Source organism: Methylobacterium pseudosasicola, from assembly GCF_900114535.1.
Taxonomy (GTDB): Bacteria; Pseudomonadota; Alphaproteobacteria; order Rhizobiales; family Beijerinckiaceae; genus Methylobacterium; species Methylobacterium pseudosasicola.
This window is the reverse complement of record NZ_FOTK01000024.1, coordinates 55,594-110,340: the sequence shown is the minus strand read 5'-3', so window position 1 is coordinate 110,340 and position 54,747 is coordinate 55,594. Positions and strand designations below refer to the sequence as shown.

Annotated in this window: 47 protein-coding genes and 1 other annotated feature (1 of these 48 only partly in view); of the genes, 18 read left to right on the top strand and 29 right to left on the bottom strand. The window is 68.9% G+C overall.

The features are described from left to right. Positions 1-429: 429 nt before the first annotated feature. Entirely contained in the window at positions 430-1,254 is an 825-nt protein-coding gene (locus BM228_RS21470; protein ID WP_244537245.1) for a hypothetical protein, read from the bottom strand. A 1,155-nt stretch (positions 1,255-2,409) separates the two neighbouring features. Between BM228_RS21470 and BM228_RS21465 the strand changes: the two genes are divergently transcribed. Both BM228_RS21465 and BM228_RS21460 read left to right on the top strand, forming a co-directional pair. Continuing rightward, a complete protein-coding gene (locus BM228_RS21465) occupies positions 2,410-2,703 on the top strand; it encodes a DUF2218 domain-containing protein (RefSeq protein WP_058192738.1) in 294 nt (97 codons plus the stop codon). A gap of 190 nt (positions 2,704-2,893) precedes the next feature. After that, a complete protein-coding gene (locus BM228_RS21460; protein WP_092043783.1) occupies positions 2,894-4,486 on the top strand; it encodes an ABC transporter substrate-binding protein in 1,593 nt (530 codons plus the stop codon). A gap of 4 nt (positions 4,487-4,490) precedes the next feature. Here the strand turns inward: BM228_RS21460 and putA are convergent, their stop codons facing one another. Both putA and BM228_RS21450 read right to left on the bottom strand, forming a co-directional pair. Next, entirely contained in the window at positions 4,491-8,177 is a 3,687-nt protein-coding gene (gene putA / locus BM228_RS21455; protein WP_092043781.1) for a trifunctional transcriptional regulator/proline dehydrogenase/L-glutamate gamma-semialdehyde dehydrogenase, read from the bottom strand. A 157-nt stretch (positions 8,178-8,334) separates the two neighbouring features. Further along, positions 8,335-9,111 (bottom strand): polysaccharide deacetylase family protein, encoded by a 777-nt coding sequence (locus BM228_RS21450; protein WP_092043780.1) that lies wholly within the window; start codon positions 9,109-9,111, stop codon positions 8,335-8,337. Between the two features lie 365 nt (positions 9,112-9,476). Here BM228_RS21450 and BM228_RS21445 point away from each other — a divergent pair, with 365 nt between their 5' ends. Then, positions 9,477-10,523 carry a saccharopine dehydrogenase family protein gene (locus tag BM228_RS21445; RefSeq protein WP_092043778.1) on the top strand — a complete coding sequence of 349 codons (1,047 nt, stop codon included), beginning with the start codon at positions 9,477-9,479 and terminating at the stop codon, positions 10,521-10,523. Positions 10,524-10,669: 146 nt separating this feature from the next. On the opposite strand, the gene BM228_RS21440 is transcribed toward BM228_RS21445, so the two are convergent. From BM228_RS21440 to BM228_RS21380, 13 genes are all read right to left on the bottom strand, one after another. Continuing rightward, the gene (locus BM228_RS21440; RefSeq protein WP_092043777.1) at positions 10,670-12,193 is read right to left on the bottom strand and encodes a UxaA family hydrolase; all 1,524 of its coding nucleotides are present in this window, start codon (positions 12,191-12,193) and stop codon (positions 10,670-10,672) included. Positions 12,194-12,243: 50 nt separating this feature from the next. Beyond that, positions 12,244-13,554, bottom strand: coding sequence for an MFS transporter (locus tag BM228_RS21435; RefSeq protein ID WP_092043775.1), 1,311 nt, complete (start codon positions 13,552-13,554; stop codon positions 12,244-12,246). Positions 13,555-13,618: 64 nt separating this feature from the next. Next, positions 13,619-14,689, bottom strand: a complete 1,071-nt coding sequence (locus tag BM228_RS21430) for a malate/lactate/ureidoglycolate dehydrogenase (RefSeq protein ID WP_092043773.1) — start codon at positions 14,687-14,689, stop codon at positions 13,619-13,621. 116 nt (positions 14,690-14,805) lie between these two features. Beyond that, positions 14,806-15,522 (bottom strand): DUF1194 domain-containing protein, encoded by a 717-nt coding sequence (locus tag BM228_RS21425; protein WP_092043772.1) that lies wholly within the window; start codon positions 15,520-15,522, stop codon positions 14,806-14,808. 91 nt (positions 15,523-15,613) lie between these two features. Further along, positions 15,614-16,387, bottom strand: coding sequence for a DUF1223 domain-containing protein (locus tag BM228_RS21420; protein WP_092043770.1), 774 nt, complete (start codon positions 16,385-16,387; stop codon positions 15,614-15,616). Between the two features lie 7 nt (positions 16,388-16,394). Further along, entirely contained in the window at positions 16,395-17,411 is a 1,017-nt protein-coding gene (locus BM228_RS21415) for a lipid A biosynthesis lauroyl acyltransferase (RefSeq protein WP_092043769.1), read from the bottom strand. Between the two features lie 134 nt (positions 17,412-17,545). Continuing rightward, entirely contained in the window at positions 17,546-18,568 is a 1,023-nt protein-coding gene (locus BM228_RS21410; protein ID WP_092043767.1) for a zinc-binding dehydrogenase, read from the bottom strand. 8 nt (positions 18,569-18,576) lie between these two features. Next, positions 18,577-18,867, bottom strand: coding sequence for an SH3 domain-containing protein (locus BM228_RS21405; protein WP_092043766.1), 291 nt, complete (start codon positions 18,865-18,867; stop codon positions 18,577-18,579). Positions 18,868-18,980: 113 nt separating this feature from the next. After that, on the bottom strand, positions 18,981-19,739 hold the full coding sequence (locus tag BM228_RS21400; RefSeq protein ID WP_208612072.1) for an SDR family oxidoreductase: 759 nt from the start codon (positions 19,737-19,739) through the stop codon (positions 18,981-18,983). Beyond that, complete coding sequence (locus BM228_RS21395) at positions 19,736-21,019, bottom strand: beta-ketoacyl-ACP synthase (protein ID WP_092043763.1); 1,284 nt, start codon at positions 21,017-21,019, stop codon at positions 19,736-19,738. Before BM228_RS21395 ends, BM228_RS21400 begins: the two co-directional genes overlap by 4 nt. 55 nt (positions 21,020-21,074) lie before the next feature. Next, positions 21,075-22,307, bottom strand: coding sequence for an allantoate amidohydrolase (locus BM228_RS21390; protein ID WP_092043761.1), 1,233 nt, complete (start codon positions 22,305-22,307; stop codon positions 21,075-21,077). After that, positions 22,304-23,584, bottom strand: coding sequence for a Zn-dependent hydrolase (locus BM228_RS21385; protein WP_092043760.1), 1,281 nt, complete (start codon positions 23,582-23,584; stop codon positions 22,304-22,306). The genes BM228_RS21390 and BM228_RS21385 overlap by 4 nt, the downstream gene beginning before the upstream one ends. Positions 23,585-23,684: 100 nt before the next feature. After that, positions 23,685-24,146, bottom strand: a complete 462-nt coding sequence (locus BM228_RS21380; RefSeq protein WP_092043758.1) for a tellurite resistance TerB family protein — start codon at positions 24,144-24,146, stop codon at positions 23,685-23,687. Between the two features lie 349 nt (positions 24,147-24,495). On the opposite strand from BM228_RS21380, the gene BM228_RS21375 reads away from it, so the two are divergent. After that, positions 24,496-24,945, top strand: coding sequence for a DUF433 domain-containing protein (locus BM228_RS21375; protein ID WP_167367785.1), 450 nt, complete (start codon positions 24,496-24,498; stop codon positions 24,943-24,945). A gap of 87 nt (positions 24,946-25,032) precedes the next feature. Next, complete coding sequence (locus tag BM228_RS21370; protein ID WP_092043755.1) at positions 25,033-25,503, top strand: PIN domain-containing protein; 471 nt, start codon at positions 25,033-25,035, stop codon at positions 25,501-25,503. A 155-nt stretch (positions 25,504-25,658) separates the two neighbouring features. Here BM228_RS21370 and BM228_RS21365 read toward each other — a convergent pair whose 3' ends face one another. After that, complete coding sequence (locus BM228_RS21365) at positions 25,659-26,825, bottom strand: carboxylate-amine ligase (protein ID WP_092043754.1); 1,167 nt, start codon at positions 26,823-26,825, stop codon at positions 25,659-25,661. A gap of 150 nt (positions 26,826-26,975) precedes the next feature. After that, the gene (locus BM228_RS21360) at positions 26,976-28,490 is read right to left on the bottom strand and encodes a CYTH and CHAD domain-containing protein (RefSeq protein ID WP_092043752.1); all 1,515 of its coding nucleotides are present in this window, start codon (positions 28,488-28,490) and stop codon (positions 26,976-26,978) included. A 346-nt stretch (positions 28,491-28,836) separates the two neighbouring features. Between BM228_RS21360 and selB the strand changes: the two genes are divergently transcribed. Next, positions 28,837-30,783 carry a selenocysteine-specific translation elongation factor gene (gene selB, locus BM228_RS21355; RefSeq protein WP_092043750.1) on the top strand — a complete coding sequence of 649 codons (1,947 nt, stop codon included), beginning with the start codon at positions 28,837-28,839 and terminating at the stop codon, positions 30,781-30,783. 16 nt (positions 30,784-30,799) lie between these two features. On the opposite strand, the gene BM228_RS21350 is transcribed toward selB, so the two are convergent. The 3 genes from BM228_RS21350 to BM228_RS21340 form a co-directional block, all read right to left on the bottom strand. After that, positions 30,800-31,099 carry a hypothetical protein gene (locus tag BM228_RS21350; protein WP_092043749.1) on the bottom strand — a complete coding sequence of 100 codons (300 nt, stop codon included), beginning with the start codon at positions 31,097-31,099 and terminating at the stop codon, positions 30,800-30,802. A gap of 145 nt (positions 31,100-31,244) precedes the next feature. After that, complete coding sequence (locus tag BM228_RS21345; RefSeq protein ID WP_139234147.1) at positions 31,245-31,523, bottom strand: MSMEG_0570 family nitrogen starvation response protein; 279 nt, start codon at positions 31,521-31,523, stop codon at positions 31,245-31,247. Beyond that, complete coding sequence (locus BM228_RS21340) at positions 31,516-32,742, bottom strand: MSMEG_0565 family glycosyltransferase (protein ID WP_092043745.1); 1,227 nt, start codon at positions 32,740-32,742, stop codon at positions 31,516-31,518. The genes BM228_RS21345 and BM228_RS21340 overlap by 8 nt, the downstream gene beginning before the upstream one ends. A 310-nt stretch (positions 32,743-33,052) precedes the next feature. Here BM228_RS21340 and BM228_RS21335 point away from each other — a divergent pair, with 310 nt between their 5' ends. The 8 genes from BM228_RS21335 to BM228_RS21300 all read left to right on the top strand — a co-directional run bounded on the left by BM228_RS21335 (position 33,053) and on the right by BM228_RS21300 (position 41,483). Beyond that, a complete protein-coding gene (locus BM228_RS21335; RefSeq protein ID WP_092043744.1) occupies positions 33,053-33,502 on the top strand; it encodes a cupredoxin domain-containing protein in 450 nt (149 codons plus the stop codon). A gap of 233 nt (positions 33,503-33,735) precedes the next feature. Then, complete coding sequence (locus tag BM228_RS21330; RefSeq protein ID WP_425284977.1) at positions 33,736-34,488, top strand: SGNH/GDSL hydrolase family protein; 753 nt, start codon at positions 33,736-33,738, stop codon at positions 34,486-34,488. A 112-nt stretch (positions 34,489-34,600) separates the two neighbouring features. Continuing rightward, entirely contained in the window at positions 34,601-35,131 is a 531-nt protein-coding gene (gene hslV, locus BM228_RS21325; RefSeq protein ID WP_092043741.1) for an ATP-dependent protease subunit HslV, read from the top strand. Between the two features lie 106 nt (positions 35,132-35,237). Then, entirely contained in the window at positions 35,238-36,908 is a 1,671-nt protein-coding gene (locus BM228_RS21320; RefSeq protein WP_092043740.1) for a methyl-accepting chemotaxis protein, read from the top strand. A gap of 52 nt (positions 36,909-36,960) precedes the next feature. Continuing rightward, positions 36,961-37,016 (top strand) — a sequence feature (sul1 is cis-regulatory element that is thought to sense ions involved in sulfur or methionine metabolism; They are found in Alphaproteobacteria). Positions 37,017-37,080: 64 nt separating this feature from the next. Beyond that, entirely contained in the window at positions 37,081-38,577 is a 1,497-nt protein-coding gene (locus BM228_RS21315; RefSeq protein ID WP_092043815.1) for a SulP family inorganic anion transporter, read from the top strand. A 116-nt stretch (positions 38,578-38,693) separates the two neighbouring features. Beyond that, entirely contained in the window at positions 38,694-40,007 is a 1,314-nt protein-coding gene (hslU, locus tag BM228_RS21310; protein ID WP_092043738.1) for an ATP-dependent protease ATPase subunit HslU, read from the top strand. A 140-nt stretch (positions 40,008-40,147) separates the two neighbouring features. Next, entirely contained in the window at positions 40,148-40,297 is a 150-nt protein-coding gene (locus BM228_RS36120) for a Fic family protein (protein WP_092043813.1), read from the top strand. A 361-nt stretch (positions 40,298-40,658) separates the two neighbouring features. Then, the gene (locus tag BM228_RS21300) at positions 40,659-41,483 is read left to right on the top strand and encodes an EamA family transporter (protein ID WP_244537248.1); all 825 of its coding nucleotides are present in this window, start codon (positions 40,659-40,661) and stop codon (positions 41,481-41,483) included. A gap of 6 nt (positions 41,484-41,489) precedes the next feature. On the opposite strand, the gene BM228_RS21295 is transcribed toward BM228_RS21300, so the two are convergent. The 4 genes from BM228_RS21295 to BM228_RS21280 all read right to left on the bottom strand — a co-directional run bounded on the left by BM228_RS21295 (position 41,490) and on the right by BM228_RS21280 (position 45,035). Beyond that, positions 41,490-41,891 carry a PTS sugar transporter subunit IIA gene (locus tag BM228_RS21295; RefSeq protein WP_007561549.1) on the bottom strand — a complete coding sequence of 134 codons (402 nt, stop codon included), beginning with the start codon at positions 41,889-41,891 and terminating at the stop codon, positions 41,490-41,492. A 174-nt stretch (positions 41,892-42,065) separates the two neighbouring features. Next, positions 42,066-42,506, bottom strand: a complete 441-nt coding sequence (locus BM228_RS21290; RefSeq protein ID WP_092043737.1) for an HPr kinase/phosphorylase — start codon at positions 42,504-42,506, stop codon at positions 42,066-42,068. Then, entirely contained in the window at positions 42,506-44,308 is a 1,803-nt protein-coding gene (locus BM228_RS21285) for a sensor histidine kinase (protein ID WP_092043735.1), read from the bottom strand. Before BM228_RS21285 ends, BM228_RS21290 begins: the two co-directional genes overlap by 1 nt. A gap of 16 nt (positions 44,309-44,324) precedes the next feature. After that, complete coding sequence (locus BM228_RS21280) at positions 44,325-45,035, bottom strand: response regulator transcription factor (protein WP_092043734.1); 711 nt, start codon at positions 45,033-45,035, stop codon at positions 44,325-44,327. A 289-nt stretch (positions 45,036-45,324) separates the two neighbouring features. On the opposite strand from BM228_RS21280, the gene BM228_RS21275 reads away from it, so the two are divergent. The 3 genes from BM228_RS21275 (at position 45,325) to lepA (ending at position 48,396) form a co-directional block, all read left to right on the top strand. Next, the gene (locus BM228_RS21275) at positions 45,325-46,116 is read left to right on the top strand and encodes a HugZ family pyridoxamine 5'-phosphate oxidase (protein WP_092043732.1); all 792 of its coding nucleotides are present in this window, start codon (positions 45,325-45,327) and stop codon (positions 46,114-46,116) included. Between the two features lie 57 nt (positions 46,117-46,173). Then, entirely contained in the window at positions 46,174-46,374 is a 201-nt protein-coding gene (locus BM228_RS21270; protein WP_092043809.1) for a hypothetical protein, read from the top strand. Between the two features lie 219 nt (positions 46,375-46,593). Further along, positions 46,594-48,396, top strand: coding sequence for a translation elongation factor 4 (gene lepA, locus BM228_RS21265; protein WP_092043807.1), 1,803 nt, complete (start codon positions 46,594-46,596; stop codon positions 48,394-48,396). Between the two features lie 227 nt (positions 48,397-48,623). Here lepA and BM228_RS21260 read toward each other — a convergent pair whose 3' ends face one another. The 3 genes from BM228_RS21260 to BM228_RS21250 all read right to left on the bottom strand — a co-directional run bounded on the left by BM228_RS21260 (position 48,624) and on the right by BM228_RS21250 (position 51,987). Then, positions 48,624-48,941, bottom strand: a complete 318-nt coding sequence (locus tag BM228_RS21260) for a c-type cytochrome (RefSeq protein ID WP_092043731.1) — start codon at positions 48,939-48,941, stop codon at positions 48,624-48,626. Positions 48,942-49,087: 146 nt separating this feature from the next. Next, positions 49,088-50,371, bottom strand: coding sequence for a PQQ-dependent sugar dehydrogenase (locus BM228_RS21255; protein ID WP_092043806.1), 1,284 nt, complete (start codon positions 50,369-50,371; stop codon positions 49,088-49,090). A gap of 113 nt (positions 50,372-50,484) precedes the next feature. Further along, positions 50,485-51,987, bottom strand: a complete 1,503-nt coding sequence (locus BM228_RS21250; protein WP_092043729.1) for an NAD(P)/FAD-dependent oxidoreductase — start codon at positions 51,985-51,987, stop codon at positions 50,485-50,487. A 162-nt stretch (positions 51,988-52,149) separates the two neighbouring features. Here BM228_RS21250 and BM228_RS21245 point away from each other — a divergent pair, with 162 nt between their 5' ends. Further along, positions 52,150-53,928, top strand: a complete 1,779-nt coding sequence (locus tag BM228_RS21245; protein WP_092043728.1) for a hypothetical protein — start codon at positions 52,150-52,152, stop codon at positions 53,926-53,928. A 4-nt stretch (positions 53,929-53,932) separates the two neighbouring features. Here BM228_RS21245 and BM228_RS21240 read toward each other — a convergent pair whose 3' ends face one another. Next, positions 53,933-54,747, bottom strand: the 3' portion of a protein-coding gene (locus BM228_RS21240) for a molybdopterin molybdotransferase MoeA (RefSeq protein WP_092043726.1). 415 nt of this gene lie beyond the right edge of the window; 815 of the gene's 1,230 nt are visible here — the last part of the coding sequence; its start codon lies off the right edge, out of view; its stop codon occupies positions 53,933-53,935.

Sequence of the window (54,747 nt, the reverse complement as noted above, 5' to 3'; positions counted from 1 at the left end):
GCCTTCAGACGCTTCACGCCAGCCGAATGCCGCCGGTATCTCGCCGCCGCAGGCTACGACGCATATGATCCAATATGATCGGATGCCGCTCTAGCCTGAGCGGTCAGAAACGCCTGATCTTGTTGCAAAACGCCTCGCGTACAGATCAAGCTCAACACCTTGAGGGCTGGGACGCGGTTCTTTGCGATTTTCTGATGTTTCATCGTGCAGTCTCGATCACAAGAAACTCGATGTTGTCCCACCTCTTCGAAGATAAAAGCATCGATCGTTGACAGTATTATTCGATTATCCTTCAATAATTATCCTAATTTTGTGCCCATCTGGCCAAATCTCCAATAATATTGCCCATTCAATTCAATTGCCATAAGAAAAATGTTAAATTCTTACGGAACAGATATCACAACTCGGTTAATACTTGTAATGAGCAAATCACAAATTTAAATACGGTCTCCGTTTGGTAACAAATTTATCGATCCCTGCTAAATTCTCCCGCCACAAAGCAGCATTTTGTTGAACTGTAGATAGATCTGCGACCAACTCTTTCATTTTATCAGAAGAGAAGGGCGGGTTGGGGCAGAAATACGGTGTTAAAGGCTTATGGGCGTAATAATTGAAAAACAGCGCCCTCCGGTTCCGTCCTAAAGCAGGCTTGCCCCTGTGAAAGTATTTAAATGTGTCGCAAAGTATCACATTCCCGGACGGCCCGGTAAAAGATGTGATTGTAAATTTAATTTTGCCTTCATCTTGAAGATCAACTAATTTTTGCTGTCTGAAATGTCTCACTTTTTCAGAACCGGGAGAAATATGCTCTAAATGAAGAATTTCCAGCGGGCCATCGTCATCGCCGACATCATTGAGATAAACGGCAACCTTGACCATCGGATTATCTTCACTGTCTTTATGCCAAGTTCTCGCACCTCGCTCTAGACCATCAGCTACAGTAAAGAATATATCGACCCCGCCGTAACCCACGGGAAACCGTAGATAATTCTCGATAATTCGCAATAGCCTGACATCAAGGCCAGCACGAAAAATGGTTTTAAATTGATCCAATAGCAAAGGTTTTGCGGCAAGCAACTTCACAATATCAATGTTTTGCCCAGTTTCGCGATAATTTTTCTCGATCACGTCGTAAATTTCATTGACGGCAGCTTGGAATTTATTCGATCTCAAAGTTTCGAAAATTTCTGAATTTGTTGTACAAAACGATTTTTTAGCCAAACCATCAGCAAGCATGGCATCTTCGGCATTCAAGATTGATAAATTTCTGCTATGGTCGCGAATAAGATTAAGTCTATCTCTATACTTTTTATTTTTAATTGTCTCGATGGAATAAACTCTGTGTACTATCTTGGATGGCCATTGCAAAACTCTGTGAATAATCTTTTTTACGACAATCAAAATCTTCCGCGCGACTTCCATGGGGCACCAGGTTTTTGGAAGCTGAAACAGCTATATATTAACCTGCTTTGCAAATTTCTTGCCACTCATAAATATTCACACTCGACAAGCTCAAAAATAACAATTTGCATCAAACTGATTACGGCATATAAAAGAAGTACTGAAATGGAACTTTCATCGCGAGTCGATGGCTATGCGTCAGTCTCCGGCCGATCTTTTGTTGACTTTGACATGTTTCGGCTTATTGAGGCCACATTCGATCTGCTGACCTTCGAGCTTAATGGACAGAGTCTTCAAGATCAACTTTTTGCCGTCACTTGCTGACAATCCCAGTTTTCCGAAAAGGCCGTCGTTTCTTGGACCAATCTGCCCGGACGACCGAATGGCTGCTCGGGGTCTTGGGAGGGAGCCGGAGCGTCGTCTGCATTCATGCCTTGCCGTCCGAAAGCGGATCAGCGGAGATCCACCCGTTGCCGACATACCGCTGACAACCAGAGATACGGAACGTAAATCGCCCACCCGCTCGTGCCTCCGATCTGCCGTCGCTCCTGGTCCTGTTCGCAGCGGCCGAGGTCAGCCATACCGCCGCATCCGACGAGCCGGGCCCGCGGGTCGCCTAGCGGTCTCGGCCATCCGGCGAGGAATGACCACGTGACCCTGAGTGCTGCCTACAAAGGCGCCAACCGGACATCCGGATCGAACCGCCGGTGCCGCACCGCGTTCGACCAACAGCGATCACGTCTCGGCGAGAGACACCAAATTTGTGCGGCGCGCCATAATTCGGCACGGCGACGGGTGCAGGAGTTGCTGAGACGGCACGGTTCGCCGCCGCCGGACCGGGCGTTAAGCGACTGCTAACGCTTCGGGCCGACGCTCATTGCAGATCCCGGGGACGCCCCAGCCTACTCAGGCATGGTCTTTGCTCAGGAACCATTCATCTCGCACATGCGAGATCAGTGACGAGCCGTCCACCGACAGACAGCCTTCCCTTTTCTGGAGACCGACGGAATGCCTACCTCCCAGGCCCGTGTGCAGACCACCGAGGCGAGCCGCTACCTGCAGCAGCTGTGCCGGCACTGGAGCCACAAGTTCAAGGTCGAAGCGACTCCCGAGCACGGCACCGTGCCGTTCGGCGAGGATCGCGTCTGCACCTTCGACGCCGAGCCCGACGCCCTGGTGATGCGCATCGACAGCGCCGACCCGGTCAACCTCACCCGCCTTGAGAACGTGGTTGCCGACCACCTCGCCCGCTTCGCCTTCCGCGAGAGCCTCGGCGACATCCGCTGGTCCCGCGCCGCCTAATTCTGTTTGGGTGACGGCGGCGATGCGCTGAGACGCGCCGACCCGTCACGCTCTGGCGCGTCCGGAAACAGAACGGGCGGCCCCTTTCGTCCCTCGAAGAGTCCTCGGCCGGGTGCTGGCGTAGGCTTTGCAACCGGAGTGGGCCGCGCGCGGTAGCGTCGGCAACCCCAGGATACGAGCGGACGACAGCATGAAGCGACGCACCCTGCTGCAAGGCGCCGGCGCCCTGATCGCCGGCGCGGTGGCACGCCCCGCCCTGGTCCGGGCGGCCTCGGCCACCACGCTGCGCTTCGTGCCCTATGCCGACCTGGCGCTCCTTGATCCGATCATCACCACCAACTACGTCACGCGCACGCACGCGCTGATGGTGTACGACACCCTCTACAGCCTCGACGCCGCCTACCGCGCCCAGCCGCAGATGGTGGCGGGCCACGACGTCTCGTCGGACGGGCTGACCTGGCGCCTAGCCCTGCGGGACGGCCTGCGCTTCCACCACGGCACGCCGGTGCTGGCCCGCGATGTCGTCGCCAGCCTCAAGCGCTGGTCCCAGCGCGATGCTTTCGGGAGCGCTCTGTTCGCCACGGTGGACGAGCTTTCCGCCCCCTCGGACACCCTGGTGCAGTTCCGGCTGAAGCGGCCGTTCCCGCTCCTGCCGGACGCCCTGGCGAAGCCAACCTCGTACTTGCCGGTGATCATGCCGGAACGCCTGAGCACGACGCCGGCCACCCAGGCCGTCTCGGAGATCGTCGGCAGCGGCCCCTATCGCTACGTCGCGTCCGAGCGGGTGCCAGGCTCACTCAACGTCTACCGCAAGTTCGAGGATTACCGCCCGCGCCCGGACGGCAGCGCCAGCTTCACCGCCGGCCCCCGGATCGCCTATTTCGATCGGGTCGAGTGGCGCACGATCCCCGACGGCGCCACCGCGGCCGGCGCCCTCCGCTCCGGCGAGATCGACTGGTGGGAGCAGCCCCTGGTCGATCTGGTGCCCGACCTGCTGCGCCAGAAGGACGTGCGCGTCGAGCTCGTGGAGAGCGCCGGGCTGATCGGCCAGATCCGCCTCAACCATACCCTGCCGCCCTTCGACAATCCGAAGATCTGCCACGCGCTGCTGTCGGCGGTCGACCAGACCGAGATGATGGATGCCGTCGCGGGCAGCGATCCCGCGATCCGGCGCGGTCCGGTCGGCATCTTCACCGCCGGCGGCCCGATGGCCTCGGAGGCCGGCATGGGCGTGCTCACGGGCAAGCGCGACCTCGACGCCACCAAGAAGGCCCTCGCGGCGGCGGGCTACAACGGCGAAAAGGTCGTGCTGCTCGCCGGCACCGACGTGCCGCGGATCAACGCGGTCTGCGAGGTGATGGCCGATCTCTGCCGCAAGCTCGGGATGAATCTCGACGTGGTCGCCACCGACTGGGGCACGGTGAACCAGCGGATCCTCAACGCGAAACCGCTCGACCAGGGCGGCTGGTCGATGTTCGGCATTTTTTCGGGCGGCCTCGACATGATCTCGCCCGCCTATCACTTGGCGGTCCGCGGCAACGGCCGCGCCGGCGTCCCGAGCTGGCTCACCGACGCGCCCCTCGAAGAGCTGCGCAGCGCCTGGTTCGCGGCCCCGGACCTCGACGGGCAGAAAGCGCTGGCGGCCAAGATCCAGGCCCGGGCGCTCGAGGTCGGCGCCTACCTCCCCTGCGGCCAGTATTTCCAGCCCACCGCCTACCGGCGCGACCTGGAGGGCATGCTCACCGGCCTGCCGCTGTTCTGGAACCTGCGCCGGTCTGCCTGAGCGCTTAGCCAATCGCCATCAGGCTGGCATTGCCGCCCGCGGCCGCGGTGTTGATCGCGGTCGCGCGCTCCTCGATCAGGCCGGGCAGCGCGTAGAGATCGCCCGCCGCCAGCGCCTCAGAGGTACGGCCCTGGAGCTGGAGGATCGGCCCAGGCCGCTCGGCCAGGGTGCGGTTCAGGGCCTGCAACGCCGCGGCGTCGCCCTCGAACAGCACCGCCCGCACGTCGCCGGCTTGGTCGAGGTCGGGCGCCCGCGTGATCCGCGCGGCGAGGTCGGCCGGCAGGGCGCGCAGGGCATCAAGCGCGGCGTCGGAGCCGATCACCACCGCGTGGTTGCCCGTCGCCAGGATGGCGCCGAGCTGGAGAAGCAGACCGGTCTCCGTCGCCGCGACGGAAGCGACGCGTCCGCGCGGATGCAGGGCGTAGAGGTTGCGCTCGCCCACCGGCCCGGCCAGCTTGACCTCGGCGCCCTGCGGAAAGCGTTCGGCGGCGAGCCGGTCCGCCAGCGGGCCGTGCCCGCTTGATCGCAGCCAGTCGGCGTAGCGGCGGCTCAGATCCTCGTCGCCGGTGAGGCCGTCGAGGGCGGCGGCCGGGGGGCACTTCAGCAGGCGGCCGAGATAGAGCGGGCCGCCGGCCTTGGGGCCGGTGCCGGACAGGCCGGACCCGCCGAAGGGCTGCACCCCCACTACCGCGCCGATGACGTTGCGGTTCACGTAGCGGTTGCCGGCGCCGATGCGCCCGAGCACCCGCGACACGGTCTCGTCGATCCGGGTGTGGAGGCCGAAGGTCAGGCCATAGCCGGTGGCATCGATCTCGGTCAGCAACCGGTCCAGGTCGGCGCGGGCGTAGCGCAGGACGTGCAGCACCGGCCCAAACACCTCGCGCTCCACATCGGCGACGCGGGCGATCTCGATCAACGTCGGCGGCACGAAGGTCCCGAGCGCCGCCGCGTCCGGCAGGGGCACTTGGTGGATCGCAAACCCGCGCGCGCGCATCGCGGCCACATGCCCCTCGATACGTTCGGCCGCCGCCCGGGTGATGACCGGGCCGACATCGATCGCGAGCCGGCGGGGATCGCCCAGAACCAGCTCGCGCATGGCGCTCTGGAGCATCGCGAGGGTGCGGTCGGCGATCTCCTCCTGCAGGCACAGGATGCGCAGGGCAGAGCAGCGCTGCCCGGCTGAATCGAAGGCCGAGGCGATCACGTCGGTGACCACCTGCTCGGCGAGCGCGGAGGAATCCACCACCATGGCGTTCTGACCGCCGGTCTCGGCGATGAGCGGGACCGGCTCGCCGTCTCGGGTCAGGCGCTCGGCCAGGCGGCGCTGGATGGTCTTGGCCACCGCGGTCGAGCCGGTGAACATCACCCCCTGCACCCGCGCGTCGCCGACAAGCGCCGCGCCGACCTCGCCCGGCCCGGGCAGGAACTGCAACGCATCCTCGGGGACGCCGGCCGCATGCAGCACCCGGATCGCCTCCGCGGCGATCAGCGGCGTCTCCGCGGCGGGCTTGGCCAGGATCGGGTTGCCGGCAGCCAGGGCCGCCGCGACCTGTCCGACGAAAATCGCCAGGGGGAAATTCCAGGGCGCGATGCAGACCACCGGGCCGAGGGGCGCGTGCGTGCCGTCCAGCGTCCGCTCGGCCTCGGCCGCGTAGTAGCGCAGGAAGTCCACGGCTTCCCGGACTTCCGCCACGGCGTTGGCGAAGGATTTCCCGGCTTCGCGCACGATCAGGCCCATCAGCACCGGCATCCGGGCTTCCAAGGCATCGGCCGCTTCGCGCAGGCTGGCGGCGCGGATCTTCGGCGCCGTCGCGGCCCAGGCTTTCGCGGATGCATCGGCCCGGGTGAGTGCGGCCTCGATCGCGGCGGATGATGCAGCCCGGACCGTCCCGACGAGGTCCCGATGATCGGCCGGGTTGCGCACCGGCGTGTCGGCTGCGGATGGGTCGATCCCGGAGGGCACGGCTCGCCAATCCGTCCGGCCGCTCTGGGCGAGGTGTCCGGCGAGCCGCGCCAGGACCGACTCGTCGGCGAGGTCGAGGCCTGTCGAATTGGCGCGGCTCGGGCCGTAGAGGTCGCGGGGCAGCTTGATGCGCTCGTGCGGTGCGCCCGGGACCGGCATCGCTTCGACCGCAGCCACCGGGTCCGCGATCAGCTCCGCCACCGGCACGGCGGCGTCGCCGACCCGGTTCACGAAGGAGGAGTTGGCGCCGTTCTCCAGGAGCCGCCGGACCAGATAGGCGAGTAGGGTCTCGTGGGTGCCGACCGGCGCGTAGATCCGGCAGCGCCGGTCGAGCCTGTCCGGCCCGACCACCGCCTCGTAGAGCGGCTCGCCCATACCGTGCAGGCACTGGAACTCGTATCGGCCGAGAGAAAAGTCCGGCCCGGCCATCTCGACGATGCTGGCGAGCGTCTGAGCATTATGGGTGGCGAATTGCGGGAAGACCGCGTCCGGCGCGGCGAGCAGTTTCCGCGCGCAGGCGAGATACGACACGTCGGTGTGCAGCTTGCGGGTAAAGACCGGGAAATCCGAGAACCCGTCCACCTGCGCCCGCTTGATCTCGCTGTCCCAGTAGGCCCCCTTCACCAAGCGGACCATCAGCCGCCGCCGGCTGCGGCGGGCGAGGTCGACGAGCACGTCGATCGCGAACGGGCAGCGCTTGCCGTAGGCCTGGACGACGAAGCCGAGCCCGTCCCAGCCGGCGAGATCCGGGTCCAGGGCCAGGGCTTCGAGGATGTCGAGGGACAGGTCGAGCCGGTCCGCCTCCTCGGCGTCGATGTTGAGGCCGATGTCGTAGCGCCGGGCGAGGCGCGCGAGGTCCCGGACCCGGGGCGTCAGCTCGGCCATCACCCGCCCGCGCTGGGATCGTGTGTAGCGGGGATGGAGCGCCGACAGCTTGATCGAGATGCCCGGTCCCCGAAGGATCCCGCGCCCGGCCGAGGCCTCTCCGATCGCCCGGATCGCGTCCTCGTAGGAGCGCAGGTAGCGGGCCGCGTCCTCGGCGGTGAGGGCGGCCTCGCCGAGCATGTCGTAGGAATAGGTGAAACCCTTCGCCTCCATGCGCTTGGCGTTGCGCAGGGCCTCGGCGATGTCGCGCCCGGTGACGAACTGCTCGCCCATCAGCCGCATGGCGAGGTCCACCGCCTTGCGGATCAGCGGCTCGCCCCCGCGCCCGATCAGCCGGGTGAGTGCCGCCGACAGGCCGGTCTCGCTGCGCGTCGCCGCCAGCCTTCCGGTGACCAGCAGGCCCCAGGTCGCCGCGTTCACGAAGGGCGACGGGCTGTGGCCGAGATGGGCGGCCCAGTCGCCGCCGGCGATCTTGTCCCGGATCAGCGCGTCGCGGGTGGCGGCATCGGGAATCCGCAGCAGCGCCTCCGCCAGGCACATCAGCGCCACGCCCTCCTGGCTCGACAAGGCGTATTCGTGAATCAGCCCCTCGACCCCGCCGTGCCGGGTCTGGCGGCGCAGGGCCTCGACCAGATGCCGGGCGGTCTGTTCCACGCGAACGGCCGCCCCGGGCGGCTGGCGCGCAAGATCGAGGAGTGGCGCGATGCAATCTGGCTCGGGCCGCCGACAGGCCGCGACCAGGGCTGCCCGTAGGGGCGACAGGGGCATGACCTCGGCCGCGAAGGCCACGAATGGATGGTCTTCCGCGTCTGCGGATCGATCGGGATGGCCGGATCCGGACATGGGGCGCCTCTCGGGGTTGCGCGACGACTCACACCGTCACCCCAGGCTACATCGTCCGCCGCTCTTGTTCAGGCCTTGTCTGTCGGATCAGAAGTCGCATTCGGCACCGCCGAACCGGTTTCGAGCGGCAGCGCCAACTTCGTGCAGGCGGCGCGTCCTACGGACGCTTGGCATGCGCGGCGTCGATCGCGTCGGTGAGGACAGCCTGGACGCCTTCCCGGCGCAGCGTCGCGGTGGGGATGACCACCGTGTCGGCGCAGGCCTGGACCACGTGGGCCAGATCGAATTGGACCGCGAGCCCGCCCGCCTCGGCATCGGGCCATACCGTCATGGCGGGCGGTTCGCCGGAGTAGGTCTCCGTCACCGCCTCCCGACATTCTTTGTCGTCCGCATCGGCCTTCGGCTTTCCTGTCTTGGGTCGGTAGGCCTGGAGGTAGAGGGCGTGCAGCCGCTTGGACGACAGGGTCACCATCTTGGTCTCGTCGGCCTGGGTCGCCAGCGCGACCTTGCCGGTCAGCGCGGGCGGCAGCAGCGTCGTCCAATCCACCGGCGTGCCGGTGGTGAGATCGTAGACGATCGCCGTCGTGCCGGTGTTCGGATGGGCACCGCCGCAGAACGTGCTGTCGTGAATCGCGAAGCTGAGGAAGCGGGGACCGCGCATGGCCGCGCGGATGCTCCGCTCCCAGGAACTCTGCGCGCCGCCCTCGGCCTTGCAGCTCTTCGCCGCCTTGCGGACCTGGGCGTCGAGGCGCTTCACGGCAGCGTTGATCCGCCGCTCCGCGTCGTCGACCGGGTCGACGATCTGCGGAAAGGCGTCAATGCCCGGGCCGGCCTGGCCCGGCCGAACCTGCACAACCCGGTCCGCAGCGTTCGCGGGTACACCGGCGGCGACGAGGAGGGCACCGAACGCCGCAAGCCGAAGACATGCCTTCATCGATCGAGCACTCCCGCGCGTCCTGTCCGCGGCGACTCGGACCGCCAAACGAGGGTCCGATCCCGAATAAGGACCGCTGTCACGGCGCTCAATCCGCCGCCTGGATGCCGATCTAACGGATCAGTGGAGATCGCCATGTCTTCGCGCGCACATCGGATGGGCCGCACAGGATTTGCAGCGGGACGAACAATGTTCGGCGGCCGCCGATGTGGCGGGCGGGACCGGATTGGTCACCGGCTCGACGTCCGAACGATTGTGCGCGCCGAAAACCGTGTTTCCGAACACCTGGCCCGCATCGCCGCATCGACCACCCGTCGGAGGTCGCCGCTGCCGAGGCGCCCGCCCGCCATGGTACAGGGACGGCCATGACCGCGATCTTGATCTACGGCGCAACCGGCTACACCGGCACGCTGCTCGCCGAACACGCCGTCGCGCAGGGCCTGCGCCCGATCCTGGCCGGGCGCGACCCCGACAAGCTCCGGCCGCTTGCCGCTCGGCTCGGGCTCGACTGGCGCGCCGCGCCCCTGGACGATCCCGGCCGCCTGCGCGAAATGCTCTCCGGCATCGCCGCGGTGATCCATGCGGCCGGACCGTTCTCGAAGACGGCCCGGCCCATGGCCGAGGCGTGTCTCGCCGCGGGGACGCATTACGTCGACATCACCGGCGAGATCGACGTGCTGGAATCGCTCGCCGCCCGGGATGCCGAAGCGAACGCCGCCGGCATCGTCCTCCTTCCGGCGGCGGGCTTCGACGTGGTGCCGAGCGATTGCCTCGCCGCCCATGTCGCGAACCGGCTGCCCGGGGCTACGCATCTGCGGATCTCCATCGGCGGCTTCGGCGGCTTTAGCCGCGGGACCGCCCGCACCATGGTCGAGGGCATCGCCTGGGGGACGCGGGTGCGCCGGGACGGCCGCATCGTCGAATTGCCGAGCCCACCCCGCGGCAGCGCCGATTTCGGCCGTGGGGCCCGGCGCACGGTGGGGCTCGGCTGGGGCGACGTGTCGAGCGCGTGGTACTCGACCCGAGTCCCCAACATCGCGGTCTATTTCGAGGCGTTTCCCGCCATGGCGGCGGCCGCGGGCCTGCCGTCCGGCCTGCGCCGGATCATCGCCGGCCCGACGGCCCAGCGCCTGATCAACCGCGGCATCGACCGGCTGCCGCCGGGCCCCTCCGAGACGGCACGGGCGACGGCGCGCAGCACTTTTTTGGCCGAGGCCTGGGACGGAAGCGGCAAAAGCACGGCGAGCCGCATGGAGACCCCCGAGGGCTACACGCTGACGGTCCTGACCGCCCTGGAATCCGCCCGGCGCGTGGCCTCGGGGGCGGTGGCAGCGGGGTTCCACACACCGGTCACCGCCTTCGGGCCGGATTTTATCCTGGGGTTTCCGAACGTGGTGCGGACGGATCTCTGAACCCTCTCCGTCATTGCGAGCGCAGCGAAGCAACCCAGGGCTGCGCGCGATGTCCGAACGTGGTGTGTCCCTAGGTTGCTTCGCTGCGCTCGCAATGACGGGGATCGGCGTTCGTAGGTCTCGAACGCCGCGTGTCCGCAATCGCCTCACACCGTCGCACCCAACTGCCAGGGCGCGAACTCCGACGAGCCGAAATCGAACTGCTCGCTCTTGGTCCGCTCGCCGCTCGCGACCCGCAGGATCAGCTCGAAGATCCGCTGTCCGGCCTGCTCGACGCTCTCCTCGCCGTCGAGGATCGTGCCGCAATTGACGTCCATGTCCTCTTCGAGCCGCCGGTACATCGCCGAGTTGGTGGCGATCTTGATCGACGGCGAGGGCTTGCAGCCGAACACGCTGCCGCGTCCGGTGGTGAAGCACACGAGGTTCGCCCCGCCCGCCACCTGCCCGGTGGCCGAGACCGGGTCGTAGCCGGGGGTATCCATGAACACGAAGCCCTTGGCGGTGACGGGATCGGCGTAGCGCACCACATCGACCAGGTTGGTGCTGCCGGCCTTCGCCATGGCGCCCAATGACTTCTCCAGGATCGTGGTGAGCCCGCCGGCCTTGTTGCCCGGCGACGGGTTGGCGTCGATCTCCGAGCCCTCCCGGCGGGTATACTCCTCCCACCAGCGCATCAGGTCGACGAGCTTCTGGCCGACAAGCGGGCTCACGGCCCGGCGGGTGAACAGGTGCTCGGCCCCGTAGGTCTCGGTGGTCTCCGACAGGATCACGGTGCCGCCGTTTTCGACCACGCGGTCGCTGGCAATCCCCAAAGCCGGGTTGGCCGAGACGCCGGAATAGCCGTCCGAGCCGCCGCATTGCAGGGCGACGATCAATTCGCTCGCCGGCACGGGCTCCCGGCGGACCACGTTGGCCTCGGCCAGGATGCCGGTGACGAATTCGATGCCGGCCTCGACGGTCTTGCGGGTGCCGCCGAGCGTCTGGATGTTCATGCTGCGGATCCGGTCGCCCAGGCCCTGCTCCTCCAGGAAGGCGCCGATCTGGTTCACCTCGCAGCCAAGGCCGATCATCACGATGTGCGAGAAGTTGACGTGCCGGGCGTAGCCCGCGAGCGTCCGGCGCAGGAGCTTCAGCGGCTCGCCCATCGCCATGCCGCAGCCGGTCTTGTGGGTGAGCGCGACCACGCCGTCGACATTCGGATAGGGGGCCAGCGGATCGAGGCCGAGGATCGGGTGGCGCCGGAACGCGTCGGCGATCAGGTCGGCGACGTGGGCGCTGCAATTCACCGAGGTGAGGATGCCGACATAGTTGCGCGTCGCCACCCGCCCGTCCGGGCGTCGGATGCCCTGGAAGGTGGCCGGCGGCGTGATCAGCCGGGTGGGCCGCGCATCGACCCCGAACGCGTAGTCGCGGGCGAACTCGCCCATGCCGAGATTGTGGACATGGACGTGCCGGCCCGGGGCGATGTCCTCTTTCGCGAAGCCGATGATCTGGCCGTACTTCGTCACCGCCTCGCCGGAGCGATGCGGGCGGACCGCCACCTTGTGGCCGGGCGGGATCCGCTCGGCGGCGGCGACGCCCGGGGCCACCGGCGTGCCGGGCTCGATGGCGGTTCGGGCGAGAACCACGCCGTCATCCGGGCGCAGGGCGATGACGGGATAGGTGGACATGCTTCGCTCCTGAAGACCCGCCTCGGATGGGTTGGACTCGGCCCTGGTGCTCATCGGGCGGCCTCCGGCTGCAGGGATGGGGCCGGGGCGTCGCGGACCGGCAGCGGCGCGATCTCGCCGACGACGAACAGGTAGATGAAGGCACCGAGCAAGCAGAAGCCGCCCGCGACCATCAGGGGAATCGCGAACGAGCCCTGCGTGATCGTCAGCATGAACCCGGTGAAGGTGGTGGTCACGATCCCGGCGACGTTCGAGGCGAAGTTCTGGATGCCGCCGATCGACGCGACATGGGCGGGGGTCGGCGCCACGTCGCCCGGAAGCGCCCAGATCGAGGCCGCCGTGAAGGCCAGGCTGCCATAGGCGACCGCGAAGCAGAGCAGCGCCACGTAGACGTTCGGGGCGATGATCGACAGGGTGATCACCGAGGACATCAGCATGCCGCCGACCAGGCAGGTCTTACGCGCCGCCGTGAGGCTCCAGCCCCGCCGGTAGAGCGCGTCCGAGGCGAAACCGCCGAGCCAACCCGCCGGGATCGAAGCCAGCGCCGGCAGACTGCCGAGGGTGCCGAGTTCGGCGAGCGAAAAGCCGCGGGCCTTCACCAGATAGGTCGGGAACCACGTGATGAAGAAGTAGATCACGAAGTTCAGGCAGAAGAACCCGGCCATCATTCCCCAGACCGTCCGGTAGCGGAACAGGGACAGCCACGGCACCTGCTGCTGCGCGTCGGCGGCCCCGGCCGCCTTGGGGCGCTCCTGCGCTGCCCGGAGCCGGGCCAGCTCCTCGGGCGAGACGCCGGGGTGGTTCTCGGGCTCGCGGTAGAGCCACATCCAGAAGATCGCCCAAACGAAGCCGAGCAGTCCGGTCACGATGAAGGATTCGCGCCAGCCGAGCGTGGCGATGATCCACGCCACCATCGGGATCGCCAGCGCCGAGCCGACCCGCGAGCCGCTGTCGAAGATGCTGCTGGCGAAGCTCCGCTCACTGCGCGGGAACCAGGAGGCCGCGACCTTGGCAAACGACGGGTAGGCGCCGGCCTCGCCGACGCCGAGCAGCATCCGCAGGCCGAGCAGCGAGAGGAAGCCGCGTCCGGCCGCGGTCAACGCCGTGCACAGCGACCACCACGTCACCGCCACCACCAGCGACAGACGGGGCCCGACCCGGTCGGCCACATAGCCGAAGGGCAGCTGCATCACCGCGTAGGTCCAGAAGAATCCCGACAGGATCAGGCCCATGTCGGTGGCGCTGAGCCCCAGCTCCTTCGACATGGCGGGCGCGGCCACCGCGAGGTTGGCGCGGTCGATGTAGTTGATGGCGTTGGCGGCCATGCAGAGGCCGATCATGAGCCAGCGCAGTCTGGGCATCGTATCCTCCCGGATTCCGGCGCGGCGTCCCCGTTATGGCCGGGCTATCGCCGCAAGCGTCGCGTCAGTCGCGATAAGCGTCTCCGTCGAGCCCGTGCGGCCGGCCTGCGGCGAGCAGCGTCTCCCAGACCGGCTCTGGCAGCGGGACGCCCTCGGCGAGGCGCTGCGCCCGGGTGCGGCGCTCCGGCTCGCCGGGCAGCAGGACCTCGGCCCCGGGCATCGGCCGGGCGCTCTTGAAGAAGTCGAGATAGGTCCGGGCCTCATCGGCCATGGCATGCTCGGTGCCGAAGGCCTTTGGGGTGACGTAGATCGACAGCATGCCGTTGCAGATCCGCCGCCTTCCCGGCCCCGCGGTGCCGGAGCCGGTGAGCGCGCCGGCGAGCAGCTCGCACATCAACGCCAAGCCGGAGCCCTTGTGCTCGCCGAAAGCGCGGATCGCGCCCGCGCCCCGCTGGTTGTCGCGCTCGACCCCGTCGAGGGGGCCGAACAGGGTCGCCGGATCGCTGCTCAGCCGTCCGTCCGGCTCGACCAGGGCGCCCTCGGGCAGCGCCTTGCCGCCCCGCGAGGCCACCAGAACCTTGCCCTCGGCCACCAAGGAGGTGGCGAAATCCAGGATGATCGGTTCGGCCCCCGGCACCGGGAACCCGGCCGCGAAGGGTGCCGTTGAGAAGCGCCGCTCCACCGATCCGAACGGCGCCACCAGCAGGCTGCCCGCCACGTTGACGAAATGCACCGAGACCAGCCCGGCCGCGGCCGCACGCTCGGCCCATTCACCGATCCGCCCGAGATGCCCGGCATGCCGCAGGGCCACGATCGCGACGCCGTTGTCCCGGGCCTTGGCGATGCCGAGATCGGTGGCGAAGGGGCCGGCGGTCTGCCCGAACCCGTAGCCGGCATCGACCAGCGCGAAGGATGGCGCGTCGCTGATGATCTCAGGCGTCCGGCCGGCCTCTACTTCGCCTTCGCGCAGCCACTCCACATAGCGCGTGACGCGGACGACGCCGTGGCTGTCATGGCCGGTGAGGTTGGCGGCGACGAGGTAGCGGCCGATCCGCTCGGCCTCATCCGCCGCGCAGCCCTCGCGCATGAAGATGTCCCGCACGTAGGCGGACAGCCTGTCGGCCGCAATCCGCATCGTGATTCCTCCCTGGGCCGCGCCTCGCCGGGCGCGTGCTGGAGGAGTCTAGCGCCGCCGCCCATGCCGCGCGAGCACCCCGGGTTACGCAAGAGCCCCGATGTCGGCGGATGGTCTCAAGAGATCTCGCGCACCAGCTTGGCGATGAGCGCCCGGCCGAACGCCTCGAAGCCCTCGGCCGCCATGACGAACGCGCCCTCGCCGCCGATGACGGTCTCCCGGTAATAGGCGGCGAGCCCGCCAACGGGATTGGTGTGCTCCCGCAGGAAGGCCGGCATGCCAACCGGATCGGTGACGATGACGATGCCGTTGACGGTGATGCCAGTCGCCACGGCGGCGTCCCGGGCATCCGCGATCGACCGGCCGGAATTGCTCGTCCCGTCCCCGGAAATATCGATGATCTTTCGGTCTGTCCGGTAGGGCGCTCGCTCAAGCAGCGTCGCAGCGAAGCCGATCGCCGACCCGATGGCGGTCCGACCGTAGAACGGGCGCGACACGGCGCCGAGTCGTCTCGCAAAAGCATCGGCATCCGCGGCCGACGCGATGATCATCCACTCGACCGCGACCTGCTGCTCCCCCGGGCCGGCCCAATCGAACAGCGCGACCGCGATGCGCCCATGGCCGCCCTCGGCGATCGCCCGCAGAACTCGCGGATCGCTGAACGCTTCGGCGTAGCCGCTCCGCTCCAGCTCGAACCGCGCCTCGCTGATGCTCAGCGAGACATCGACCGCGAGCACGAGGAGGACGTCGACCTCGTTGCCGGCCGCAGCCGCCCGATGGCCCGCCAGGGACAGGGCGGCGAGCAATCCCGACAGCAGATGGCGTCGCCGCATGGCCGACACTCGGTGACAAGCGCCCACGCGGTTCGGCGGACGGACTCACCCATGCAACGAGCCTGCCGCCCGGGCGGTTCGACGCCGCGCCTTACAACCCCGGCCCCTTGGCGGCTCCGAGGATGCGGCCGGGGCGGCCTTCCGCGGCGCCCTGGACCAGGATCACCCAGCTGTCGGCGTCGGCGATCTCCGCCAGGGTGCCGGGCACGTCGAAGCGGGTCGGCTGGCCGGTCCAGGGGCCGAGGCGCTGCAGGCCTCGCACCACGTTGACGTAGGTGGCCGTCCGACCGCCATTCTCGCCACCCTGGATCGCGATGGCCCGGCTGCGCAGCACCGGCACCAGCCAGACGTCGCCGCGCGTCTCGGCCTTGAGTTCCGGCGCGGCGCCGACCTCGACCGAGATGCGGTCGCCGCGGATCTCGCCGCGGACCGGGATTGGCAACCCGCCGTGCTGGGTTGCCTCGCGCATCAGTCGATCGAGGGCGGCGCGATCCGAGCCCACGGCGAAGCCGCTGCCATCGACCACGACCTGCGGCGTGAACACCTGCCGGGCGCCGCGGACCCGGGCATAGGCCCGCTGGCGCTCGGTGAACGGCCGCAGCGCCAGGGTGTCCTTCCAGCCGAGATAGTCCCAGTAGGTCACCGGCAGGGTCAGGGCGACCACGCCGGGCTGACGGGCCAGGTCGCGGATGATCGGATCGGCGCTCCGGCAGGCGCCACAACCCTGGCTGGTGAACAGCTCGACCACGGCGCGGATCGGCTCCGCCCGCGCCTGGGCGGACGCCGAGACCGCACAGACGAGCCCGGCCGCGCAGAGCGCGCGGAATACACCGAACCGGGTACGGGCGCGGGGCCGATGGGTCATCGCGCCATCAGAGCGTCTGGGATGCCGTCTGGGAAATCACGTTGGCTTGAGGATTTTCTACCATCGGTTGCGACGTATTCCGAAGTACTCTCGCTTTAGGCAACATGTCCGGGCGCCAGCGGCGATGCATCCACAGCCATTGGCCCGGATTCTCGCGCACCCAGCCTTCGACCACGGCGGTCATCGCCTGCATGGCGCCGGCAACATCGATCACCCCATCGGCGTTGCGCGGCAGATCGAGGGGCGGGGTCAGCTCCAGGCGGAACCGGCCCTCCGGCAGGCGCACGACGCGGACGCCATGCACAGGGCAATCGTAATGCCGGGCGAGCTTGGCAAGGAGCGGGTTGGCCAGGCACGGCCGGCCCATGAACTCGACCACGACGCCGCGGGTGAAATGCTGGTCGATCAATTGCCCGAGATGGCCGCCATTCTCGACCACGTCACGCATGGCGAAGACGGCCCCCGGGGTCGAGGCCGCCAGCCCGCCCATGGAGCGCCGACGGACCTCCTGGACGAGGCGTGCGGCGGCGGGGTTGTTCGGCGGACGGAACACGGCGGTCGCGTCCAGGCCGAACCGGGCGGCGCAGATCGCCGGGAGTTCCCAATTGCCGAGATGGGCTGAGAAGATCAGCCCCGGCTGGCCGTCGTCGCGCAGGGTGGCGAAGTGATCGATACCCGCGACCTCCGTGCGCATCGGGCCGGTGGCGTCGGGATCGAAATCGAACAGCGAATCGAGATGGGCGTATTCGGCGCCAGTGCGCCCGAGATTGTCCCAGGCTTCCAGGGCGATCCGCTTCCGCTCCGCCTCCGGCATGTCCGGGAAGGCCGCACGCAGGTTCGCCATGGCGGTGCGGTGGGCCGGAAGCAGCGGCCCAACCGTGCGCAGGAGCGCGGCCCCGAATGCCGTCGAGCGATCCGGCCCGAGGGCGCGCGCCAGCCAGACCAGGGCGCGGATCAGCGGGATCATGGCGAAGCCCGCAAGCCGCGGAAAGGATCGTCTGAGGATGAGGGCGAGGCGCAGCACGTTGGATTCCCGGGCACGATGCGGGCAGGCCCGGCAGTTCGCGTGTAAGGCGAAGCTTATCCGATGTCCCGCGCGGTGCGATAGCACATCGTCCCAAAGGACGGCCGCAGGCGGCCGGGACAATGCGTCAGGCGTCAGAGGCTGACGAGGATCTTTCCGAAGACCTTGCGGGATTCGAGCCGCTCCAGCCCCTGCGCGAAGTCGCCGAGCGGGTAGACCGTGTCCACCACCGGGCGGATGCCTTCGGCCATCTTGCCGAGGGCCTGCCCGATATTGCCCAGCGCGCAGCCGAACGAGCCGGTGATGCGGTATTGCTGCTGGAAAAGCTGCATCAGGTTCATAGTCGCCGAGACGCCCGAGGTCGAGCCGCAGGTCACGAGGCGCCCGCCGCGCTTCAGGCAGAGCAGCGAGCCGTTCCAGGTGTCGGCGCCGACATGCTCAAACACCACGTCGACGCCCTTGCGCTTGGTCAGCCGCCGGACCTCGCCCTCGAACCGCTCGGTCCGGTAGTTGATGACGTGATCGGCGCCGAGCTCCGCCGCCTTGCGGCCTTTCTCGTCGTCGCCGACCGTCGTGTAGACGGTGCAGCCGATCGCCTTGGCCATGCGGATCGCCGCAGTGCCGATGCCGGACCCGCCGGCATGGACCAGCACGCTCTCGCCGGGCTCCAGCCGGGCATTGTCGAACAGCATGTGCTGGACGGTGCCGAAGGCGATGCCGGCGCAGGCCGCGTCGGTGTCGCTGACCCCGTCCGGCACCTTCACCACTAGGCGGGCCGGCATGTTGACCAACTCGCGGGCGAAGCCGTCGATGTGGAAGCCCATCACGCCGGACACGTCCTCGCAGAGGTTGTCGCGGCCCTCGCGGCAAGCGCGGCACTGCCCGCAGGTCATCGCCCCGTAGGGCACGACCCGGTCGCCGGGGGCCACGGTGGTAACTTCCGGGCCGACTGACTCGACCACACCCGCCGCCTCGGCACCGACGATGAGCGGCATCTTGCGCTTGGCGAAGGCCATGCCGCGAAAGCCCCAGACGTCGATGAAGTTGAGGCCGACCGCGCGGATGCGGATCTGGACTTCTCCTGGGCCCGGGGCGGCGGGGGCCTCGACCTCGGTCAGGTGCAGATCGCGGTCGCCGAAAAGCTGGAGGGCTTTCATGCTGTCTCTCATTGTTCCGGCGCCAGATAGCGCCGCCGCGCCCAACCCACGGCGCGTCCGGCCTTGACCCGGCACCACGTGGTCCGGCTCGGCGTGTCGTTGGTGCAGCCGAAGACCAGGGCGCGGGTGCGGATCTCGCCGACCTGCTCGGACGCGGCGTCCGGCTCGGCACGGATCGAGAGGGGCTCGCCGGGGGGCAGCCCGGAGATCCGGTAGGCTTCCGGTTCTGCGGCGGCGCCGCCCGGGATGAGGGGGGCCACGAAGCAGAATCCGGCGAGAACGATGAGGCGGGCGCGCATCGGCAAGGTCGCTAGAGCATGGCGCGTGCGAGGGAAATTCCAGATTCCGAATCTATCATGGCCGCACGTGAAGTTTGGAGCCTGCTCCGAAGAGGCGCGATGCTCCCAAAAAATCAGGGGCGGTGGACACCCATCATCGCGGTGAGGCCGCCATCGACCGGCAGCACCGCCCCGGTGATGTAGGCGGCCCCGTCGCCCATCAGGAAGGCGGCCAAAGCGGCGACATCCTCGGGCTGGGCGAACCGGCCGGCGGGGATCTGGCGCTCCATCCCGGCCCGGTGGACGGCGTATCGCGCCATCATGGCGGTGTCGACGAAGCCCGGGGCGATGACGTTGACCGTGACCCCGCGCTTGGCGGTCTCGATCGCGAGGGTCCGGCAATAGGCGATCAGCGCGCCCTTGGTCGCCGCATAGGCGGCGTTGCCGGCATTGCCGCGGAGCGCCGCCACGGAACCGATCGCGATGATGCGGCCTGTGCGCGCCTGCGTCATCGGGCGGACCAGCGCCTTGGCCAGGCGGGTCAGCGCGAAGAAGTTCACCTGCATGGCCGTCTCGGCCTTGTCCTGGTCGAACATCGCCGCGAGGGCGTCGCTCGGCTGGCCGGCATTGTGGACGAGGCCGTGATAGCCGGATTCCTCAGCAGCCGCGCAGAACGCGTCGAGGGCGGCCTTGTCGGCGAGGTCCAGGGCGTGCCCGGTGAAGGCGCGCTCGGGATAGGCGGCACGCAGTTCGGCGAGCAGGGCTTCGGCCGCCTCCCCCGACGCCCGATAGGTGAAGTCGACGGCATGGCCGGCGGCGGCCAGCGCGCGGACGATCGCCGCGCCGACGCCCGAGGCGCCGCCAGTGACCAGGACGCGGCGGGCGGCGCTCACGCTGGCTCCGCCCCGAACACCAGGCAGGTGTTCTGGCCGCCGAACCCGAAGGAATTCGACAGCACGGTCCGGATCGGCAAGTCCCGGGCGGTCTCGACCACGTCGAGACCGATCGCCGGGTCCGGCACCCGATGGTTGATGGTCGGCGGGATGCGGCCGTGGCGGATCGTCAGCAGCGAGACCGCCGCCTCGATGGCGCCGGCCGCCGTCAGCGTGTGGCCGATCATCGACTTGTTGGAGGTCACCGGAAGCGATGGGGCGCGGTCGCCGAACACGGCGGCGAGCCCCAGGGCCTCCATCTTGTCGTTCTCGGGGGTCGAAGTGCCGTGGGCGTTGACCGTGTCGATCCCTTCGGGTCCGAGCCCGGCATCGTCCAGGCTGGCCCGGATCGCCGCGATCACCGGCGCCCCGTCGGGACTGGAGCGGGTGCGATGGAAGCCGTCGCCCTTCTCGCCGCAGCCCAGCACGTAGCCCAGGATTTTTGCGCCCCGGGCGGCTGCAGCCTCCGCATCCTCCAGGACCAGGGCGGCCGCGCCCTCGCCCATGACGAAGCCGTCCCGATCCTTCGAGAACGGCTTCGAGGCCTCCTCCGGCACGTCATTGCGGGTGGAGAGCGCCGAGAGCAGCGAGAAGCGGATCAGCGATTCCGGGTTCACCGAGCCGTCGGTGCCGATGCAGAGCGCCGCCGCGGTCTCGCCCCGGCGGATCGCCTCGACGCCGAGCTGGATCGCGGTGGCGCCCGACGAGCAGGCGGTGGAGAGCGAGATCGGCGAGCCCTTGGTGCCGAACCGTTCGGCGATGCGGTCGGCTACCGTGCCGAAAATGAACAGGTCGTGCCAGGCGTCGAAGCGCCGGGTCGCCGCGGCCCGGAGCAGGCCGGCATAGTCGACGTCGCCGTCGCCCCCGGCGGCCTCGGCCAGCGCCTGACGCTGGGGCCATTCCATCTCCACCGGCGGGACCGCGATGAACAGCGCCCCGGGGAAGTCGCCCTTCGCGCCGATCCCCGCCTGCGCGACCGCCTCCTCGGCGGCCGCCGCGGCGAAGCGCTCGGACAGGAGCGGCGCCACCAGCGGCTCGGTATCGAGGAAATCCACCGTGCCGGCGATGCGGGTGCGCAGCCCCTCGGTGGAGAACCGCGCGATGGCATGGATGCCGGAGCGGCCGGCGCTCATGGCCGCCCAGGTATCGGCCTGGCCCTGTCCGAGGGAGGAGACGACGCCGATGCCCGTCACCGCGATCAGCGGCCGGCCCCTGGCGTCGCGATAGGATCGCGCGCTCATGGCGCGTCTGTACGGGATTTTTGAATGGCGTACACCCGTCGCGCGCCGGAGCTGTCTACAGCCCGCGCCCGGCCGCAAACCCCTTGATCGCCCCGAACAGCACCCGCGCCCCGGCCTCGATATCCGGCAGGCTCGCGAATTCCGCCGGGTTGTGGCTGATGCCGCCTCGACAGCGCACGAACACCATGGCGATCGGCGCGATCGCCGCCACCGCCATGCCGTCATGGCCCGCCCCGCTCGGCAGGGCGAGGACGGGCAAGCCCTCGGCGGCGATGGCGTCCCGGATCAGCGCGGTCAGGGCGGGATCACTCGGCACTGCCGCGGCCTCGTGCAGCGGGCGCATGTGGAGATCGAGGCGGCGGCGCTCCGCGATTCCCTTGCAGGCCGCATCGATGTCGGCGAGGGCCGCGAGGCGCTGCGCGTCGTCGGGCGCGCGCAGGTCGAGGGAGAAGCGCACTTGGCCGGGGATGGTATTCCCCACACCGGGATCGACCTGCATGCGGCCGACAGTGCCGACGAGATGCGCCTCGGTGCGGCAGCGCGCCTCGACGGCGAGCACGCATTCCGCGGCACCCGCCAGGGCATCGCGCCGCTCGCTCATGGCGACCGTGCCGGCATGGCCGGCCTCGCCAGTCAGGGTGAATTCCAGGCGGCTGGCGCCGGAGATCGCCGTCACGACGCCCACAGGCAGGCCGGCTTTTTCGAGCATCGGCCCCTGCTCGATATGCAGTTCGAGGTAGCCCAGAAGCTCATCGGGCCGGCGCATTGCGGTGCCGATCGCCGCGGGGTCGAGCCCATAATCCAGCATCGCCGCGGCGAGCGTCGTCCCGTCCGCATCCGCGGCGTCGAGCACCGCCGGGTCGATATGACCCGCGAAGGCGCGGCTGCCGATGAGGGTCGCGGAAAAACGCACGCCCTCCTCGTCGGCGAAGGCCACCACCTCCAGGGCGTGCGGCAGGCGGATCCGGTCGCGGGCCAGCGCCTCGACGCAGGCGATCCCGGTGATGACGCCGAGGGGCCCGTCGTAGCGGCCGGCATTGCGGACGGTGTCGAGATGCGAGCCGATGACGAGGGCCGGACCGCCGGGTTCCGGCCCCTCGATTCGGCCGATCAGATTGCCAACGGCGTCGTGGCGGACTGCCATCCCGGCCTCGCGCATCCAGCCCGCCACCAGCGCCTCGGCCCGGAACTGCTCGGGCGTGAGATACAGGCGGGTGATGGCGCCGGGCTCGGCTGTGATCGCCGCCAGCGCGTCGAGGCGCTCCTGGATGCGCGGGGCGAAGATCATCGCGCGGGCTGTTCCGTCCGGGGCGCATTGGCGAGGCGCAGCACCGTCTGCAGCAGGACGTCGGCGCCGGCCGCGCAATCGCCTGGGGTGGCGGATTCCGATTCGTTGTGGCTCACGCCGTCCTTGCACGGCACGAAGATCATCGCGGTCGGCACCTTGGCGGCGAGGTTGCAGGCATCGTGCCCGGCCCCCGAGATGATCCGGCGCGTTGCATGCCCGAGGCTCTCGGCGGCCTGATCGACCGCCGCCACGATGGCGGGATCGAACGGCACCGGCTCCTTGCGCCAGATCTGGGTGAGCGCGATCTCCAGCCGGCGGCGCTCGGCGATCTCGGTGGCGGCCTCGCGCAGGCTCGCCTCCATGGCGTCGAGGGCCGAGGAACGGGGATCGCGCACGTCCACCGTGAAGGCGACGCGCCCCGGCACGACGTTGCGGGACGGGGCCAGGATCTGGGCCTCGCCGATCGTCGCGACCGCGGAGGGCGCGTGCGCCAGGGCGATCCGCTCGGCCGCCAGGGCGAATTCGGAGAGCGCCAGCAGCGCGTCCCGGCGCCGCGGCATCGGGGTGGTGCCGGCATGGCTCTCGAAGCCGGTGATCAGCCCGTCGAACCACATGATGCCCTGGCCGCCTTCCACGACGCCGATGGTCTTGCCCTCGGCCTCCAGGATCGGGCCCTGCTCGATATGCAGCTCGACGAAGGCGCCGATGGCGCGGGCGCCCACCGCTTCGGCCCCGCGATAGCCGATCGCGTCGAGCGCCTCGGCCACGGTGATCCCGGCGGCGTCGCGCTTGGCCAGGATCTCGTCGGTGGTGAACTCACCGGCATAGGCGGCCGAGGCCATCATGGCGGGGGCGAAGCGCGAGCCCTCCTCGTTGGTCCAGTTGACCACCATCAGGGGTGCGTCGGTCTCGATGCCGGCATCGTTCAGGCTGCGCATCACTTCGAGCCCGGCCAGGACCCCGAGCACGCCGTCGAACTTGCCGCCGGTCGGCTGCGTGTCGAGATGCGAGCCGAAGGCCACAGGCTTGCGGCTCATGTCGCGCCCGGGCCGGAGAGCGTACTGGGTACCCAGCGCATCGACCGAGACCGTAAGCCCCGCCGCCTCGCAGGCCTCCCGGAACCAGTCGCGGACCCGGCCATCTTCGGCCGACAGGGTCAGCCGGTTGATGCCGCCGGCGGGGGTGCCGCCGAACGCCGCCGTCTCCAGAATCGTGGCCCACAGGCGTGCACCGTCGGCGCGCAGGTTATGGGTCTTGCTCGGGTTGGTTTCGGCCATGGTCGGTCCTCTCACGGCGCGGCGCCGTGCGGCAAGGTTTTCGAGCCCCGTTATCGGGCGATCCCCCGGCCCGGAGCAACGCCGATGCCAGCCCGCGCGATCAGGCCGGCGGACGCCGAACCGGATTGGCGCGCAGCAGCCCCTCGCCGTCGACCTGCAGGGCGGCAGCAATCTCGCCCAGGGCATTGGCCTCGATGCCGCTGATCCCGTCCTGATCGGCCACGTCGGCGGCGATCAGGAAGACGTTCTCGCGCTGGCTCAGGGGCCGCTCGACGATGGATGCGACGTGGCGCAGGTTCTCCGCGCGGCCGAGGCGGGTGCGGGCCCGGGCGATGCCCTCGTACAGCTCGGTCTCCAGCATCAGGGCGTCGTAGCCCTTCACCAGGACCGGATCGGCGCGCAGGCCGTGCAGGGCCGCGTCGAACTCTTCGCTCGCCACCTCACCGTCAGCCACGATGACGTTGGCGGCGCCCGAGACGGCGGCAAGCATCAAAGCCTTGTCGCCCGCATAGGCGGTCACGGTGCGGCCGACACGGCCAAAGATGTCGCGCAGAAGGCTCATGCCGCCAATTCGAGGATGTCCGCCGAAGCGTGAGGGATAGCAGAGTGCGGTTGGGAAGGAAGGTACCTGGGAGCACGCGGAGGACGGCACGCAGCATATCGGCTTGCGTCGCGACGCTGATTAAGCCTGCGACATAAAGCGATGGCTTGCCGCATGTCTAATGCAACCCTATTAAAGGTGCTGCATTGGATGCGCCATGAACCGGCCTGAGCGATACTCCCTTCCGAAAGCGGCCTTCGTCCTGCGCGAGCCGGTCGAGGAAGTGCGACGGACGATCGACAGGAAGCAGGTCGAGACGCACACGCTCCACGATGGAGGCCGCAAGGTCCGGGCCCTCGACCATAAGACTTTGGTCTTCCTCAGCTGGGCCCGGGAGCATCAGGACGATCTCAAGCCGACCTTGTGGCGCAAGCTGTACGAGTCTCTGAGACGGCACCCGGAGTTGCCCAGCCATATCGAGACCGGCGTATTCCGGGCGTCGCTCGACGAAGCTGCGAAGGCGGTTGAAGGCCGGCTCAAGACCCTGCGCGACCTTGAAACCGGGATCGAGCGCAACGCGGCCGGCGATGTCGTTCTGAAGGGAACGGATATCGAAGTGCATCGCATCGCAGCCTTGCTGAACGGAGACATGTCGACGGATGAGATCCTGACCGATTATCCATCTCTCAGCGCCGATCAGGTCGCCTTCGCCCGCACCTACGCGGCAACGCATCCGAAGGCCGGCCGACCATTCCCGAAGCTGACCGCGAAGGCGGCCCTGGCAGAGGCAGATTTCAGCGCGCTCGACCTTGACGATTAGGTGTTGATCAGGCGGCCTATGCGGCGCCCGGCACGCGCTGTTCTCATATCTTCTGCACTCTCCACGAGCCGGCTTCGAGCATGACAGGTGCTGAAATACCTTCTCGATACCGACGTCATCAGCAAGCGGAACGCCGCGAACGGCACGAACATTCGTCGATGGCTCGCAGGAGTCGATGACAATACGTTGGCGATCAGCGCGATCACGCTGTTCGAGATTTCCCGGGGGGTTCAGCGGAAGCGCGACTCAGGCGCAAGCGAGCTTTCCGAACGGCTTCAAGACGGTCTCGATCGTCTGACGGAGGCCTTCGCCGGCCGGATCCTGACCATCGACGCGGCCATTGCCGAGGCGTGGGGCCGGCTCGCCGGCCCGGAGCACAAACAGTGGATGGATCGCGGGTTGATCGCGACTGCGCGGGCCCACAAGCTCGTTCTCGTCACCTGCAATGCGACGGATATGAGAGGACGCGGCGCGGAAGTGATCAACCCGGATCGCAACCGGCCCGGACATTGGGCGCCCGACGGCACGGAGCTGCGAAGCGCATCCGGGACGGGGTAGCTGCCCGGCGAGAAATCCGATTTCCGCGCACAAACGCGTGGTCCGGAAATCCTCCGGCAACATGCGTGTGTGAATCATGCATTCAACCGCGTCCCTAGCGCGGTTGACGGATCCCGGTTCCGCTATCCCCCCCCTCGAGCGGGGCCGGTTCCATCTCAACGCCGTCGGGACGGTGCGCGAGTGGCCCCAACCGCGCTTCCCGTCCCGACGGCGGTCTCACCCGCCAAATGATCGACCACGGCCGAGAGCGCCTCGCGTTCCCGGGCACCGCGCTTGCGGGCCGCCGTGAAGATCGCGATCTGACGGTCAGCGCTCGACCCATCCGCCACGATGGTCCGCGCCCGGGCACAAATGTCAGCGCACCCGAGCGCTTCGGCATCTTCGGCGGTTTCGTCGAGCAAGGCCTCGACCATCTCGGCCATCGGCACCGCCTCCGCGCGGGCCTCGTCGATCAGCGTGGCCCGCGCGCCGTCGCGCTCGGCGCGCCACAGGTTCTCCCGGATGAAGCCCCTGGAGGCGGCCGTCAGGCCGGCATTGAGGTGCCGGTCCCGGACCACCCGGCGCACGAGGCAGCGGAACAGGGCGGCGATGCACAGGGCATCGTCCAGGCGCGTGCAGCTGTCGGCCACGCGTAGTTCCAGCGTCGGGTATTTCACTGACGGGCGCAGTTGCCACCACAGGAAGCTCGCATCCGAGATGGCGCCGCTGCGGGTCATCACGTCGACGTAGCGGGCGTAGTCGGCCGCGTCGGCGAAGAGTTCGGGCAGGCCGGTGCGGGGCAGTTCGGCGTAGGCGCGAGTCCGGTAGCCGGCCATGCCGGTCCGCTCGCCCTGCCAGAACGGCGACGAGGTCGAGAGCGCGAGCAGGATCGGCAGGAACGGCAGCAACCGCCCCATGAGGTCGAGGCGGGCGTCGGGATCCGGCACCTCGACATGGACGTGCAGCCCGCAGACGAGGTTGCGCTGCCCGACCATGCGCAGGTCGGCCATGATGCCATGATAGCGGGCCTTGTCGGTGGCGCTCTGGTCGCGCCACCGGGCGGTCGGATGCGTCCCGGCGGCGAAGGGCAGGATGCCGCGCTCAAGGCCGATCGCCGCCAGGGCACTGCGCCGCTCGGCGAGATGCGCCCGGGCTTCCTCGGTGTCCGCGGTTGGGGGCGAGGCGATTTCGATCTGGCACTGGAGCTGCTCGCGCTCGGCGGTGTCGAGCTGGGCCTTCACGGCTGCGTGAAACGCCTTCAGCCGGGCGCGGGGCGAGCCCCGGGTGCGGGCATCGGCGAGGAAAAACTCTTCCTCCATCCCGAATCTGTAGGCGTGGGCCATTCGCGCTCCTCGCCCCATTTTTCGGCGAACGCCGGCCGCTCGGCGTCGTTCCGGTCGACGGCACGTCGCGAGATCCGTGCCGGATCGTTTTTCGACCGGGCACGGATCCGTCTTCAGAGCCTGAAGCGGCAAGGTCCCTAAAAAAAGACCTCAGCGCCAGAACGGCTTGACGTCGAGCAGTTCGGCGCGCGCGTCCGCGGCGGCATTGAGCAAGTCCTGGCTGCTCGCGTCGTCCGCGTCGGGCATCGGCGGCCCGCCGAGGCTCTCCGTCATCGTCCGGGCCGTCTCCAAATCGTTCAGCGCGCCGAGATGGTCCTGCAGGTCCGAGAGCGCGGCCCCGAACTTGTCCTGACGACGGCGGGCCTTCTTTTTGGGATAGAGTTCCGAGAAGAACTCGGCGCCGTAGCGGAGCTTCTTGGCGGCAATCCGCGCCCGGTGGCGGGTATGCGGGTCGAGCTTCTTCAGGCCGCGGCCACGCTTCTTCAGCCGGTCGCGGGCCTTGTCCAGGACGCGCGTGGCGAAGGCGCGGCCGTCCTCGGCGGCAGCCTCCTGCCCGGCCCAGACGCCGGCCTCGATCCAGCCGGCGAAGTCGATGATCAGCCCGCGCCATTCCGGGCTTTCCAGGATCGCCAGCACCGCGTCGTAGGCGCTGGCGCGCTCGGTCTCGGCCAGTTCGCGCATCGCCGCGATGTCCGGATCGTCCGGGCGGTCCTTTATCAGTCCTGGCAGGGTGTCGCCGAGGAAGACGTCGAGGTTGCGCGCGTGCCCGAACGGCTCGGTGACGCGCTTGATCTCGTCGCCAAAGCTGACTGCCCGGGGGTCGCCTTCCAGCATCGGGGCGAACAGCGACAGCGCCGAGCGCAGCCGCCGCAGCGACACGCGCATCTGGTGCAGGGCCTCCGGCGCGTGGCCGGCGAGAAACACGGTCTCGTTGAGGCGCAGATGGCGCAGGCAGGCGCGCGCCACCCGGCGGAAGACTTCGCCGGCGCTCGCCGCCTCGGGCAGTTCCACCGGGCCGGCCTTCACCGCGGTCGGGCCGGTCTTGTCCACCAAAGCGAAGCCGCGGCTGCTCTTGGCGGTGGCGCTGAGGCGCAGCGGCACGGTCTCGGCCAGGATCTGCGCCAGCGCGAACAGGTCGGCGGGCTCGCCCTCGGCAAGCTCCAGCTCGACTTCGCAGATCGGCGCCTCGCCGGCCGGGCTCTCGACCCGCCCTTCGTCGAGAGTGACGAGGATGCGCGATGCGCCCTGCTCGACCGGCACGACCCGGCGCGTGATGGCCGTGGAGAACAGCCGCTCAAGCGGCGCGTCCGCTTTCTGGAGAACCTTTTCCGCCGCGGTGTCGGCCCAGGCCGCCAGATCCGGCGTCTCGCCGGCGATCTCGGTCTCCCACTCGGCCCGGTCGAACAGGCCGACGCCGCCCTGCCCGGCCTTCACGGTCTGGATGTGCCGGTCGCCCTGCTTGCGCACCCGCAGGGTCAGCCCGGCGGCGCGCAGATCCTGGTTCGGCGTATCATAATAGGTGGTGACGAGGAGCTCGGGCTCGGTGCCTCCAACGCCCTGAAGCCGGGGATGCGCCGCCAGCGCGGTCAGATCGGGGCCGGCGCAGTCGAGCTTCAGCTCGATCTCGCGGGGGGCTGCCACGGCGTGGCTGTCGGTCTCGCTCATGTTCTCCTCTTGGCAACGTCCGGTCCATAACCAAGCGGGGCGCCCACTGGGTTGCATCCGAGCGTCAGGAAAGCTGGTCTAGGGCCAGGCCCTGCGCCGTTGCAATCGGAAGCGGCAGGAAATCCCAGACCCGGTGCGGGGCCGCACGACGGAGGCCAGGCCGGAGTACAGCGCGCGACTTGAATCGCTCCAATTTTGCGCTTTCCCAAACCAAGATGCCGTGGCAAAACCGATTGTCCACAATTTATCTGCCTCCTGCGCCCCGGCACCGACCGCCCGGCGGTGAGCGGTGCGACGCCGTGCCAGCGAGACGGAATCCCTCATTTGAGAGAGCGGTGCGCCCTGCGTGGACGGTTGCGCCGCGGAGATCGTCGGGTCGGTGGCTCCCTTGAAGACACTTCTGGTCGGTGTGATCGGGCATGTGGATCACGGCAAGACGGCCCTGGTCCGAGCCCTCACGGGAGTCGAGACGGACAGATTGAAGGAAGAGCGGGACCGCGGGGTTTCGATCGTCCCCGGCTTCGCGCTGCTGGCCTCCGATCGGGGCGAGATCGACCTAGTCGACCTGCCGGGCCACGAGCGCTTCGTCCGCGCTATGGTCTCCGGCGCCACCGGGATGCGGGCGGTGCTGCTCGCGGTCGATGCCAACGAGGGCATCAAGCCGCAGACGGTGGAGCACCTGGAGATCGCCCGGCTGATCGGCGTTCACCGCGGCGTGCTGGCGCTGACGAAAGCCGACCTCGCCTCCCCTGAGACGATCGCGGCCCGCGCCGCCGAGATCACCGCCGCCGCGGCCCGCGCCGCAATCGCCGCCGGGCCGGTGATCGCCACCTCGACGCTGACCGGCGCCGGCATCCCGGAGCTCGGCCAGGCGCTCGCCGCCCTGCTGGCGGAGGCGGAGCCGGGGACCGATGACGGGTTTCCGTACCTGCCGGTGGACCGGGTCTTCACCCGGCCGGGCTTCGGCACCGTGGTGACCGGGACGTTGCGGCGAGGTCCCCTGTCTGTCGGCGACACGCTGGAGATCGTACCCGGAGGCCGCAGCGCCGTCGTCCGCAGCCTCCAGATCCATGGCCGCTCGGTCGAGCGCGCCGAGCCGGGACGGCGGACCGCCGTAGCCCTGCGCGGCGTCGGCCTCGACGAGATCGCCCGCGGCGACGCCCTCTCGGTGCCGGGGCTGCTGGCGCCGTCGCAATGGCTCGACGTCGCGCTCACGGCCGCAGCGAGCGCCGACAACGCGCTGGCGGGCGGAAGCGCCTGCCGGCTCCTGTTCGGCACCACCGAGGTCGAGGCCCGGCTGCGGCTGCTCGACCGCGACGCCCTTGAGCCGGGTGCGACCGCACCGGCGCAGCTCCACCTCGCGGAGCCGGTCACCGTGCCAGCCCGGGAGCCCTTCGTGCTCCGTCTCGACTCACCGGCCGCCACCGTCGCGGGTGGCCGGGTGCTCGATCCGGCGAGCCGGCGGAGGCGGCGGCACGATGCCCGCGTGCTCGCCGACCTCAACGCCCTGGCGACGGGCCAGCCCGCCGACGCCGTGGCAATCCGTCTGGCGCAGGCCGGGGCGGCCGGCGCGACGCTGACCGAGATCGCCCGCGCCGCTGGCACCGGAACCGAGCGAGTCCGGCAGATGCTCGCCGCCTCCGGCGCCCGGGAGATCGGCGACCGCTACATCGGCGCTCCGGCCTTCGCGTCGCTCCGCACCGGCGCGCTGGCGGCCCTGTCCATGCATCACCGGGACAACCCGATGGAGCACGGCATCGCCCTGGAGCGCCTCGCAAAGCTATTGGTGCTCCCCGAGGCGCTGACCGCGCTGGTCCTGCGCGACCTGACCGCCACGGGCGGCACGGTCCAGGCCGGTGCGCTGTGGCGCCGGTCCGACTTCGATCCGGCCCGCAACGAGAGCGAGACCGCCCGCAAGCTCGAGCAGCTGTTTCGCCGGGCCGGCCTCAACCCGCCCGACGAGGCGGAGGCGGTCGGCCGCGACGTCCGCCGCCGCGAGGCGCTGACCTATCTGGTGGGGGCCGGCACGGTGATCCGCGCCATCGACAGGGTGCAGCGGCGGGCGGTGCTGTTCCATCGCGAGGCGGTGGCGGTCGCCCGGACGCGCCTCGCGGACGCGTTCCCCAACGCAACGACGCCGGAGACCGGCTTCCTGGCCCGGGAGGCCGGCGCCGCCCTGGGGATCTCGCGCAAATACTCGATCCCGCTCCTCGAACATCTCGACGCCGTCGGCTTCAGCCGCCGGGCCGGGGACCGGCGGATCATCGTGGAGCTGGAAGTCGGTAAGCGCTGACGCTTTTGCGCCTGGGCTAAAAGCCCTCGCCGGGCCAATCGTCGGTGCCGGGCTCGTAGCAGGTGTAGCCGATCAGGCAGGTCGGGTTGTCGCGGGTCGGACGGAAGGCCCGCCGGGCAATCTCGGTGGCCTCGCAGAACGAGCGGTCCCGGACGAAGCGGTCATAGGTCTGGCCGCCGGTCCCGAGGACCAGGGCGCCGCGGGCCTGGACCAGCCGGGCCGTCTGCTGGCAGGTCATGGCGGTGCTCGACGGACGCGTCTGCGCCGCGGCCGGCGCCGCGACCACCAGGAGGGCCGTGGCGATCCGGAAGATCATGGGGTGTGCTTGTTCACTGCGCTCGTCATCCAGGACAACGCCGCCCGCCCAGGGATCCGCGCTGTGTCGGTTCGACACGCATCCACGGGGATTCCGGCGATTCGCTCCGAGCGTGTCGCCCCGCAGTCAATTCCGCTCCAAAAAATCACTCCTCGAACGCCTCGACATACACCGTGCCCGGCTCCTGGCGGCGGGCGATCTCCTCGATCCGGGCGAGCTGCGACTCGGCGCGGCCGCAGGGGAAGCCGTAGCGTTCCTGCACCCGGGCGCTGGCGCTGCCGAGGGCGAGGCGGACCAGGACCAGGAACTCGTCGAGGGCGTAGTCCTGGCCGACGGCGAGGTGCTCCTTGATGACCAGGGTCGGCGAGTAGCAGGCGTCGCGGCTGCCATCCGGCCAGCGGATATGGAAGCGCATCTCAGGCATCGCCGGGGATCCGTGTGGTGTTCCAGGCGGCGGAACCGGTGGCGATCGTCGCCCCCGGCAGGGGTCCCGGGACCAGGGATGCGTAGGTCGGCAGGTGGCGCGCTGCGCAGGCTTCCCAGGCATGGGCGCGGGCGACCTCCAGGCCGGCGGACCGCAGGCGGACGCGGAGGGACGGCTCCAGGCTGGCCTGCATGGCGGCGGCGATGGCGTCGGGATCGTCCGGCTCGACCGAGAGCGCCTCCCCGGGGGCGAGGTATTCGGTGAACGGCGGCCGCGCCGAGACGATCACCGGCGTGCCGGAGGCCATCGCCTCCAGGACGCACAGGCCGTAGCCCTCGTTCACGGACGGGAAGACGAGCGTGTCGGCGATTCGGTAGAGCCCCGGCATGTCGGCTTGTGGTATCGGTCCGGTCCGGATCACCGGCTTGCCCGGGCCGACTTCCAGCCCCTCGCGCTCCAGCGCCGCGCAGCACCGCGCCTCGTAGCCGGCATGGTCGAGGAGCGAAGCTGTCCCGGCCATGACCAGTTGCGCATCCGGCACGTGCCGGCGCAGGCGGGCGAAGGCCTCGATGATCGACAGGGTGTTCTTGCGCGCCTCGAAGCCGCCGACGCCGAGATAGACCGGCCCGGCACCGAGCCCGAGGCGGGCGCGGAGCTCGGTATCGCCGGGCGTAGGCTCCGGCGTGTAGACCGCGCCGTCGACGCCGTTGCCGACCACATCGGCCTGCGCCCCGTATTCCGCCGCCAGCGTCGCGGCCCAGGTCCGGCTGACGCAGAGCAGCCGCCCGGCATCGAGGATCGCCCGCTCCTGCAACTGGGCGAGCTGCGGGTCCGAGACCGTGTCGAGGTGATGGACCGTGCGGACGAAGCCGGGGATCAGGCGCCGGCGCGTCAGGGTCGCGAGCGCGTTGCCGCTGATGTCGCAATGGGCATGGAAGACGTCGAAGTCGCAGGCCGCGGGCGTCGAGAAATGCGACAGATAGTCGGCGATCCGGGACCGGAACACGGTGACGGTCGGCGCGGACACCGCCTTGGCCGCCACCGAGATCACCGGGCAGCCGGCATCGCGGAAGAAGCCCCGGCCGGTGGGATCGGGAGCATGAACCACCGCCTCGTGGCCGAGCCCGCACAGGGCCTCGCCGAGCGCCAGCGCATGGACCACGCTGCCGCGGGCCTGGGTCGAGTGCGTGAGAATCGCGATGCGCAAACGGTCGACCATGGGACGGTGCACCGAGGCGCAACGCCGGTCCGGACCTCGCACGCGACGTCTTGACCCCGGATCCCCGCCGCCCTCTCGCGGATCCGTGCCGGGCGGTTCGCATCGATCGTGCCGGAATCGGCATTGACGCGCGCCATCCGCAAATAAAACGTCAGGTTCTGTCGCTGCCGCCACGCTGAATGCTGGGACGGCGAGGCCCGGACACCGGACCCGAGCCACGGCGTCGCGCGCTGGAACAGCCGCTCGGCCGCATCATTGCCGCAGCGTGTCCCGGGCGCACCGTCGCGGGAGACGATGGAGAATCCGAGTCTTGCGCAACATCCTGATCGCCGCCGCATGCGCCACGCTGCTCACATCCGCGGCGGGCGCCACCGACAATCCCCAGCTCGGCAAACCCTCGAGCGATGCCCTGCCCCCGGTCGAGCTGACCGTCACCCTGCAGGACGGTAAGCCGATCTGCGCCCCGGCCGAGATCCGCCTGCCGGCCAACACCAACGTCATGCTGACGGTGGTCAGCCAGGCCAACGTGCCGGTGACGATCACGGCGGAAGGCCAGTTCGAGCAGGGCCATCTGCTGCACGCCGACGGCGACCTCGTCCATGTCATGAGCGAGAAGGGCTACACCGTGAAGGCCAATGGCCGCGGGACGCTCAAGCTGCGCACCCTGGATGCCGGCGAGCACAGCTACGCCTGCACCGCCAACAACAAGCGCGATGCGCCGTTCGTGGGCAAGATGACCCTGTCCCCGCCCGCCGGCTGATTCGCGTCCCCGAACCGAGACGCCGCGCGGTTCCGGCCGGGCGGCGTGCCAGCGTTAATTTTGAGTTACGAATTCACTTCGCCTTCAACGCTTGTGCGGAACCGGTCTTTTCAAGTGCCTGTGTCAGATTGTATCTGTCGTCGACGAGCGGCGGAGCAATCGGTCCCGTGTCCCAGAATCCGACATCAGTCTCTCCCGCGAAATCGCGTCGTCGGCGCCTGCGCGATGTCTTGATGGTGTGCAGCCTCCTGCTGGTGCCGACCGCGGTGCTGGCCTACGCGGACCTGCTGCCCGATTCGCTCGACCTCCTCGGCATCGACCTGAGCGACAGCCCCGACCTCCCACACGTCGCCCGGCAGATCGCCATCGGCGCGCCGCTCAAGATCGTGGCCTTCGGCTCCTCCTCGACGGAGGGCATCGGTGCGTCGAGCCCGGCCAACTCCTACCCCTCCCGCCTCCAGGTCGATCTGCGCAAGAAGCTACAGGGCCTTGATGTGTCGGTGGTCAACCGCGGCATCGGCGGCGAGCATGTGGACGACATGCTGAAGCGCCTGGATCGCGACGTGATCGCGGCCGAGCCGCAGCTCGTCATCTGGCAGACCGGCAGCAACGATCCCCTGCGCGGCGTCTCGATCGAGCATTTCCGCGAGGCCACGGCCTCCGCGATCCGGCGCATCCGGGAGGCCGGCATCGACGTGGTGCTGATGGAGCCGCAATGGTGCCCGAAGCTCGATTCGACGCCCGGGTCCTCGCGCTTCCGTGACGCCGTGCGGTCGATCGGGGACGAGCTCGACGTGCCGGTGATCCGGCGCGCCGACCTGATGCACGGCTGGGTCCGTGAAGGGAAGCTCACCGCCAAGCAGCTCTTCGCCTCGGACGGCCTGCACATGGCCGATGGCGGCTACGCCCTGCTGGCCCAGGCCGCGGCGGAGTCGATCCTGCACGATGCCGGTCCGGTGCAGACCGCCGAGGCGGTTGCCGAGTAGCCCACGGCTGGACTCGGCCTGAAAAGCTCCCCATCTCGGCCCCACCGAGATCGGAGCCGACACCTTGAGCCACGACGCATTCAGGTACGACGACCGGGGCTCCGTGCCCCAGATGCACGCCACCACCATCCTGATGGTCCGCAAGGGCGGCCGCGTGGTCGTCGGCGGCGACGGGCAGGTCAGCCTCGGCCAGACCATCGTGAAGGGCAACGCCCGCAAGGTCCGGCGCCTCGCCAAGGGCTCGGTGATCGGCGGCTTCGCGGGGGCCACCGCCGACGCGTTCACGCTGTTCGAGCGGCTTGAGGCCAAGCTGGAGCAGTATCCCGGCCAGCTCACCCGGGCCTGCGTCGAGCTCACCAAGGATTGGCGGACCGACCGCTACCTGCGCCGCCTCGAAGCGATGATGGTGGTGGCCGACAAGGAGGTCAGCCTGCTCCTGTCGGGTTCGGGCGACGTGCTGGAGCCGGAAAGCGGCGTCATGGCGATCGGCTCCGGCGGAAATTACGCCCTGGCGGCCGCCCGCGCCCTTGAGGATACCGAGTTCGACGCCGAGGCGATCGTGCGCAAGGCCATGGCGATCGCGGCCGAGATCTGCGTCTACACCAACGGCAATCTGGTGATCGAGGCGCTCGATCAGGCGTGAACCGCCTCTTCCCGTGATCCGGACTGACCGGTCGCGGACCGTGCTTAACGGGGTATTGAATAATTCTGCTTAGTTTCAGCCTGCGCATGCTCGGGCTGGAACTAAAATGAAGATCGGTGGGAAACTCCTGGGCTTCGTGGGTGCCTGCAGCCTCACGACGTTGGTCGTGGCCGGCGTAAGCGTCGCCATGCTGCAGAGCTTCGAGCGCTCGTTGGCCCAGGTCGAGGGCGCCTCCACGCGCGCGCTCAACGCTGCGAACTTCAACCGCCTCGCCGCCGAGGTGACGATGGACTCCCGCGGTGTTTACGCCGCCGCGGACGCCTCCGACGCGGCGAAATATGCCGCTGGCGTCCGAAAAGGTCTCGCCGACATGGACGCGCTGCGCGCGGCCTGGGCGCCCCTGGTCACCGAAGACGAGCGCCCGCTGTTCGATGCGATGGCGCGCAACGCCGACGCCTACCGGACGATGCGGACCGCGATCGCGCAGGCCGGCGAAACGATCGGCCCGCGCGCCGCCGCCGATCTGGGCTTCAACGACGCGAACCGGGCCAACCGCAAGGCGTTCCAGGCCAGCATCGACGCGCTGGTCGGCCGCGGACGCGCTGAGATGGCCACCGTCAAGGCCGAGACGCAGGATCTCTTCCAGGCGCGCATGCTGCTCCTCCTCGGGCTCGCCCTGCTGGGGACCCTCGCCTGCGCCGCCCTCGGCATTCTCGTGGGGCAGCGCCAGATCGCCCGGCCGTTGCGGGCGGTGTCCGACGCGATCCAGCGCCTTTCGCGTGGCGACCTGACCCTCCCGGCAGTGAAGGCCGGCCGCGACGAGATCGGGGCGATCTGGACGAGCATGGCGGTGTTCGCCGGGACGATGCGAGAGGCCGAAACCCTGCGTCAGGAGCGCGAGCGGACCGGCACCGAGGCGGCGACGCGCAAGCGCGCCGAGATGATCGGGCTCGCCGATCAGTTCGAGGGCAGCATCGGCGGTCTGGTCGGCCACCTCGCCGAGGCCGCCGCCGGCATGGAGCGGGCCGCCGCCGCGATGGCCGGCAATGCCGAGCGCACCGACCAGCAATCCCGGGTCGTGACCCGGGCCGCCGAGACCACGGCGCACAACGTCGAGGCGGTGGCAGCCGCCACGGAAGAGCTCGCGGCCACGGCGAGCGAGATCGGCGTCCAGGTCTCGCAGACCTCCGAGGCCGCCGCTGGCGCCGTCGAGGCGGCGCGGCGGACCCGCACCAGCGTCCAGGCTCTCGCCCGGAGCGCCGACGGCATCGGCCAAGTCGTGTCGCTGATTTCGACCATCGCCGGCCAGACCAACCTGCTGGCGTTGAACGCCACCATCGAGGCGGCGCGCGCCGGCGAGGCTGGGCGCGGCTTCGCGGTGGTCGCCACGGAAGTGAAGGCGCTCGCGACCCAGACAGCCCGGGCCACCGACGAGATCACCGGGCAGATCGCCGCGATGCGCGCCGCGACCCACGAGGCGGTGGCCGCCATCGAGGAGATCGGCGGCACGATCGAGCAGGTCCACGGTATCGCCATCGGCGTCGCCGCCGCGGTCGAGGAGCAGCAAGTCGCGACGCAGGAGATCGCCCGCAGCGTCGCCGAAGCGGCGAGCGGGACCCGCGCCGTCACCGAGACGATGGCGCAGGTGCTCGGCGCCGCCCACGAGACCGGCGCCAGCGCCGGCCAGGTCTTGGACGCCGCCGCCGACATCGCCCGCCGGTCGGACGGGCTCGGCCAAGAGGTCGCGGGCTTCGTGGCTCAGGTGCGGGCTGCCTGACGCAGCCGACGTTGCGTTGCAGCGCAATGCCCCATAGGGTCCGGGGCATTCGCAAGGACCCGGTGAAAGCCCGGGTGGCTCTTCCGGCCGCCGATCCGCCGGACCACGCATCCGAGACGCCACACGATCCGCCCAACGAGCGGACGCGCGTCTCGTGCGGATTCTCATCATCATGCAACGCAGCACATCCGGACCCGCCGGCCTTCTCGGCACGTGGGTCTCCAATATCCGCGGCGATACCCTGTCGGGCATCGTCGTCGCCCTCGCGCTCATTCCGGAGGCGATCGGCTTCTCGGTCATCGCCGGGGTAGATCCGAAGGTCGGGCTCTACGCCTCGGTGGTCATCGCCTGCACGATCGCCTTCGCGGGTGGCCGCCCGGCCATGATCTCGGCCGCCACCGCCGCCACCGCAGTGGTGATGGTCGATCTCGTCCGCGAGCACGGCGTCCAGTACCTGTTTGCCGCCACCATCCTGATGGGCGTGATCCAGATCCTGGCCGGCCTGCTCAAGCTCGGCCGGCTGATGCGGTTCGTCTCGCAATCGGTGATGACCGGCTTCGTCAACGCGCTGGCGATCCTGATCTTTCTGGCACAGATGCCCGAACTGACCGGTGTGACGCCCGCCACCTACGGGCTGATCGCGCTGGGGCTCGCGATCATCTACGGCTTCCCACGGATCACCCGGGCGGTGCCCTCGCCCCTGGTGGCGATCGCGGTGCTGACCGCGGTGACGGCGATCTTTCACCTCGACGTGCGCACGGTCTCGCATTTGGGCGCCCTGCCCTCGACGCTGCCGAGCTTTGCGCTGCCGGACGTGCCGCTGACCTTCAACACACTGCGGATCCTGCTGCCTTACGCGGCGACGCTGGCCGCAGTCGGCCTGCTGGAAAGCCTGCTCACCGCGCAGATCGTCGACGACATGACCGATACTGGTAGCGACAAGAACCGGGAATGCATGGGCCAGGGCGTCGCCAACATGGCGTCGGCCGTGTTCGGCGGCATGGGCGGCTGCGCGATGATCGGTCAGTCGGTCATCAACGTCTCCTCGGGCGCCCGGGGCCGCCTGTCCACGCTGGTGGCCGGTGCGTTCCTGCTCCTGCTCCTCGTGGCGCTTCAGGACCTGTTGGCTGTGGTGCCGGTCGCGGCGCTGACGGCCGTGATGATCATGGTCTCGCTGAACACCTTCTCCTGGCGCTCGCTGGCGCAGCTGCGCACCAACCCCCTGCCCTCCTCGGCGGTGATGCTGGCAACCGTCCTGGTCGTGGTCGCCACCAAGGACTTGGCGATGGGCGTCCTAGCCGGTGTGCTCCTGTCCGGGGTGTTTTTTGCTGGCAAGGTGTCGCGGCTCAGCCACGTGACATCCGAGCTCTCGGCCGATGGCCGGACCCGGACCTATCGGGTCACCGGCCAGGTGTTCTTCGCCTCGGCGGGCACGTTCGCCGAGGCGATCGATGTGCTGGAGCCGGTGGATCGCCTCGTCATCGACGTGCACGCGGCGCATTTCTGGGACATCTCGGCGGTGGCCGCCCTCGACCGCGTAGTCCTGAAGGCCCGCGCCCGCGGGCGGATCGTCGAGGTCGTCGGCCTGAATGAGGCCAGCGCGACTCTGGTCGAGCGCTTCGGCACGCACGACAAGGCCGGCGCCGCGGCGTCGCCAGCGGGGCACTGAGGCGCTAACCTGCCCTCTCCGGCCGCGCTTCGCCTCTTGCGTCGCGCGCGCCGGAACCCCATTCCCGGCCTGGGCTCTTGGTTTCTTCGGGCCGGGAAAAACAGGATGGCACAGCGGTGACGACGTTCTCTCCGCGCGAGATCGTGTCCGAACTCGATCGCTTCATCGTCGGGCAGCACGACGCCAAGCGCGCCGTCGCGATCGCGCTGCGCAACCGCTGGCGGCGCCAGCAGCTGACCGGCCCGCTCCGCGAGGAGGTGGCGCCCAAGAACATCCTGATGATCGGGCCGACCGGCTGCGGCAAGACCGAGATCGCCCGGCGCCTCGCGCGGCTCGCCAACGCCCCGTTCCTGAAAATCGAGGCCACCAAGTTCACCGAGGTCGGCTATGTCGGCCGCGACGTGGAGCAGATCGTCCGCGACCTCGTGGAGGTCGCGATCGGCCTGACCCGGCAGGTGAAGCGGGAGGCCGTGAAGGCCAAGGCCGAGGCGGCCGCCGAGAACCGCATCCTCGACGCCCTGGTCGGGCCCACCGCCAGCCAGGCGACCCGCGACAGCTTCCGCCGCAAGCTGCGCGACAGCGAGCTCGACGACAAGGAGGTCGAGCTGGAACTCGCTTCGGGCGCCCCCGCCGGCCTGCCGATGTTCGAGATCCCCGGCATGCCGGGCGCCTCCATGGGGGCGATCAACATCGGCGACGTGCTCGGCAAGGCGCTGGGCGGCCAGCGCGGCAAGCCCCGCCGGATCCTGGTGCGGGACGCCTACGCGCCGCTGCTCGCCGAGGAATCCGACAAGCTGGTCGACGACGACGCCCTGATCCGCGAGGCGATCCGCGAGGTCGAGAACAACGGCATCGTCTTCCTCGACGAAATCGACAAGATCTGCACCCGTGAGGGCCGCTCCACCGGCGACGTCTCCCGTGAGGGCGTGCAGCGCGACCTGCTGCCGCTGATCGAGGGGACTACGGTGGCGACCAAGCACGGCCCGGTGAAGACCGACCACGTGCTGTTCATCGCGTCGGGCGCCTTCCACGTCTCGAAGCCGTCCGACCTCCTGCCCGAGCTCCAGGGCCGCCTACCGATCCGCGTCGAATTGCAGCCGCTGACCGTGGACGATTTCCGCCAGATCCTGACCTCCACCGAGGCCAGCCTGCTCAAGCAGACGGTGGCGTTGATGCAGACCGAGGGCGTGACCCTCACCTTCACGGACGACGCCGTGGACGCCCTCGCCAAGGTGGCGGTCGAGGTAAATTCCTCCGTCGAGAATATCGGCGCCCGCCGCCTCCAGACCGTTCTGGAGCGCGTGATTGACGAGATTTCCTTCACGGCCACCGACCGCTCCGGCGAGACGGTGCCGATCGACGCCGCCTATGTCCGGGCGCGCGTCGAGGATCTCGCAGCCAACGCCGATCTCAGCCGGTTTATTTTGTGAGCGTGCGCCGGTCCCCCGGGACCGATGCGTCGATTTGGCCGGACAATCGACGCATGCCATGCGTCGATGGGTTCATGCCTGTGATCATATCAAATGGCCGAGCTTCCGTTGGGACGAGGCGGCGCTTCTCGCGCCTCTAGCTGCGATTCGTCACCATCCATCCGTTCAACGATGGCAATGGCCGCATCGGCTGTGCCACCCCCGACGGGGCTCGGGCGCAGCCGAGGAGACGAGACGGCGCTCTACCATCTGTCCACGCAGCTAGCGTGGTTTCTCGGAATCCTCGATAGGGCAATCGCCGACGCCGAGACCACGCTCACGGCGGTCCTGCGCAAGGAGCGGTTCTGGCGCGCTCTGGAAGCGCAGCCCGTGAACCCGCGCCAGCGCATGATGCTGGGCCGCCTCCTCGACGGATTCGAGGGCAAGCTCACGACGTCGAAATGGGCGCAGATCGCGAAGTGCTCGCACGATACCGCCCTTCGCGACATCGAAGAGTTGAGCGCACGCGGGCTCCTGATGCGCGGCCCGGCGGGGGACGCAGCACCAGCTACCGTCTGGTCGAGCCGCACGTCTGAAAGATCCGTGTCCGTGACGAACACCAAGCCGAGCCTCGGCGCCACCGTCCTCCCCGTCGCCGCCCTGGTGACCGGCATGGTCTCCCTGCAATACGGCGCGACGATTGCGAAAAACCTGTTCCCGGTCGTCGGCGCGGCGGGGACCTCGGCCCTGCGCGTGGGTTTCTCGGCGCTGATCCTGATGGCCGTCTGGCGGCCCTGGCGGCGCAGCCTGTTGCGGCGCGAGGCCGGGTGGATCGCGCTCTACGGGGTAACCCTGGGGCTGATGAACCTGCTGTTCTACCTGTCGATCGCGCGCCTGCCGCTCGGGCCTGCGGTGGCGATCGAGTTCGCCGGGCCGCTCTCCATCGCGCTGATCGCGTCGCGCCGCAGGACGGATTTTCTATGGATCGGCGTGGCGGTGGTGGGACTCGGGCTGCTCCTGCCGGTCGCGTCGACCAGTGCGCTCGACCCGCTCGGAATCCTCCTCGCCCTTGGGGCGGCCCTGGCCTGGGCGCTCTACATCCTGTTCGGCCAGCGCGCCGGCCGAATCGATGGAGGCCAAGCCGTGTCGCTGGGCATGCTGACGGCCGCCCTGGTGGTGGCGCCGTTCGGCTTCGCGGAGGCCGGGTTGGGCCTGCTCGCGCCCGAGATCCTCGTTGCGGGCCTCACCGTGGCGCTGATGTCGAGCGCCCTGCCCTATTCGCTGGAGATGTTCGCCCTGCGGCGCCTCGACCGCAAAAGCTTCGGCGTGCTGATGAGCCTGGAGCCGGCGGTGGCGGCCTGCGCGGGCTTCGCCCTGCTGGGCGAGCGGCTCGGCCCCGTTCAGTGGCTCGCCATCGGGCTGGTGATCGCGGCCTCCGCGGGCATCACCGCCACGTCGCGCCGGCCTGTCCCGGAGGCGGCGCTCATCGAAGGCTGAAAAACGTTATTTGCCGGCCAGAACGCGCGAGGCGACGTTGATGTATTTGCGGCCGGCTTCCTGGGCGTGAAGGACGGCGTCGCCGAGATTCTCCTCGTCGCGGACGCTCGCCAGCTTGATCAGCATCGGCAGGTTGATCCCCGCCACCACCTCGACCGAGCCGCCGTTCATACAGGAGAGCGCAAGGTTCGAGGGCGTGCCGCCGAACATGTCGGTGAGCACCACCACACCGTCACCGGTGTTCACGCGACAGACCGCGGACATGATGTCCCGGCGTCGCAATTCCATATCGTCTTCCGGCCCGATCGTGATCGTCTCGATCTGATCCTGTGGGCCGACCACGTGCTCCAGGGCGGCCTTGAATTCGGTCGCCAATAGCCCGTGAGTGACGAGCACCATGCCAATCATCGACACGTGTTCCAACGTCCTCTGTCTGCCGCCATGTTGTGCAATGCACAGGTCCCAACAAGGCGATCGCGACGTTTTTGCTCGGACATTGCCGCGATCATGCCATGCGGGCTCCCCGGGCGCCATGGGGTCTCGCCACCGTGACGCGAATCAACCACCTGTGCGGCTGCGAAGTCACGGCTTCTGCTTCCGCAGTGCCGCACGAATCAGCAACGGTGCTAATCCGGCACGCCGCACGCCGCGGTCAAGGACCAGGCGGGGTATTCGAAGGTCCAATATTTCGGCGTCCTCCGGCGGCTCGGGCAGGCGGGGTGATTCTGCGACGAGATCGATCGCGAGGCCTACGATCGCTTCGGGGCGGATCGCGAGGCCGAGGTCTTGAGCCGAAAGAATACCTTGGCCGCGGATTTCGACCTGCCCGACCAGGGCGTCGTGTGGCCGGGCGACCAGCGTGCCCGCGCGCCGCTCGCAAACGACCCGGTCGTCCGCGACGAAGGCCCCATCCCTCTCGGCGGCGAGGAGCAGCGCCAGGCTCGACTTGCCCGAGCCCGAGGGCCCGCGAATCAGGATGCCGGACTCGCCCAGGACGACGCAGGCGGCGTGAAGGCTCGGCATCAGGCGTGGAGCTGGCGGGGCGCCGCCGGCAGGCGGACGGTGAAGCGGGCGCCGCGAACCGTAGGCTCACCATCCTCGTCGGGGGCGCCGGGGCGGTTCTCGGCGCGGATCGTGCCGCGATGCGCCTGGACGATCTGACGGGAGATCGACAGGCCGAGACCCGAATTCTGGCCAAAACCCTGCTCGGGCCGGTCGGTGTAGAAGCGCTCGAAGATCCGCTCCAGGGCGTGCTCGGGGATGCCCGGCCCCTCGTCCTCGCAGACCAGCTCGACCTCGCCGCGGACCCGGCGCAGGGCGACCCGCACCTTGGCTTCGGTCGGCGAGAACGAGCGGGCGTTGTCGAGGAGGTTGTTGACCACCTGCCCCAGCCGGCTGTCATGGCCGATGACCGTGAACGGTGCATCCTGGTCGGCGATCGCCTCGACATCGAGCTGGATCAGGCAGTCCTTCGGGCGGCGGCGCTCGTTCGCCACCGAGACCACTGTGGTCAGCAGCTTCTTCAGATCGACCCGGCGCGCCTCGGCCCGGGCCAGTTCCGCGTCGAGCCGCGAAGCATCGGCGATGTCGCTGATCAGCCGGTCGAGACGCTTCACGTCGTGCTGGATGATCGCCATCAGCCGGCCGCGGGAATCGTCCGACTTTGCCAGCGGCAGGGTCTCGACCGCGCTGCGCAGCGAGGTCAGCGGGTTCTTCAGCTCGTGGCTGACATCGGCGGCAAAACTCTCGATGGCGTCGATGCGCCGGTAGAGTGCCTGGGTCATGTCCCGCAGCGCCCCGGAGAGGTGGCCGATCTCGTCGGTGCGTTGAGTAAAATCCGGGATCTCTTCCCGGGTCTTGATCCCCATCCGGACCTTTTCCGCGGCCTCGGCGAGGCGCCGAACCGGGCCCGCGATTGCGCCGGCCAACAGTGCCGACAGCACCACCATCACGGCCGAGGCCACGAGAAACACCTGGAGCAGGCCGAACCGCTCCGAGGCGATCACCCGGTCGATGGCGTCGCCCTGGGTCGAGATCAGCAGCGCGCCGCGCACCGAGCCGGCCCGATGGATCGGCACCGCCACCGACACCGTGGTCTCGCCCAGAGCGTTGCGGCGGACCAAACTGCCGCGGTTACCGCTGAGCGCGGCCTGGACCTCACGCAGCGAGTGGCCGTTCACCGGCCCGGTCTCTTCGGGCTGCGTGGACCGGCTGCCGAAAAGACCGCTCAGCTTCGCCTGGACCGCCTGGAAGGCGGATTCGAGCATGCCGGCCTTGTGCGGCTTGGCGGCGATCGGGTCGCTGCGACCGGCATCGCCGCGCTTGAACAGGGTGCGGGTATCGAACAGCAACCCGCCTTCCTGGTCGTAGACCCGGGCGCGGTTGCCGGTGGGGGTCACCAAACGCGAGAGTAGCGGCGCCACCTTCTCGGGGTTGAGCGAGAAGGCGAGCGGCTGCGATTCCTCCTCGGCGGATTCCCCCGCCTGCTGCTGGAGCAGCTTGTCGGGGTCGATCTGGATCGTATCGGTATCCACCGAGGCGGAGGCCGCGATGGCGCCCGCGATGATCTCGCCCTGGATTGCCAGGCTCTGGATCCGGGCCTGAATCAGGCCCTGCCGGAACTGGTTCAGGTAGAGGAAGCCGACGAGCAGCGCGATCAGCCCGACGAGGTTGAGCACGACGATGCGGCGCGTCAGGCTCGACGACGCGCGCTGGCCGATCGCGTCCCAGAGGGCGCGCGGCCAGGTCAGCGGTCGAGAGAGGAGTTGGGTGAACGAGGCGCGCGGTTGCGCGTCCTCGGCTTGGGCGGGGGTACGGCCGGTCACGGAGCGGATCCTTGGATCACGCCTCCTTGAACCGGTAGCCGACGCCGTAGAGCGTCTCGATCATGTCGAAGCTCTGGTCGGTCACTTTGAACTTCTTGCGCAGGCGCTTGATGTGGCTGTCGATGGTGCGGTCGTCGACATAGACTTGGTCGTCATAGGCCGCATCCATCAGGGCGTTGCGGCTCTTCACGACGCCGGGGCGATGGGCGAGCGCCTGGAGGATCAGGAATTCCGTGACGGTGAGCGTCACCGGCTCGCCCTTCCAGGTGCAGGTATGGCGCTCCGGATCCATCATCAGCGAGCCGCGCTCCAGCGAGCGGGCCGCGACCTCGGCCTCGCCCCGCGGGGTGGAACCGGCCGGCTCCTTGGCGAAGCGCCGGAGCACCGCCTTGACCCGCTCCACCAGCAGGCGCTGCGAGAACGGCTTATGGATGAAATCGTCCGCGCCCATCTTGAGACCGAACAATTCGTCGATCTCCTCGTCCTTCGAGGTCAGAAAGATCACCGGAAGGTCCGATTTCTGCCGCAGGCGCCTGAGAAGCTCCATCCCGTCCATGCGCGGCATCTTGATGTCGAAGATCGCGAGGTCCGGCGGGGAGTGCCGCAGACCGTCGAGGGCGGAGGCGCCGTCGGTGTAGGTCTGGATGCGGTAGCCTTCGGTCTCAAGCGCGATCGACACGGAGGTGAGGATGTTCCGGTCGTCGTCGACGAGGGCGATGGTTGGCATGCGCGATCCCTGAATGAACGGGCTCAAGCGCGGTCCCGGCTGTTCGCGCGGGCCGCGCTTCACCCCGGCCCCCGAGGGGCAGGCGGACGTGCGAACCAGGCCGGTCTCGGCGCCGCCCGGTTCGCGCAACGGGACAGGTGCTTTAGTACGGTCGATCGGAAAAAGCGAGCGGCGGTCATAGCTTGGCCGTAAAGGCCGATCTGACGCGGGCCGCGGCGCTCGTGCGCCGGCTATCCCATCGCTACCATGCTGCAGGATTGTGGCGGCGGTTCGAAACGGGAGGGATTCGATGGCGGACGTGAGCACAGGTGCGTCGGAACAGCGCGAGCCGGCGCGCCCGCTTCCCGCGGCCGACGCGCCCTTCGACGCCATCGGCTTGTCCCGGATGCTGCTGCGGAGCATCCGCTCCGGCGCGCTGGCGACCCTGGACCAGGACGGGACGCCCTTCGCGTCGCTGGTCACCATCGCCACCGACCAGGACGGTACGCCGCTGATGCTGCTGTCGCGGCTCTCGGCGCATACCCGCAACCTGCTGGCTGATCCGCGCTGCTCGCTGCTGTTCTCCCAGGGCGGCAAGGGCGATCCACTGGCGCATCCGCGGCTCACCGTCGTCGGCGAGGCCGTCCAGACGAAGGACGTGCGGGCGCGGGAGCGGTTCCTGGCGCGCCATCCGAAGGCGAAGCTCTACGCCGACTTCCCGGATTTCGGATTCTTCGCAGTGTCTGCGAAGGCCGGCCATCTCAATGGCGGTTTTGCGAAGGCTGCGACGCTGACCCGCGAAGAATTGCTTTTGGACCTCACCGGCGCGGAGGCCATCGCGGCGGGCGAGCGCGGCGCGGTCGAGCACATGAACGCCGACCATGCCGACGCGCTGGCGCTCTACGCTGCGGCGGCGGGCGCGGAGGCCGGCCTGCCCTGGCGCCTCACCGGGCTCGACCCGGAGGGCATGGACCTGATGGCCGGGGAGCGGACCGCGCGGGTGGTCTATCCGGAGCGGGTCACCGATATGGGCGCCCTGCGCAAGAGCCTCGTCGCGATGGCGGCGCAGGCGCGCGGCGGTGGCGGTCCGGCAGAAACGTAACGCCCGAGATCGCCCTCAGGCATGGCGAAGTGAGGCCGGGTGCACCATATCCGCGCCATGAGCGAGACACAGACAGACACCTATCCTTTCAGCCTCGATGTGCAGCCGGTCGGCGAGAGCGGCGCAATGTTCCAATGGAGCATCCGCAAGCACGGCAAATTGCACCAGCGTTCGGACCGGAAGCATCCGACCGAGTCGAAGGCCCGGACCCACGGTGAGGCCGAGATCGAGCGCCTGATCCGCGACCGCGGTCGCTGATCGCCTCAGAAATCCGCCGGAACCGGCGGGACGCTGCCGACAGGCGGGGGCCGGATCGACCGGCTCCCGTCTCGTCGTTTGTCCCGGCCCGATCGTATGGCGCCGGCCGGCGCGCTTGGCGCGTTCCCGCGGCGCTGCTATCTCGCGCGTGAGCCGACCTATCCGAACACGCCCAGACGTCAGACGGTGCGCGCCGTCGCGCGCCCGAACGGAATGCCGATGACAACCCCGATCGACAACATCCGCAATTTCTCGATCGTCGCGCATATCGACCACGGCAAGTCGACCCTGGCGGACCGGCTGATCCAGGCCACCGGCACCGTGGCCCTGCGCGACATGAGCGAGCAGATGCTCGACTCGATGGATATCGAGAAGGAGCGCGGCATCACCATCAAGGCGCAGACCGTGCGCCTGGAATACCGGGCCGAGGATGGCAAGGATTACGTCCTCAACCTGATGGACACGCCCGGCCACGTGGATTTCGCCTACGAGGTGTCGCGCTCGCTCGCCGCCTGCGAGGGCTCGCTGCTGGTGGTGGACGCCTCCCAGGGCGTCGAGGCGCAGACGCTGGCCAACGTCTACCAGGCGCTGGACGCCAACCACGAGATCGTCCCCGTCCTCAACAAGGTCGATCTGCCGGCCGCCGAGCCCGACCGGGTCAAGGAGCAGATCGAGGAGGTGATCGGCCTCGACGCCTCCAACGCCGTGCCGATCTCAGCCAAGACCGGCCTCAACATCGAGGCGGTGCTCGAGGCGATCGTCACCCGCCTGCCCCCGCCCAAAGGTGACCGGACCGCGCCGCTCAAGGCCCTGCTGGTGGACAGCTGGTACGACGCCTATCTCGGCGTCGTCGTGCTGGTGCGGATCATCGACGGCGTGCTCAAGAAGGGCATGACCATCCGGATGATGGGCGCGGACGCGGTCCACGGGGTCGACCGGATCGGCGTGTTCCGGCCGAAGATGGCCGAGATTGGCGAGCTCGGCCCCGGCGAGGTCGGCTTCTTCACCGGCTCGATCAAGGAGGTCGCCGACACCCGCGTCGGCGACACGATCACCGAGGACAAACGCCAGACCACCTCGATGCTGCCGGGCTTCAAGGAAGTTCAGGCGGTGGTGTTCTGCGGCCTGTTCCCGGTGGACGCCGCCGAGTTCGAGAACCTGCGCTCGGCCATGGGCCGGCTCCGGCTCAACGACGCGTCGTTCTCCTACGAGATGGAGAGTTCGGCCGCCCTGGGCTTCGGCTTCCGCTGCGGCTTCCTGGGGCTGCTGCACCTGGAGATCATCCAGGAGCGGCTGGAGCGCGAGTTCAACCTCGACCTGATCTCGACCGCGCCGTCCGTGGTCTACCGGCTGAAGATGCGCGACGGCACGGTCAAGGAGCTGCACAACCCGGCCGACATGCCGGACGTGATGAAGATCGAGCTGATCGAGGAGCCCTGGATCCGCGCCACGATCCTGACCCCCGACGAGTATCTCGGCGGCGTGCTCAAGCTCTGCCAGGACCGTCGCGGCGTACAGATCGACCTGAACTACGTCGGCAAGCGTGCCATGGTGGTCTACGACCTACCGCTGAACGAAGTGGTGTTCGACTTCTACGACCGGTTGAAATCGATCTCGAAGGGCTACGCCTCGTTCGACTACCACGTCTCCGACTACCGCGAGGGCGACCTCGTGAAGATGTCGCTGCTGGTCAATGCTGAGCCGGTGGACGCCCTGTCGATGCTGGTCCACCGCACCCGCGCCGAATCGCGCGGCCGGGCCATGTGCGAGAAGCTGAAGGACCTGATCCCCCGCCACCTGTTCCAGATCCCGGTCCAGGCGGCGATCGGCGGCAAGATCATCGCCCGCGAGACGATCAAGGCCCTGTCCAAGGACGTCACCGCCAAGTGCTACGGCGGCGACATCTCGCGCAAGCGCAAGCTGTTGGACAAGCAGAAGGAAGGCAAGAAGAAGATGCGCCAGTTCGGGCGCGTCGAGATCCCGCAGGAGGCGTTCATCGCGGCTCTGAAGATGGACGATTGAGCGACGGGCTCGTGCTGCGCTTGTCCCCGATTGCCATGGGGAAGACCCGGGGTCTGATTGAGCTTCCGCGTCCGGACCTGATGCCCGGTTCTTGAACTGAAACCGGCGGCGCCCGTCATTGCGAGCGCAGCGAAGCAACCCAGTGAAACGCTACGTCCTGAGATCGCGCGCCGCCCTGGGTTGCTTCGCTGCGCTCGCAATGACGGTGTGGGGCGCGGGAAAAGTTTTTACCCCGGCGGCAGCACGTCGATCTGGATGCCGGCATAATACGCCGCCAGGTTCGCAATATCGGCGTCCGACAGCTCCTTGGCGACCACGTTCATGATCTCGTTCTGCCGCTTGCCGTCGCGGTACTCGGTGAGGGCCTTCACCAGGTAGGGCTCGACCTGGCCGGCGAGGTTCGGCGCCTCCGGCAGCTTCGAGAGCCCGTCCATCCCGTGGCAGGTCTGGCAGGCGGTGGCCTTCTTGCGCCCGAGGGCGGCGTCTCCGGCCTGAGCCGAGAATGGGACGAGCAGAGCGGCGAGGAGGAGAAGCGGGCGGATCATCGAATGGGCTCGGCTTGCGCGACGGAACTCTCCTCCCCCTTGCGGGGAGGAGTTGGAGGTGGGGGTGGTGCAGGAGGCACCGCGGCGGCAGATCCGGAACCACCCCCACCCTCGGTCCCTCCCCACAAGGGGGAGGGAAAGCGCCCTTATTTCTCGTACGAAATCCGATAAATCGCCCCGGCGGCATCGTCCGAGACCAGCAGCGAGCCGTCGAGCATCACCGCCACGTCCACCGGGCGGCCGAGATATTCGCCGTCGCCGGTGAGCCAGCCCTCCGCGAACGGCTTGACCGCGCCGAGCTTCCCGTCCGCGCCCATGGGAGCGAACATCACCCGGGCGCCCACCGGCTCGGTGCGGTTCCAGGAGCCGTGCTCGGCGATGAAGATCCCGCCCTTGTACGAGGCCGGGAACTGCTTGCCGTTGTAGAAGGTCATGCCGAGATCGGCCGCGTGGGGCGGCAATTCGGCGACCGGGGGGACCGCATCGGTGGGCGGGGTCTGGTCCTTGTACTCGACGGTGCGGACCGCGCCGCCGCCGTACCAGGGGAAGCCGAAATTCTCGCCGGCCTTGGTGGCGTGGTTCAGCTCGCCCGGCGGCTTGTCGTCACCCATGCCGTCGACCTGGTTGTCGGTGAACCAGAGCGACTTGTCGGTGGCGAAATCCATGCCCACCGAGTTGCGGATGCCGGTGGCGTAGACCTCGCGGTTCTTGCCGTCGGCATCGATGCGGATAATGCCGCCGATGCCGGCCTTCCGGTACAGGTCCATCTTCTCGGCCGGGGGCACGTTGTAGGGCTGGCCGAGCGCGATGTAGGTCTTGCCGTCGGCCCCGACCCGGCAGACCCGGGCGGTGTGGTTGAAGCTCTCTTCGGCAGCCGGAATCAGCGCGCCTTCCTTCACGAGAATACCGGCGGCAACGTCGGGATTTTCATAAAAAAACTCGGCGGCCGGGAAGGCCAGCACACGGTTTTGCTCGACCACGGTGAGCACGCCGTCCTTCGAGAAGCAGACGCCGTTGGGGATCTTAAAGGTGATGCCCGGCGCGAAGGCGCGAACCTCGTCGGCGACCCGGTCCTTGTCGCGGTCGGTGACGGTGTAGACCTTGTTCTTACGGGTGCCGACGAACAGCACGCCGGCATTGGGGCCGACCGCGATGGCGCGGGCATCCGGCACCACGGCGTAGAGGTCGATCTTGAAGCCCTCGGGGAGCTTGATCTTGCCGAGCGTCTTGCGGATCGCGTCGGCCCGGCGGCCGGTCTGCGGGATCTCGGGGGCCGCCTGGGTGTCGGTGCTGCGGAAGCTCTGCAGCTTCTCCAGATCGTCGGCCTTGGCCTTGGTCTCGGCCGGCGCCGCGCCCTGCGCGAGGGCCGGCACGGCGATGGCGGGCATGGCGACACCCGCCCAGAGCGCAGCGATGATCAGCGAACGCATCGTCGAATATTCCTCCCCGTCGCCCTTGGTGTCGGGCGTTGCCGGATCGGACATAGACGACGCGCGCCAACCGGCAAGTTGCGGTGGTGACGCGCGCTCGCACCTGTCGCGTGTCAGGCGACCTTGCGGGGGACGAGCCGCTCGCTGCCCAGAGCGGCCTGAGCGCCGGACACGCCGGACTCGGTGTATTCCGCGTCCTCGTTGACCTGCCAGACATCGTGCCGGCGCCGGCCGCAGAGAATGTTCTCCACGGTCAGCATCGCGGTCATCATCGCGTGGTCCTGGTTGTTGTACTTGTGCATGCCGTTGCGGCCGACGAGGTGCAGGCTCGGGAAATCCCGCTCCAGCTCGCGGCGCACGGTCACGACGTGGCCGGCATAATCCTCGTCGTAGACCGGATAGGCCTTGGGCTGCCGGACCACGCAGGCATCGACCACGTCGGCCGGGTCGATCAGGCCGATCTGGCCGATCTCGCGCTTGGCCAAGGCCACCAGCTCGTCGTCCGAGGCGGTCCAGAGCCCGTCGCCCTCGAAGCAGAAATATTCGAGGCCGAGGCAGGTGTGATCCGCGTCCGGCACCATCTCGGGCGACCAGGAACGGAAGTTCTGCACCCGCCCGACCTGCACCGACGGATCGTGGATGTAGATCCAGTTATCCGGGAAGTTTTTTTGGGATTTTGCGATGAGCGCGACGGTCAGGAAGTCGCGGTACTTGAGGGACCGTGCGTTGAAGGTGCTGAGCGGACGCGGGCGGATCGAATCCACCAGCTCCCGCACCGGCGCCGACGAGATCACGTGGCGAGCCGTGAAGGTCTCGCGGCTGCCATCGGCGCTGCGGGCGGCCACCGTCCAGATGCCGGTGCCGGCATCGTAGCTGAGGGAATCGACGCCGCGGTCGAGGAGCACGCGCCCGCCCCGGGCCTGGATCTTGGCGGCGGCGGCCTCCCACATCATGCCGGGGCCGCGGCGCGGATAACGGAACGACTCGATCAGCGTCTTGATCACCGGGCCGCCCGCCTTCTGCGCCTTGCGCAGGCCGAGGGAGCGCTTCACGCCGTCGCGGATTGCCGCGCCGAGATCGAGACCCTTGATGCGCTGCGCCGCCCAATCCGCCGAGATCGCGTCGCAGGACATGCCCCACACCTTCTCGGTGTAGGTCTTGAAGAAGATCGCGAACAGCCGCTCGCCGAACTGGTTGCGCACCCAGGCGTGGAAGTTCTTCGGGTCGCGCACCGGCCTCATGCGGGCATACAGGTAGGAGGCGACGCAGGCCGCGCTGGTAAGCAGGCCGAGATTGCGCAGCGCCTCGAAGGCCTTGAGCGGATAGGCGTAGTATTTGCCCCGATAGTAGATCCGCGACAGCCGCGGGCGCTCGATGAAGTCGTTGGGCAGGATCTCATCCCAGAGATCGACCACCGCCTTGGACTTCGAGAAGAACCGGTGCCCGCCGATATCGAACAGGTAGCCGTTATGCGAGACCGTGCGCGAGATCCCACCGACCTGCGCCGGGTCGCGCTCCAGCACCGTGACTGACCGCCCCTGCTTCGACAGCAGGTAAGCGGCGGTGAGGCCCGCTGGCCCCGCGCCGATCACCAGCGTCTCGGTGTGGTGGCTCATCCCCTGCTCCGGCTGCCGTCGCGGCCAAATCCCGGCCGGCTCGCGCGGAGATTGAGCACGGATGGTTAAGGAACCGCCTTACGGTCGATTGACCGGCCATTAAGTCCGATCGCGCAGGCTTCATCCCGCGCCGGATCGCGGCGCGTTCGGGAACCCGCAACGATGCCGCCCGCGGCCGCCGCCTCGCCGGCACGGATCGATCCGCGTCGCTTCCTGTGGCTGCTCCTCGCCCTGGCGCTCGCGACCATGAACGCGCCGCAGGACATCTGGGACACGATCCGGCACCTGCGCGTGCCCGATACCGACGACGCCATGCGGCTCGTCGAAGTGCGCGATCTCCTGGCCGGCCAGGGCTGGTACGACAACGTCCAGTACCGCTTCCTCGCGCCCGAGGGCGTAGCGAGCCACTGGTCCCGCCTCGTGGACGCGCCCTTGGCCGGGCTGATCCAGGCACTGACGCCGCTCTGCGGTCAGGCGCTCGCCGAGGGGCTGATAGCCGCCTTCTGGCCGGTGTTGCTGTTCGGGCTGTTCTGCGCCCTGCTCTATCGCGGCGTCCAAAGCCATTTCGGGGGCCGGGCGGCCCTCCTCGCGCTCCTCGTGGCGACGCAGACCTTTGGGATCGCCATCCAGTTCCAGCCGGGCCGGGTCGATCATCACAACGTGCAGATCCTGGCGATGCTGGGCCTCGCCCTCTGCCTGATCAGCGGCGGCTTTCGGGCCGGCCTCGTCGGCGGGGGATTGGCGGCGCTGTCGTTGGCGGTGGGCCTGGAGGGGCTGCCCTATCTGGCGCTCGCCGCCCTGTACCTTGCCGGCGACTGGTGCTGGCGCGGACGTCCCGCCCTGCCCAGCCTCGCCGGGTTCGGGCTGGGCCTCGGGCTCGGGGCGCCGCTCCTCTTCGCGGCGCAGACGGCCCCCGCCCTCTGGACAGCGACACATTGCGACGCCCTCTCGCCGCCCTGGCTGTCGCTCGCCGCCGGCGGCCTCGGCTTCGCGATGGCGGCGACCGTGCTCCGACACCGTCTCGCAACGGCCGGATCGCGGATTGCCCTGGCGGCTCTCTGCGGTGTCCTCCTGATCGGCGGCTTCGCCCTGGCCTTCCCGGTCTGCCTGGACGGTCCGTTCCCGGGCATGCCGGCCCTGGTCCGAGACCACTGGCTGCTCACCGTCAATGAGATGGCCTCGCTGCCGAAATCCATCGCCCAGGGGCGGTGGGAGATGCTGGTTTTCTATCCAGTGGTCCTGCTCGCAACGCTGGCTGCGACCTGGATGGCTTGGCGCGGTACGCAGCGCCGGGCCTGGTCGGTGGCGGCCTTGTTCCTGTGGCCCGGTCTGATCCTCGGGTTCTTCCAGTTTCGTGGGCTCTACATCGCCTCCGGCTTCGTGCCGCTGGTGGCGGGGCCGGTGATCGACCGCGCATTGACGTTCGCCGCCGCACCCGGGAGCGGCCTTCGCCGCTGGGGCGCTCTCGTCCTCGGCGGATGCCTGGTCAGCACGCTCTGGTTGGCCCCGGTGGGGCTGGCCGAATGGCTTGCCCTGGCCTCGCGGACCGCCACCGATCCGGCCGGCGCCCTCGCCTGCCAGAGCGACGCGGCCGTGCGGCCCCTGGCGGCGCTCCCGGCTGGGACCGTGTTGGCGCCGATCTTCTTGGGGCCGTCGATCCTGCTGCGGACGCCGCACACGATCGTGGCCGCCCCCTATCACCGGGCGATTCCGGGGCTCACCGCGGCGATCGAGGGGCTGGGCGGGACTGAGACCGATCTCGACCGGATGCTCGATGCCTTCCGGGTCCGCTACCTGGTGGCCTGCCCGTCCCGGCCCGCCGACGACCTCCAAGCCGAGCCGGCTTTCGCCACCCGGCTCGCCCGCGGCGCGGTTCAATCCGACCGGCTGGACCCGGTCGCGCTGCCCGGCCCCCTGAAAGTCTGGCGCGTGGTGCGGTGAACCGTCAGAGCAGCCGGCGGTCCAGGCGGATGATCCGGCACGGGTCGCCCGCCTTCGCGGCCGGCTCGTGGGGCACGCGGATCAGCAGCGCTTCCGCGCGGCCGAGCACCGCCAGCATCGAGGAATCCTGGCGCTGCTCGGGTGAGGCCACCGGCAGCCGGCCGGGCTCAAGGGCGAGGTTCGCGCGCATGTAGTCGGCGCGGCCGTCATTGGCCGGCAGGTCGCGGCCGAGGGTCGCCGGTTCGCTGCGGTCGGCGCCGGCCTGGGGGTCGCCCTGGAGCGCCCGAATCGCCGGCACCACGAAGAGCAGCCCGCAGACGATGGACGAGACCGGGTTCCCCGGCAGGCCGATCACCTGCATGGCGCCGAGGCGCCCCTGCATTAGTGGCTTGCCCGGCCGGAGCGCCACGCGCCAGAATCCAAGCTCCAATCCCTCCTTGGCGAGCGCCGCCTGCACGAGGTCGTGGTCGCCGACCGAGGCCCCCCCCAGCGTCACCAGCAGGTCGGCCCGGGCCTCGCGGGCACGGCGGAACGCGTCTTCCAAGGCGCCGTGATCGTCCGCGGCGATGCCGAGATCGATGATCTCGGCGCCCGCCTCGGCGGCCAGGGCTGCCAGAGCCAGGCTGTTCGAGGCGACGATCTGGTCCCAGGCCGGTTCGGCGCCGGGCTCCACCAGCTCGTCGCCGGTGGCGAGGATCGCGATGCGCGGCCGGCGCCGGACCGACAGGCGCGGATGGCCGGCCGCCGCCGCCAGCGCCAGGCGGCGTGCGTCGAGGTTCATGCCGGCGACCAGAAGGGTCTCGCCGGCGGTGAAGTCGA

Coding starts and splice junctions, on each gene's coding strand:
- BM228_RS21465 (WP_058192738.1), top strand. CDS start 2,410: ATGCCTACCTCCCAGGCCCGTGTGCAGACCACCGAGGCGAGCCGCTAC.
- BM228_RS21460 (WP_092043783.1), top strand. CDS start 2,894: ATGAAGCGACGCACCCTGCTGCAAGGCGCCGGCGCCCTGATCGCCGGC.
- putA (WP_092043781.1), bottom strand. CDS start 8,177: ATGTCCGGATCCGGCCATCCCGATCGATCCGCAGACGCGGAAGACCAT.
- BM228_RS21450 (WP_092043780.1), bottom strand. CDS start 9,111: ATGAAGGCATGTCTTCGGCTTGCGGCGTTCGGTGCCCTCCTCGTCGCC.
- BM228_RS21445 (WP_092043778.1), top strand. CDS start 9,477: ATGACCGCGATCTTGATCTACGGCGCAACCGGCTACACCGGCACGCTG.
- BM228_RS21440 (WP_092043777.1), bottom strand. CDS start 12,193: ATGTCCACCTATCCCGTCATCGCCCTGCGCCCGGATGACGGCGTGGTT.
- BM228_RS21435 (WP_092043775.1), bottom strand. CDS start 13,554: ATGCCCAGACTGCGCTGGCTCATGATCGGCCTCTGCATGGCCGCCAAC.
- BM228_RS21430 (WP_092043773.1), bottom strand. CDS start 14,689: ATGCGGATTGCGGCCGACAGGCTGTCCGCCTACGTGCGGGACATCTTC.
- BM228_RS21425 (WP_092043772.1), bottom strand. CDS start 15,522: ATGCGGCGACGCCATCTGCTGTCGGGATTGCTCGCCGCCCTGTCCCTG.
- BM228_RS21420 (WP_092043770.1), bottom strand. CDS start 16,387: ATGACCCATCGGCCCCGCGCCCGTACCCGGTTCGGTGTATTCCGCGCG.
- BM228_RS21410 (WP_092043767.1), bottom strand. CDS start 18,568: ATGAAAGCCCTCCAGCTTTTCGGCGACCGCGATCTGCACCTGACCGAG.
- BM228_RS21405 (WP_092043766.1), bottom strand. CDS start 18,867: ATGCGCGCCCGCCTCATCGTTCTCGCCGGATTCTGCTTCGTGGCCCCC.
- BM228_RS21395 (WP_092043763.1), bottom strand. CDS start 21,019: ATGAGCGCGCGATCCTATCGCGACGCCAGGGGCCGGCCGCTGATCGCG.
- BM228_RS21390 (WP_092043761.1), bottom strand. CDS start 22,307: ATGATCTTCGCCCCGCGCATCCAGGAGCGCCTCGACGCGCTGGCGGCG.
- BM228_RS21385 (WP_092043760.1), bottom strand. CDS start 23,584: ATGGCCGAAACCAACCCGAGCAAGACCCATAACCTGCGCGCCGACGGT.
- BM228_RS21380 (WP_092043758.1), bottom strand. CDS start 24,146: ATGAGCCTTCTGCGCGACATCTTTGGCCGTGTCGGCCGCACCGTGACC.
- BM228_RS21365 (WP_092043754.1), bottom strand. CDS start 26,825: ATGGCCCACGCCTACAGATTCGGGATGGAGGAAGAGTTTTTCCTCGCC.
- BM228_RS21360 (WP_092043752.1), bottom strand. CDS start 28,490: ATGAGCGAGACCGACAGCCACGCCGTGGCAGCCCCCCGCGAGATCGAG.
- BM228_RS21350 (WP_092043749.1), bottom strand. CDS start 31,099: ATGATCTTCCGGATCGCCACGGCCCTCCTGGTGGTCGCGGCGCCGGCC.
- BM228_RS21345 (WP_139234147.1), bottom strand. CDS start 31,523: ATGCCTGAGATGCGCTTCCATATCCGCTGGCCGGATGGCAGCCGCGAC.
- BM228_RS21340 (WP_092043745.1), bottom strand. CDS start 32,742: ATGGTCGACCGTTTGCGCATCGCGATTCTCACGCACTCGACCCAGGCC.
- BM228_RS21330 (WP_425284977.1), top strand. CDS start 33,736: ATGGTGTGCAGCCTCCTGCTGGTGCCGACCGCGGTGCTGGCCTACGCG.
- hslV (WP_092043741.1), top strand. CDS start 34,601: ATGCACGCCACCACCATCCTGATGGTCCGCAAGGGCGGCCGCGTGGTC.
- BM228_RS21320 (WP_092043740.1), top strand. CDS start 35,238: ATGAAGATCGGTGGGAAACTCCTGGGCTTCGTGGGTGCCTGCAGCCTC.
- BM228_RS21315 (WP_092043815.1), top strand. CDS start 37,081: ATGCAACGCAGCACATCCGGACCCGCCGGCCTTCTCGGCACGTGGGTC.
- BM228_RS21300 (WP_244537248.1), top strand. CDS start 40,659: ATGGTCTCCCTGCAATACGGCGCGACGATTGCGAAAAACCTGTTCCCG.
- BM228_RS21295 (WP_007561549.1), bottom strand. CDS start 41,891: ATGATTGGCATGGTGCTCGTCACTCACGGGCTATTGGCGACCGAATTC.
- BM228_RS21290 (WP_092043737.1), bottom strand. CDS start 42,506: ATGCCGAGCCTTCACGCCGCCTGCGTCGTCCTGGGCGAGTCCGGCATC.
- BM228_RS21280 (WP_092043734.1), bottom strand. CDS start 45,035: ATGCCAACCATCGCCCTCGTCGACGACGACCGGAACATCCTCACCTCC.
- BM228_RS21275 (WP_092043732.1), top strand. CDS start 45,325: ATGGCGGACGTGAGCACAGGTGCGTCGGAACAGCGCGAGCCGGCGCGC.
- BM228_RS21270 (WP_092043809.1), top strand. CDS start 46,174: ATGAGCGAGACACAGACAGACACCTATCCTTTCAGCCTCGATGTGCAG.
- lepA (WP_092043807.1), top strand. CDS start 46,594: ATGACAACCCCGATCGACAACATCCGCAATTTCTCGATCGTCGCGCAT.
- BM228_RS21260 (WP_092043731.1), bottom strand. CDS start 48,941: ATGATCCGCCCGCTTCTCCTCCTCGCCGCTCTGCTCGTCCCATTCTCG.
- BM228_RS21255 (WP_092043806.1), bottom strand. CDS start 50,371: ATGCGTTCGCTGATCATCGCTGCGCTCTGGGCGGGTGTCGCCATGCCC.
- BM228_RS21250 (WP_092043729.1), bottom strand. CDS start 51,987: ATGAGCCACCACACCGAGACGCTGGTGATCGGCGCGGGGCCAGCGGGC.
- BM228_RS21245 (WP_092043728.1), top strand. CDS start 52,150: ATGCCGCCCGCGGCCGCCGCCTCGCCGGCACGGATCGATCCGCGTCGC.